This window comes from Pseudomonas sp. GW822-FHT02E03, from assembly GCF_058802325.1.
Map to the genome: position 1 here is coordinate 57672 of NZ_JBXAOA010000010.1, position 55658 is coordinate 113329.

Genomic DNA, 55658 nt, shown 5'->3' on the forward strand with positions numbered 1-55658 from the left:
CGCTTCACTGATCAAACCGTATTCCGCTAAACCATTCATCAGCTGCGAAGCTTTCCAGACGCCACCAGGTACATGCAGCTGCAGACATTGCCCGGCGATAACGTCGCTGCCCATCACCACAGTATTCAACGTGCCGTCTGGAAAAATCAGGCTGTACTGAATCGGGTTTCCCAAATGGTAGTAATGAACGATGTCCGATTGATTCAAGTGAAAATGACCTATAGGCGAATCCTTGGTCAGCAGGTAATAAATTGAAGTCATCAAGTGACGTTGACCTCCATTGATCTCAACCATAGCGTGGTGATCAGATTGAAAGGTTCTTCGGTAGAAACCGCCTTCCATGTGAGGCTCCAGAGCCAATGCGGCGATGACTGCTTCAGCGTTGGGAATTTGAATGTTGAGCTCACTGTTGGTCATGTGGATTGCCCTCCTTAAAACACTATAGCTATTATATAAATCTATTCGATAGATTTTAACTATGCTAAATGGTTGTTTAGTCGTTTTATCTCGATAGCGTTTAAAAGCGTGAGCAAACGCAATTCGTCAGCTTGACTCTATAGCTCCCCCTGCCCTCGCAACACCGCAATATCCCGCTTGGGGGGTACGCCAAACAGACGGCTGTATTCGCGGCTGAACTGGGACGGGCTTTCATATCCAACCTTGTAAGCCGCACTGGATACGTCCTGGTGTTCATTGAGCATCAATCGCCTCGCCTCGTTCAGTCGCAGCCATTTCTGGTACTGCAAGGGGCTCATTGTGGTGAGTTGACGGAAGTGGTGGTGAAAGGTCGGAGTGCTCATCTGCACTCGGGCCGCAAGTTCATCGACGCGAAGCGCTGAGGTGTAATTCAACTTCAGCCAATCGATGGCTTTGGCGATCCGATAACCTTGGCCATCGACAGAAGTTATTTGTCGTAGCCGGCTCGCCTGATCACTCTGCAAGAGACGGTAGTGAATCTCGCGTTGAATCAAGGGGGCCAGAACAGGAATGGATTCCGGCTCATCGAGCAGTGCCAATAAGCGCTCGAATGACGCCAGCATTGCAGGGGTCACTGAACCAATTCCTACCCCCTTCGCAACGGATCGATCACGGGTTGGCGGTAGGTCACTTTGTGCTATCAGCTCAGCCAGCATGCGCAGATCGAGCTTCAAAGTGAGTCCCAGGCATGGCTGTTCCGGGCTTGCTGCCAGCACTTGCGAATTGGCAGGCAAGTCCAATGAGGTGATCAGAAATCGCGACGTGTCATACGGATAGCCTTCGCCGCCTACCCAGAGCTGTTTCTCACCCCGGGCGACGAGGATGATGCTTGGCTCGACCATGCAGACGACGGGCGGCGATGGATGTTCGCGCCTGAAGAAGCCGAGGCCCGTAATGGGCGTTCCGTAATCACCTGGTTTCGGGATCTGCGCGCCGATGATCTGCGCAAGCGTTTCTTGCGGCGATGTCTGTTGCGGTGCGGTGCCGTGTTTGATCGTCATGTTCGTCTAGTACCTCTTCGCTGAACTCTAACTCGCCAGTTCACGACCGTCCTGCAAAAAAACAGAGACTCATAGAATCAGGCAAGTAATCCAGCGAAATGCACTACAGGGAGTATGGGCAGAACCGGAGAATGTTCATCCGACAAACCCATTGAGGAATCTCCCATGTCGTCAAGTATTGCTTCGTGATCGACAACGCCATGTTGGCTGATTAAGCACTGGGTCAAAGCACTCCAGCAAACTACAACTCAATCGAAAGGACTATCCGGTGAAAGGAATTTTTCTTGCCCTGGGGCTTCTCGTTGCCTCTTTTTCTTCAATGGGAGCCGATATGTCAAACGGCGCGGACAACTTCTACAAAAGCGAGAAAGTGACCGTTGAAAAGGTCACCTTCAAGAATCAATACGGTATGAAGGTGGCGGGCAACCTGTTCACCCCGAAAGACCTCGCCCCCAAATCCAGGAACGCCGCCATCATCGTCGGCCATCCAATGGGGGCGGTGAAAGAGCAGAGTGCGAACTTGTACGCCACCAAAATGGCCGAACAAGGATTTGTCACCCTGTCCCTGGATTTGTCCTTCTGGGGCGAGAGCGAGGGCGTGCCTCGCCAGGCCGTCTCGCCCGATATTTACGCAGAAGACTTCAGTGCCGCCGTGGACTTTCTCGGCACTCACCCAATTGTCGATCCTGAGCGAATCGGCGTCCTTGGCATCTGTGGCAGTGGCAGCTTCGCTATCAGTGCGGCCAAGATTGATCCGCGTATGAAGGCCATCGCCACCGTCAGCATGTACGACATGGGTGCAGCCAACCGTAACGGTCTCAAACACGCAGTGACTGCGGAACAACGCCAGCAGATCATTCGTGACGCCACCGAGCAGCGCTATGCCGAATTCCAGGGTGGCGAAATCCGCTACACCGGCGGCACGCCGCTCAAACTGACCGGCAATGCCGTGGGTGACGAGTTCTACGATTTTTATCGCACCCACCGAGGCGAAGTCACTCCGGCCGGCGCATCGCCGCAGACAACCACCATGCCGACGCTGACCAGCAACGTGAAGTTCATGAACTTCTATCCGTTCAATGACATCGAGACTATCTCCCCTCGCCCGCTGCTGTTCATTGCCGGCGCCCAGGCACACTCACGCGAGTTCAGTGAGGACGCCTACAAGCGGGCCGCCGAGCCTAAAGAGTTGCTCATTATTCCAGATGCCGGACACGTGGATCTTTACGATCGGGTCAACCTCATTCCATTCGCCAAGTTGACCACGTTCTTCAAAAGCAACCTCAAGTAGCCTGATCGGTGCCCTGGCCGGGCATCACCTCTCTCGTAGCCTCGTCCTCGGGGCTACGACGCTTCGCGTAATACAGGATTCAACCAATGACTGATCACCTCCTCCCTGTGCCCCATAAATCATGGGGCGCCGTATTCGCCATGTCCCTCGCCGCCTTCGTGCTGGTGGCATCGGAGTTCATGCCCGTCAGCCTCCTGACACCGATTGCCACAGATCTACACGTCACCGAGGGACAAGCCGGCCAGGGAATCTCCGTTTCGGGGCTGTTTGCCTTGTTCACCAGTCTTCTGATCGCATCGGTGGCTGCGCGGATTGACCGCAAACCGCTGCTCCTTTCACTGACACTGCTTATGATTCTTTCTGGGACAGTAGTCGCGTTCGCCCCGAACTACTGGGTGTTCATGATCGGCCGCGCGCTGATCGGTGTTGCGATAGGTGGCTTCTGGTCATTGTCGGCGGCAACCGCCATGCGCCTGGTGCCTGATGACCAGATCACTCGCGCAATGGCAACCGTCAACGGCGGCAATGCTTTGGCGACGGTTATTGCAGCGCCACTGGGCAGTTTTCTCGGTGCCCTGATTGGCTGGCGCGGTGCATTCTTGTGTGTCATCCCAGTCGCGATAGCGGCTTGTGTATGGCTGTTGTCAAGCCTTCCACCGATGAAATCGCAAAGCGGTTCAGGCACTGGCAACGTCTTCAAGTTGATGAAACGCACACCGGTCGCGTTAGGCATGGTGGCGGTCAGCGTGTTTTTCATGGGCCAGTTCATGCTCTTTACCTATTTGCGCCCGTTTCTTGAAACGGTCACCCACGTCAGTGTTTCCATGCTGTCGTTGATGTTGCTCGTCCTGGGTATTGCGGGCCTCGCAGGAACCTTCCTGATTGAAGCGTTCTTGAAAAATGGTCTGCATCGAACCCTCATCGTCATCCCGATCTTGATGGCGGTGATTGCACTGGCGCTTGTTTCATTCGGTAGCTCGGCGGCCATCACGACTGTTTTGCTTGGCCTCTGGGGACTGGTTGCGACTGCTGCGCCCGTGGGGTGGTGGACATGGCTGGCGAAAACGTTGCCAGACGCTGCTGAAGCGGGAGGCGGCTTAATGGTAGCGATCATCCAACTGGCAATCGCGTCTGGCGCAACCGTTGGCGGGCTGGTCTTTGACTTGAGCGGCTATCGGGCGACCTTCGAGTTGAGCGCCACTGTGCTGGGCGTAGCGGCCGTTCTTGCCTTCCTGGCTGCACGCGCAGCATCGCGGGAGCCTCTTGCCTCGGCGAGCATCGCTTGAAATGTGTCGCGAACAGTCTTCGCGCAACGTTGGCGGAGTTGAGGCGGCGGCAAAAGCCATCTTCGATGAGACTAACTGGCGATAAATCTGTTCGATGGGCTATTTCCCGACGTTGAGCATGGCAATCAGGGCTATGGTCAATGTGTTGAGCAGATTAAGGAGTTTCCGATGGCCGACTCAAGCAAGAAAATGAGCCTCATGGGGCTCACCACTCTGGTGACGGTGAACATGATGGGGTCGGGTATCATCATGTTGCCGACGAGCATGGCCCAACTCGGGGCCGTTTCGTTGCTGTCATGGATCGTCACTGCCGTCGGTTCGATGGCCATCGCTTACTGCTTTTCCCAGTGCGGCATTTACTGCCTGCACTCAGGCGGGTTGTCTGCCTACACCGAAGAGGCACACGCCAAATCAGGCTTCTTCCTCTGTTCGTATCTGTACTTTCTGTCGCTGGGCATCGCCAACGTGGCCGTCGCCATCTCCGCGGTGGGTTACATGACATCGTTCGTGCCTTGGCTGGGCAGCGGCGCCATTCCTCTGTTTATCGGTACGGTTGGTCTGCTCTGGTTGACCACCATGGCCAACTTCGGTGGCCCCGGCATCACCGGCAAGATCGGCGCGATTACCGTATGGGGGGTGATCATCCCGGTGGCAGGCTTGAGCATCATCGGTTGGTTCTGGTTCAAGCCCGATGTGCTGATTGCCGCCTGGAATCCGAACAGCCTGCCGATCTCTGATGCCATTAGTAAGGCTATTCCCCTTACTCTGTGGGCTTTTCTTGGCATGGAATCGGCGGCACAGGCCTCCGATGCAGTGGAAGATCCCAAGCGCACCGTACCGTTGGCTTGCCTGTTCGGCACAATGGGCGCGGCAGTGGTCTATGTGCTGTCGACTACGGTCATTCAGGGCATCGTACCCAATGCCGAACTAGCCAACTCTTCGGCGCCCTTCGCGCTTGTCTATGCACATATGTTCACCCCCACGGTCGGCAACATTGTCATGGCGCTGGCAGTGATGGCTTGTGTTGGTTCGCTGCTGGGCTGGCAGTTCACCCTGGCACAAACGGCGAAGATGACTGCTGACCGAGGCATGTTCCCGAAATTGTTCAGCAAGGTCAGCACACAGAATGCGCCCATTCTCGGCATGCTCGTCTGCGGCGTCTTTCAGACCTTGATGGCACTCTCGACCATCTCGCCCAATGCCAGCGCCCAGTTCGGAAAGCTCGTCAGCCTGGCAGCGGTGACCAACCTGATCCCATATGTGACAGCCGCCACCGGCCTGCTGGTCATGATGTACAAAGCCAAAGTCAGTACAGGGATCTATACCCGCAACACGATGGTATTACTGATCGGCGTGGGGTATTCGTTGTATGCCCTTTATGCCTGCGGCAAGGATGCCGTATTCGGTGGCCTCATTGTCCTTGCATTCGGCTACCTGCTCTATGGCTTCCTTTCCAAGCGTTTTGTCGATTTGTCTCCAATCAGGGGCGGCAATCCTTAGCTGTATTTTCAAGACAGCACAGACATCCGAATGTGGGGCGCCAAGGATATGAACGTACAACTGACCAAAGCCACTAACTTGCTGTTCGTTTGCCTGTTCACAATGGTGCCGGTACTGGCTGGTGCCAATACCCTTGAACGCGTACGGGCAAGTAATACCTTCACCCTCGGTTACCTGCCGGACTTCGCACCCTTTACCGTCCAGGCAGGCGACAAAGCCAGCGGTTATGCGATCGAGCTTTGTCTGAAGGTCGCCGACAAAATCAAAACCGAGCTGGGTTTGCCCGCGTTGCAGGTGCGTTACCGCCCCGTCTCCATCAACGACGAGATGAATGCCGTGAGCTCGGGCGAGATCGACATCCTCTGCACGCCGACTCCCCCCACATTGGCGCGACGCAAGCGTGTGAGCTTCTCGGTTCCGATCTACACGGCCGGCCTCTCGGCAGTGGTGCGCCAGGAAGCGCCTGAGGCGTTGCTCAATGTACTTAATGGCAAAGTAGCCCATACCGGACCGACCTGGCGTGCGACCATCAATCATGGGCTGGCCAACCAAACCTATGCCGCCACCGCAGGTGGCGTCACCGAGGCATGGATCCGTCAACAGATGCGATTACTCGGTGTGGTGGCTACCCTGGTCACGGTCGAGAACACTGAAGCGGGCATCAAACTGGTCGCCGAAGGCAAAGCTGATGCTTTCTTCGCCGAACGCATGATGCTGAAGAATCTCCTCGCCAATAACTATTCCGCAGGGAATCTGGTCCTGCTGGATCGAGTTTTTGAGTACTCGCCGACTGCAATGGCGGTGGATCGCGACGATGAAGATTTCCGTTTGCTGGTCGACACCGCGCTGAGTGAAATGTATCGATCGGGCGAGATCGAGCAGGCATACGACACCTACCTGGAAGGCATTACCGACACGGACAAAAAGCTGTTCAAGGTCTATGCGATACCGTAGAGGCAATCGCGGGCAAGCCCGCTCCCGCGGGGTTTTGTGAACGCCACAAAATCCCGTGTAGGAGCGAGGCTACCCGCGAAAAGGCCATCAAACGCAACACACATCCTTCAGGCCCGTCGCACCTGCAGCAACTGCGCCGCACACGATGCAATCCGCTGGCACGCATCCGCCAGCCTCGCCTGATCCACCACCAGGCCAATGCGAATATGCCCCGCCGCGCTCGGCCCGAAGGCTTCACCAGCCAGCACCGACACGCCGTACCCTTCCAGCAAACGCTCGGCAAAATCTTGTGCACCGAGCCCGGTCTGGCGCACGTCGACCATCACGAACATCCCGCCATCCGGTTTGATCGGCCGGATACCCGGGCAACCGCTTAGCCTTGCGCACACCAGATCGCGACGCTGGCGATATTCCTCGCGCATCAGTGCCACTTCCGGCAAGTCTTTATCGAGCGCTACTTGCGCGGCGTTCTGGACGAAATCCGGAAGGCCGAACAGCATGCACAGCGACAGATGCATCAAATGTTCAGCCAACGGTTTCGGGCCGATCATCCAGCCCACCCGCCAGCCGGTCATGGCATGGGATTTGGACAGACTGTTGATCGTCGCGGTGCGCTCGGCCATCCCCGGCAGACTGGCCGGGCTGATGTGCTCGCCCTCAAACAACAGGTCGCTGTAGACCTCGTCGCTGATCAGCCAGAGGTCATGCTGCACGCACAGCGCCGCCAGCGCCTTCCAGCTTTTTAACGACAGACTGGCGCCTGAGGGATTATTCGGGCTGTTGAGCAAAATGACGCGGGTTTTTGAGGTGATCAGCGCCGCGACATCCGCCGGTTCAACCCGAAAGCCATTTTCCGGACGCACCGCCACCGGCACCACGCTGGCTCCGCAGGCACCGAACACGCCTTCATAGGTCACATACATCGGTTCGGCGACGATCACTTCATCGCCAGGGTCGAGCAGGCATTGGGCAACCGAATACACCGCGCACTGCGCGCCAGGCAGTACGATCACATGGTCGGCATCCACCAATTGGCCGCTGCGCCGCTGATGACGGCTGGCGATGCTACTGCGCAGTGTGCGGGTGCCGCGTACATCCGAGTAATGGGTGTCACCCGCCAACAGGCTATCGATGGCGGCGTGAATGATCGGCAGCGGCGTGTCGAAATCCGGGTCGCCAATGGAAAGCAGCAACACGTCGACGCCCTGCTCGCGCAATTCCAGCGCTCGATCATGAATCTTCCAGGCTGCGGCTCCGTCACCATCGATTCGTTGGGTCAAGGCTGAATAGCGCATGTACTTCTCCTAACGCGCGAGTTCCAGTTTCAACCCTATCTCAAATCACGAAACGCGCCACCATCGCATTCAAATCAACCGCCAATCGCGACAGTTCGTGGGTGGCGGCGCTGGTCTGGTTGGCACCGGCGGCAGACTGGGTAGCCAGGTCGCGAATGTTCACCAGATTGCGGTCGACTTCACGGGACACCTGAGCCTGTTCTTCCGAGGCGCTGGCGATCACCAGGTTGCGTTCGTTGATCAGTTGAATCGATTGGGTGATCTGCTCCAGGGCGATACCCGCCGCACGAGCCATTTCCAGAGTGCTTTGGGTGCGCTGATTGCTTTGTTGCATCGACGAAACCGCTTCGCCGGTGCCGTTCTGGATGCCGGCGACCATCTTCTCGATTTCCTGGGTCGACTGCGCGGTCCGATGGGCCAACGCCCGGACCTCGTCCGCCACCACCGCAAAGCCACGCCCGGCTTCCCCGGCACGGGCCGCTTCAATCGCGGCGTTGAGGGCCAGCAGGTTGGTCTGTTCGGCGATGGCACGAATCACGTCCAGCACTTTGCCAATGTCGCGGCCCTGAGTCGCCAGGCCCTCGATCATTAATGCGGTGTTTTGCACGTCGTGGGTCATGGTCTGGATCGCGTCGACGGTTTCCACCACCCGGTCACGACCTTCGCGGGCCGCCTGGGTCGACTGGTTTGAGGCTTCGGAGGTCGACACCGCGTTGCGCGCCACCTCTTCCACGGCGGCGGTCATTTCGTTGACGGCGGTGGCGGCCTGTTCGATTTCGTTGTTTTGCTGTTGCAGGCCCCGGGACGCTTCTTGCGTCACGGTGCTGAGTTCTTCCGCGGCGGCGCCCAGTTGCGTCGCGGAGCCGGCGATCTGTTCGATGGTCTTGCGCAGGTTGGTTTGCATGGCGGCCAAGGCGCCGAGCAAACGCGCCGGTTCGTCGTTGCCGTCGACTTCGATGACCTTGCTCAGGTTGCCGCCAGCAATGGTTTCGGCCGCGAGCACCGCACGGTTCAGCGGTGTGAGGATGCTGCGGGTCAACAGCCAGGCCAGCAGCACGGTCAGCAACGAAGCCATTACCGCCACCGTCACGATGCCGATAAAGGCTTCGCTGTAATGCTCACCCGCCTTGGCCGACGCGGCTTTGGCATCGGCGGCGTTGAGCGCCACCAGTTTGTTCAGTTGCTCGCCCATCTGATCGGTGCCTTCCTTGATCCGGGTATTGATCAGGGCGCGCATCTCCTCCAGTTTGTTCTGCCGCGACAGGTCCAGCATTTGGCTCTGGGCCTGTATGTAGTTGTCGAGGGTTGTCGCGAAGGTTTTGTACAGCGCGGCTTCTTCAGGGCCGGCCGGCAAGGCGGCATAGCTGGCTTGGGCGCTGCGCACCTTGTCGACGAGCACGCCGATGCGGGTCTGGGCCTCCTGCAACGCCGCCGGATCACGGTTGACCAGTACGCGGAACGAGAGAATCCGCAGCCGCAGGACGTTTTCTGTCACGTTACCCAGAAACCCGATGCTGGGTAACTGTGTCATTTCCATATCGACAGAGGCCTGGCGGATGATCGACATGCGGTTCACGGCAAACACACCCAGCACGATGACCAGCAAGGCTATGAAGGCGAAACCCAGGAAAGCTCGAGGCGCGATTTTCAGATTACGCAGTGACATAGGATGATCTCGGTAATTGAGGCGGCGAGCATCCTTGCGGGGATCACTGTCAGGCGGGCGATGACGCGTACCTTTCAGCTTGGCGCCACTGTTGTAATTGGTTTGTGTGCGCCTGTTAGTTGTATCGGCCGGGGTTGAGGTTTTTTGCAGGGGTTGGAGAAATATTTTTCGAGGGAGGCAGGCGTGTTTCAGCGGTGAAACACTCGTTAGCTTAAATGCAGAACCTGTGGGAGCGGGCTTGCCCGCGAAGGCGGCGGCACAGTCAACATTGGTGGTGCCTGACACACCGCTTCGCGGGCAAGCCCGCTCCCACAAGGATTTCTTTCTGCTGACGATTGAGTCAGGCCTTGCGGGCCGCCACCCGCCACACCCGCGCAATATCACGGGCGCGCTCGCGCAACAAACGCGGCGCCTCGGCGCAGGCCTGCTCCAGTGTCATCGGCCCGCTGGCCAAGGCAAAGGCCGCATCGATGCCATGCTCGTACAGCGCCTGATACCCCTCGCCCAAGGTGCCGGCGATGACGATGACCGGCACGCCGTGCTGGCGTGCGATGCGCGCCACGCCAAACGGGGTTTTGCCGCGCAACGTCTGGGCATCGAAACGACCTTCACCGGTGATCACCAGATCGGCGCCCTTGACCGCCTCGGCCAGCCCGACCAGTTCAGCGACCACTTCCACCCCGGCCTGAAATTGCGCACCGAGAAACGCCTTGGCGGCAAACCCCAATCCGCCCGCCGCGCCGCTGCCTGGTTCGTCGCGCACGTCCTTGTCCAAAGCTTGTGCGCAGAGTTCGGCAAAGTGCCCGAGGGCCTGGTCCAGTTGCTCGACTTGCTCGGGCGATGCACCTTTCTGCGGTCCAAAAATCGCTGAGGCACCATGAGGGCCGCACAGCGGGTTATTGACGTCGGCGGCGATGTCGAAACGCACCCCGGCCAGTCGCGGGTCAATGCCACTCAGGTCGAGGCGGGCCAATTGCGCCAAGGCCAGACCACCCGGTACCAGGGTTTGCTCCTGAGCGTCCAGCAGTTTCACACCCAAGGCCTGCATTGCCCCGGCCCCGCCGTCGTTGGTAGCGCTGCCGCCAATCGCCAGGATCACCCGTTGCGCGCCGGCATCCAGCGCGGCGCGGATCAATTCACCGGTGCCGTAGGTGCTGCTGGTGCAGGCATCGCGCAGGTTCGGCGCAACCAGTTGCAGGCCACTGGCCTCGGCCATTTCGATGATCGCGGTGTGGCTCTGTGGCAGCCAGCCCCACGCGGCATCGACCGTGGCACCCAGCGGCCCGCGAACATGGGTACGGCGCAGTTCGCCGTCGCATGCGGCCAGAATCGACTCGACCGTGCCTTCCCCGCCATCAGCCATCGGGCACTTGATCAAGTGTGCATCCGGCCAGACTTCCGCCAGCCCCAGCGCAATGGCCTCGGCCACACCTTGAGCACTCAGGCTGTCCTTGAACGAATCGGGGGCGATGACGATTTTCATGCGAATTCTCCAGTTCCAATGCGTCCATGCTGCCAGCCGCCATGAACAATAACGCCGGTCCGCTGCACAAGCGGGCATGAGGATTATTGTTCATTTCCACAAAAACCTCTGCACACACCTCTCGTCGTAGCAGCTGCCGAGCCTGCGAGGCTGCGTTCGGCGGCGAAGCCGTCGTAATTCCAACCAACAAAGTTTCCCTGATACACCGCGGTGCATGATTTCACGACGGCTTCGCCGCCGAACGCAGCCTCGCAAGCTCGGCAGCTGCTACGGTGCTACGGGATTGCGGTTGGCAGTTCGGTTTGGGGCAGCAGCTGGACACCAAGGTAAAGCGCGAGCATTCCATCCAGTTTTAGCGGGTCGACGCCGCTGAGTTCGGCGATCCGCTCCATGCGGTAACGCAGACTGTTGCGATGAATGCCCAGCGCCTCGGCGCAGGCCTGGCTCTGGCCGTCGTGTTCGCACCAACTGCGCAGCGTCGCCAGCAGTTGGCCGTTGCCATCCTTGGCGATGACTTTGCGCAGCGGCCGCAACAGTTCATCCAGCGCATCGTCGTTGCGGTGCCGCCAGAGCATCACCGGTAGCCGATAGCGGTTCAGGGTCAACAAGCGCGAATGCGGTAACACATCGCGTCCATAGGCCAACAGATCACCGACCCGACGATAGCAACGGCGCAATCCCGACAATCCATCGGCCTGCCCGCCCACGGCAATGCGCAAAATATTCCAGCCGAGGCCATCGAGCTTCTCCAGCAGCCGTTCGTTCTCGATCGCTGGCGTTGCCGGTCGGCACCACAGTAACGAGGACTTGGCCGAACTCACGCACCAACTGTCCGGATAACGCGACATCAGCCAGGCGCTGAGCGCTTCGACGGTCTGGCCCGGGCCGTGTTCCATGCCCAACTCGAACAGGTACGGCACCCGCGTCAACTGCGGTTTGAGCCCCAGCTGCTGCGCTTCGTCCAGCAACCGCGGCGAATCCCCCGCCTCGCTGAGCAGCAGTGCCAGCAGATCATCGCAACGCTGACGCCGCCATTGCTGCTCGGCCTGCTGATTGCGCTGGCCCACCAGCATCTCGGCGGTCATTCGCACCAGCTCGGCATAGGTGCGCAATTGCTCGGGTTCGCCGGTAATGCCGAGCACGCCAATCAAACGCTGATCGAGCAACAGCGGCAGATTAATGCCCGGCTGCACGCCTTTGAGATGAATCGCCGTTTGCGCGTCGATCTCCACCACGCGCCCGTTGGCCAGCACCAGTTGTGCGCCTTCGTGGCGGGTGTTGATGCGCTCCGGCTCGCCGCTGCCGAGAATCAGTCCCTGACTGTCCATGACATTGACGTTGTACGGCAGGATGGCCATCGCCCGGTCGACGATGTCCTGGGCCAGGTCGTGATCGAGTTCGAACATAGCGCGATTCCTTGAAAACGTGATGGAACGGGTTGTTCACCCGCACAGGCCTTGGTCATAAACCCTGTGCTCAGGCACAAAGACAATCACCCAAGGGGTGGCCGAGACTCACTGGGCGATCAACGTTACCCTTGCGTCGCAAAAAATCATAATAAAGAGAGAGCCCGCCATGTCACAGAGCGCCGCAGCTACCCTGGCCACCGCTGACGACAAAAACGCCGTTTACAAACGCATTACCCTGCGCTTGATCCCCTTCATCTTCATCTGCTACCTGTTCAATTACCTCGACCGGGTGAACGTCGGGTTCGCCAAACTGCAGATGCTCGACGCACTGAAATTCAGCGAAACCGTGTACGGCCTCGGTGCCGGGATCTTCTTCATCGGCTATGTACTCTGCGGCGTACCGAGCAACCTGGCCCTGACCAAATTCGGTCCGCGACGCTGGATCGCGCTGATGATGATCACTTGGGGCACGCTGTCGACTTGCCTGTTGTTCGTCACCACACCGACCGAGTTCTACACGTTGCGCCTGTTTACCGGTGCCGCCGAAGCCGGTTTTTTTCCGGGAGTGGTGCTTTATCTCTCGCAGTGGTTCCCGACGTTCCGTCGTGGCCGCATTATGGCGCTGTTCATGTCGGCGATCCCGGTGTCCGGTCTGCTTGGCAGTCCGTTTTCCGGCTGGATCCTCAACCACTTCGGCGCAGGCCAGGCTGGTTTGGCCGGTTGGCAGTGGATGTTCCTGCTGCAAGGCATACCGACCGTTATTCTCGGCGCCCTCGCCTACTTCCTGCTCAGCGACAGTTACGCCAACGCCAAGTGGCTGACCCCTTACGAGCGTTCGGTGCTTGAGGCCGATCACGCTCAAGACCTGGCCAGCAAACCGAAAACTGCTACCGATTCCCTGCTGGCGGTGTTCAAGAACCCGGCGATCTGGGCTTTCGGCCTGATTTATTTCTGCATCCAGAGCGGTGTCTACGCGATCAACTTCTGGCTGCCGTCGATCATCAAGAATCTGGGTTTCAGCGATAACCTGGTGATTGGTTGGCTCAGTGCGATTCCGTATCTGCTGGCGGCGGTGTTTATGTTGATGGTCGGTCGTTCCGCTGATTTGCGCAAAGAACGCCGCTGGCACTTGGTGGTGCCGATGCTGATGGGCGCGGTGGGTCTGTTGATTGCGGTGAACTTCGCTGCCAACCCCGCCATTGCCATTCTCGGGCTGACCATCGCCACCATGGGCGCCCTCACCGGCCTGCCGATGTTCTGGCCCGTGCCGACCGCCATGCTCAGCGCGGGTGCGGCTGCCGGTGGGTTGGCGTTGATCAACTCCATGGGGCAGATGGCGGGTTTTCTTAGCCCGTACCTGGTGGGTTGGGTCAAGGACAGCACCGGCTCGACTGATGCGGCGCTGTATCTGCTGGCGGGTGTGATTGTTTGTGGGAGTTTGCTGGCGCTGCGCATGACGCGGACGTTGCGGGTTTAAAAGGGCAAGATCAAAAGATCGCAGGCTGCGCCAGCTCCTACACGGGGATGATGTACACCCAGTAGGAACTGGCGCAGCCTGCGATCTTTTTGCTTTGCATGCTTTTGTGGCGAGGGGCTGTTGTGGCGAGGGGGCTTGTCGGAGTGCCGCATCACCCCGTTCGGCTGCGAAGCAGTCGTAAAGGTTCAACTTTGAAATGCCGGGGTCGCTTCGCGCCCCAACGGGGGCAAGCCCCCCTCGCCACGGGTGATCTGGCCTAATAATTCCGATTGCTCCCAGTCACGGTTCTGGTATTTGATTAGGGCTTTCTGACCGGTAAAAGGATTTCGTCATGAGCTATCGCACGCTGGGTCATTCGGGTTTACAGGTGTCGACCCTCACATTGGGCACCATGATGTTCGGCGAACAGACCAGCACCGAAGATTCCCTGCGAATCATCGACAAGGCCTGGGACCAGGGCATCAACTTCATCGACACTGCGGACGTGTACACCAACGGCCGTTCCGAAGAGATCGTTGGCGAAGCGATCGCCAGTCGGCGGCAGGAATGGGTATTGGCCACCAAGGTCGGCTTCGGACCGGTGGACGGTATGCCGAACCGCAGCGGCCTGAGCCGCAAGCACCTGTTCAATGGCATCGACGCCAGCCTGACGCGGTTGGGCACCGATTATCTGGACATCTATTACCTGCACCGCGAAGACCACAACACGCCGCTGGAGGTCACGGTGTCAGCCATTGGCGATTTGATCCGCCAGGGCAAGATCCGCTACTGGGGCCTGTCGAACTACCGTGGATGGCGCATTGCCGAAGTCATCCGCATCGCCGACAAACTCGGTGTCGACAGGCCGGTCATCAGCCAACCGCTGTACAACATCGTCAACCGTCAGGCGGAAACCGAGCAGATCACTGCTGCACAAAACTATGGCCTCGGTGTGGTGCCATACAGTCCTCTTGCGCGTGGTGTGCTCAGCGGCAAGTACGCGCCCGACGTGACACCGGACGCCAACAGCCGCGCGGGCCGTCAGGACAAACGCATTCTGGAAACCGAATGGCGGGTGGAGTCATTACGCATTGCCCAACAGATCCAGGAATACACGCAGGGCCGTGGCGTGGGCATCGTCGAGTTCGCGATTGCCTGGGTACTGAACAATGGCGCTGTGACTTCGGCCATCGTCGGGCCTCGCACTGAGGAACAGTGGGATGCGTACACCAAGGCACAGGCGGTGAAGATCACGGCTGAGGACGAGGCGTTTATTGATTCGCTGGTGACACCGGGTCACGCGTCGACGCCGGGGTTCAATGACGTGAGCCACTTTGTACCGGGGCGTAAACCGCATACGGCTTGAGATTTATCGCGGGCAAGCCCGCTCCCACAGGGTTTTGTGTCAATCACAAGATCTGTTGGCGATCACGGCCTAATGTGGGAGTGGGCTTGCTCACGAAGACGGTTTCACATTCAGCATTGATGTTGGCCGGTAGACCGCTTTCGCGAGCAAGCCCGCTCTCACAGGGTTCTGTGTCGACCGCAAATAGTGTGTATGACCCTGCTCCCACAGGTTGAGTGTCGACCTGCTGACTATGCTTTGGCTGAGGATCAGCCAGGATGTGGTAAATATTGATCACTCGCCCAATATTCAACACAAAAACCACGTATCCTGCGCGCCCCGTTTGACCTTCAACCCGCGAGGACAGCTTGTCTAAAGGTATCGCTCTATCGGTTACAGCCTCGATGCTGTTTGCCGTCATGTATTACTACACATCGCTGCTCTCCCCCTTGAGCGGCGTAGAAATCTTCGGTTGGCGGATGCTGCTGACCGCGCCGTGCATGACGGTATTCATGGTGGTGTCCGGTGAATGGAAGCGCGTGGTCGAGATTGTTCGGCGGCTGGCTGGCAAGCCGAAGCTGATTGTCGGCCTGATTGGCTCCGCAGTGCTGCTGGGTCTGCAACTCTGGTTGTTCATGTGGGCACCGCTCAACGGTTATAGCCTCGACGTGTCGCTGGGGTATTTCCTGTTGCCGCTGTCCATGGTCCTGACCGGGCGAATCGTCTATGGCGAGCGACTTTCCTATCTGCAGAAAATAGCCGTGTTCTTCGCCAGCCTCGGCGTGCTCAACGAGTTGTATCAGGTCGGCGGTTTTTCCTGGGCGACCTTGCTGGTGGTGGTCGGTTATCCCATCTATTTCATCCTGCGCAAGCGCCTGGCCACGGACAACCTTGGCGGGCTCTGGCTGGACATGGCGTTGATGCTGCCAGTGGCGTTCTGGTTCGTGCAGGGCGGCGAGCAAGGTTTCGGCGTGTTTGATCAACATCCGTGGCTGTCGCTGTTGATCCCGATACTCGGAGTGATAAGTGCTTCGGCGCTGGTGGTCTACATCATTGCCAGTCGGCTGCTGCCGTTCAGCCTGTTCGGGTTGTTGAGTTACGTCGAGCCGGTGCTGTTGCTCGGCGTTGCGTTGCTGCTGGGGGAAAGTATCAAGGCCGGCGAATGGCTGACCTATATTCCGATCTGGTTGGCGGTGTTGGTGTTGGTGTTTGAAGGGTTCAAGCATCTGGTCCGGCAACGACGCCGGCCGATGTAATTGTAGGAGCGAGGCTTGCCCGCGAAGGCGGTGTGTCAGGCAACGTCAATGTCGACTGGCACTCCCTCTTCGCGAGCAAGCCCGCTCCCACATTGGATTTACGTCAGCCAATAAAAAGCCCGGCCAGCATTGCTGCTGACCGGGCTTTTTCACGCCTGAACCGGGTTAATCGGTAGAGAGCACACCCCGACGAACCTGGTCACGCTCGATGGATTCGAACAGTGCCTTGAAGTTGCCTTCGCCGAAGCCATCGTCGCCTTTACGCTGGATGAATTCAAAGAACACCGGGCCCATCAGGGTTTCCGAGAAGATCTGCAACAGCAGACGCTTGTCGCCCGACTCGGATGAACCGTCCAGCAAAATGCCCCGCGCTTGCAATTCGTTGACCGGCTCGCCGTGGTTCGGCAAACGGCCTTCGAGCATTTCGTAGTAGGTGTCCGGCGGCGGCGTCATGAAGCGCATGCCGATACTTTTCAAGTGATCCCAGGTCTTGATCAGGTCATCGCTGAGGAAGGCCACGTGCTGGATGCCCTCCCCGTTGAACTGCATCAGGAACTCTTCGATCTGCCCGGCGCCCTTGGAGGACTCTTCGTTCAGCGGGATACGGATCATGCCGTCCGGCGCGGTCATGGCCTTGGAGGTCAGGCCGGTGTATTCGCCTTTGATGTCGAAGTAACGGATTTCACGGAAGTTGAACAGCTTCTCGTAGAAATTGGCCCAGTAGGCCATGCGCCCGCGATACACGTTGTGGGTCAGGTGATCGATAATCTTCAGGCCGGCCCCGACCGGGTTGCGGTCAACGCCTTCGATGAACACGAAGTCGATGTCATAGATCGAACTGCCTTCACCGAAACGGTCGATCAGGTACAGCGGCGCGCCGCCAATGCCTTTGATCGCCGGCAGATGCAGTTCCATCGGACCGGTTTCGATGTGGATCGGTTGGGCGCCGAGTTCCAGGGCACGCTTGTAGGCCTTTTGCGAATCCTTGACGCGGAACGCCATGCCGCACACCGACGGGCCATGCTCGGCCGCGAAGTACGACGCCACGCTGTTGGGTTCGTTGTTGAGGATCAGGTTGATCTGGCCCTGGCGATACAGGTGCACGTCTTTGGAACGGTGGGTCGCGACCTTGGTGAAGCCCATGATCTGGAAGATCGGCTCCAGGGTGTTCGGGGTCGGCGATGCGAATTCGATGAACTCAAAGCCCATCAGGCCCATTGGGTTTTCGTATAAATCTGCCATTTTGGCGCCTCATCATTTCTTATCAATTAACGAATCGTTAGTTGCTAGCAATGCTGAGACTGGCGGGCGGCGCGCAGGAGATGCCCCGCACGCTGCGGGCGAGGAAGTCACCGTAGATCAATTGAAACCCAAAACTCTTCATTGTCGACCCAAGGCTCTTGCGGGCGAGGCTTCTGCTGCCAGAAGACGATTATTCTTATATGCGTAACCCGATTCTACACAGCGTAAATCAGTTTGTCCGCCTTCTTATAAAAACCCCCTTTTTGTAGCGTGCGCAAGCGGTTTGTTGCACAGAAAAATCCCCGCCAGGATCAACCCGCCGCCCAGGCACATCACCAGTGTCAATTGCTCGCCCAGCAACAATGCGCCAAACAGAACGGCGGTCAGCGGGTTCAAGGCGATGAACACACCCGAACGCGTCGCACCGATTTTGCGGATACCGTCGTAATAACCAATATAGGCCAATGCCGAACCCAGTACGCCCAGGTACAGCAGGCTCAACCATTGTTGCGTGCCGAGGCCAGCCAGCGCCGCCACACTCAGCTCACCACGCACGGCGCTGGTCACCCAAAGCATCAGCGTGCCCAGCAAAATCGAGTACGTCACCGTCTGCACCGGCCCCAACGTTTGATTCAGGCCTTTGGAGAACAGAGAATAAATGCCCCAGCCGAGCACGCAGCCGAAGATCAACAGATCGCCGATCCAGGCATCAGTACCACCGGCCAGCAATTGCGGATTGCGGCTGACGATCACCAGGCTGGCTCCGGCTATGCAGATCGCAATACCGGTCACTTTTGCCCGGCTCAGTCGTTCCTTGAACAGCAGCCACGACGCCAGGCCGATCACGGCCGGATTCAACGCCACGATCAACGATGCCCGTGACGCGTTGATGTAATGCAGCCCGTAGAAGAAGCACAGGTTGTAGAAGAAGATGCCGAAGAACCCCAGCAGCGTCAGTTGTAGCCATTGTCGAGGGCTGGGGCGCACCAAAGGCACCTGCGCCAGCAACAGGAACAGCAGCAACGCCACGCTCGCCAGCAAGAACCGCAGGCTCGCGGCCAATAACGGACTGAGGCTGTCGGCCAGAAATCGCCCGGCGACGAACGTCCCGCCCCAGATCATGGTGACCGCAGCCAGTTTCAGATAAACCGGTACATCGGAAGTTTTCGCAAGTGTCTGTTCGTACGTAGTCATCAAGTCTCCACCATCAGAAATCGGGTACATGGCATAACCAGTCAGTTAAGCCAAAAGGCACCCGTAGCAGCTGCCGAGCCCGCGAGGCTGCGTTCGGCTGCGTTCGGCTGCGCAGTAGTCGCAAGATCAGGGATCTGCGGCACGTCAGGCAGCCCGCATTAGCCGGATTCACGACTGCTTCGCAGCCGAACGCAGGCTTCGCCAGCTGCTACAGATTGCGACTGGCCTCGGCACATGCCGTATCATTCGACTAATGCCCTATCATCGTAAAATGAGTAAATACTCATGACCCTGACTCAACTCGAGATTTTCTCGCTGGTGGCCGAGCTGCGCGGCTTCACGGCGGCGGCCCATCGTTTGGAGATTTCCCAATCCGCGGTGTCCCACGCGCTCAAGTCGCTGGAACAGGAACTGGGAGTAGAACTGCTGCGCCGGCATCAGTCCCAGGTCGAGCTGAGTGACATCGGCCAGCAGCTGTTACTACGCGCTCGGGCGATGCTCGGGCTGGCTAACACGTTGCGCCAGGAAGCGGCGGATGCTAGAGGAATGAAACGCGGCACCCTGCGCATCGGCTCGTTCGGCCCGACTTCATCGATCAAACTGCTGCCGAAAATCCTGCAGCATTACCGCGCCGCACACCCGGGCATCGAGGTTCACATCGACGAAGGGCCGGATCGCCAAGTGATCCAGTGGCTGGAAGAGCGACGTATCGATATCGGCTTCGTGGTGTTGCCCCTGGAGCGTTTCGACACTTTTGGGCTAATCGAAGACCAGATGGTTGCGCTGCTGCCTGCCGACCATGCGCTGGCCGGTCGCGACAGTTTGAGCTTGAGCGATTTATGCCACGACCCTTTTGTACTGACCGAAGCCGGCTCTTCGGAACTGGTGTCGCGCCTGTTTAATGCGGCGCGGTTGACGCCGAACATTCGCTATCGCTGTTCGCAGTTGCTCAGCACACTGGACACCGTCGGCCGTGGCGACGCCCTGACCGTTGTCGCCGAAGGCTCTTTGCCTGACCACAACGACAACCGTTACGTGAAAAAACCGCTGTCGCCACCGGTCAGCCGCCAAGTCGGGCTGGCGGTGCTCGATCAGCGTCAGTCATCACCTGCGACGCAGGCCTTTATCAAACTGGCTTCAAGCCTGAATGATCATTGAACGGCATAAGTGCTGTCGGCCAACTATTATCGCTGAACTCTTCTGGGAGGCGTGTCGCCCAGCCAGCCTTTGAGAGCCCTCTTTTATCGCGATGGATTTGCGAATGCCATTGAACGTCAAAAACCGCCGTCAACGTGGCACCCGGATCGTTGTGACTGTTCTGAGCGGGCTACTCCCGGTTTTGCTGGGGTTCGCCATTCTCTATCTGCAGGCTGAACGTACCCTCAAGCAAAGTTCTGAAGTGACTGGCGAAGAAGCCATTCGCCAATTCGAGCTGATGCTCGACAACACCGCACTAGCGGCGCAAGAACTACTGCCTCTGGCCGGCCAGAATTGCAACGATGTCAAACTGACCCTGCGTGAACAAGTCACCCGCCGGCCGTTCGTGCGCTCGACCAATCTTGTATGGAACACCACCCTCTATTGCAGTTCGTTGTTCGGTGAATATCAGGAAAAGATCAATCCCGGCGATTACACCCAAGGCAAGCTATGGCTCATGAACGGCAATCCAGTCACGCCCAATACCGCGTTGTTGGTGTATCGGCTGAATGAAGGAAACCAGGGCGCATTGACCACGCTGGACGGTTATCACCTGAGTAACGTGCTGCGCCTGATCGGTCGCAAAACATTATTGTTGCTGCAAGTAGGCCCTAATTGGCTGTCCGCCGACGGCAAAGTCCACAACGACGCCCTGCCCATTTTTCCGGTGGCGCAAAACACGCTGATGTCTACGCGATATGCCTTTACGGTGGCCGCCGGTTTCCCCGAAGGAGAAACCTGGCGTTACATGCGCAGTGAGTACCCGCCGTTGTTCAGTCTGTTGATGTTCTTCGGTGTGGTATCAGGTTCGATCGGGCATGTCCTGCAGAAGCGTTCGACGTCGCCGAGCCGTGAAATGCAGCGGGCGCTGGAGGCAGCAGAGTTCATTCCGTATTTTCAGCCCGTGGTGCACGGCGACAATAAGCAGTGGTCCGGCGCCGAAGTATTGATGCGCTGGAAACATCCCAAAGAAGGCCTGGTACGCCCTGATCTGTTCATCCCGTTTGCCGAACATTCCGGGCTGATCGTGCCGATGACTCGCTCCTTGATGCGACAGACCTGCGCATTGCTGGCTCCCCTGTCGACCTCGTTCGACAGGCCGTTTCACATTGGCATCAACATTACCGCCAGTCACTGCCGGGATCTGGAACTGGTCGAAGACTGCCATGAATTCCTCAGCGCTTTCGCCCCGGGCAGCATCAACCTGGTGCTGGAGCTGACCGAACGCGAACTCATCGAGCCGACAGCCATCACCCTGCAATTGTTCGAGCAGCTTCACGGGTTGGGCGTGATGATCGCGATCGATGACTTCGGAACGGGTCACTCAAGCCTGGGTTATTTGCGTCAGTTCAATGTGGACTTTCTGAAAATCGATCAGAGCTTTGTCTCCATGATTGGCGTTGACGCCCTGTCCCGGCACATTCTGGACAGCATCATCGAACTGTCGGCCAAACTCGATCTGGGTATTGTCGCCGAAGGCGTGGAAACCGTAGAACAGAGTGACTATCTGACGGCCCACGGCGTGAACTTCCTGCAAGGTTATCTGTTTGGTCGGCCGATGCCCGGCGCAGACTTCATTAGAGCATTAAGTGATCGTTAACTAACCGCTCTAAGGGGCGAAGCCATGAAGATGCGCACCAAATTGAATCAAAAGACTACTCTTGTTACATGAAGAAAAAGTCAGGATTTACTCTTGGCCAATTAACTACTACAATTTTTCATGCCTGTGCAGAACTGGCAGGTGTGCCATTATCACCGAGTCGCTTCAAGGCTCTTGGCTTATAGCTTTGTTTGCGGTTGGTATCAGCCAAACACACTATTGGAGTAAAGATATTGTCCAGACTCGCTGAATTCCGTGCAGCTGAAAAGGCCCTTCAAGAACAGCTCAAGCAGTTGGAATCGCTGAAGAACGATGCCGGGCTCAAGAAAGAAATCGAATTCGAAGAAAAGCTCCAGGGGCTGATGAAAACCTACGGCAAGAGCTTGCGCGACATCATCGCCATCCTCGATCCAAACCCGGCAAAATCCGGCCTGCAGCAGGCAGCAGCGCCTAAAACCCGCCGCGCTCGCGTGGTCAAGGTGTATCAGAACCCGCACACCGGTGAACTGATTGAAACCAAGGGCGGCAATCATCGCGGCCTGAAAGCCTGGAAGGAACAATACGGTGCTGCCACCGTTGATTCCTGGCTGCGAGGCTAAGCACTCGCGATCATAAAAAAGCCCTGCAATGCAGGGCTTTTTCATAGACAGCGTCTAAATGCAACGAAAGTCGCCGATCAACTCGTTACATTCCGATGAACTTTATGCTTAATCCCTTTGGCTATCTAAAAAATGCCGAACACGCTGAAATCTACTGATACGCAAACCTTAAACTAAAGTTTCAAGCTGTTTCGAGCCGCCGCTATGTCGTCCTGACTTGCCTTATAAACCTCTGCCTGCCCCGCATAAGAAAGAACATAGGCCTTATCGGCGTCAACCGCAGCGACCAATGTTTGAGACAGCACATGTCGACCGTTCTGCGTAATCGTGCAGGTAGTTTCCAGCGCCGATAGCCGGCTTAAGGTAGTCGGGTGAATTTTAGTGCAAACGCTCTGATACCCACTCTGAAAAAAGTCCTTTTGCACCGACTTGCGCATTTCCAGGAGCACGCCTTCCAGGTTCACCTGATGACCACTTTCTACCTGAGTCATGGTCAACTCCATCACCATCACCGGCGTACCGTCCTGATCGTTTTTTACCGCGCGTTGCCGGGATACCTGCGGTTTAGTCTCATCTTGCGAAATAGCCTCGACAGTCCATCCGCTTGGCCAAATCACGACCGGAGCTTCTGCATAAACGGGGGTAACACCTGAAAGCAGACACATCAGGACGAACATCGATTGACAGAATCGGGTCATTGCAATGAACACTCACGAATTGAGCCGTAAAGTCTGAGCCTCACCCGGCTGTCAGGCAAGCCTGCGGTTTTGGTTTGGCGATGCCGGAGCCCTTGCGTATCATTGTGACCATTCTTGGATTTTCTGGAGGGCCCCATGAGCCTGCACGAACTCAATACATTTCCCGGTGTGACTGCACAACCCGACACCGCCACCCAGAAGTTCGTCTTCAACCACACCATGCTGCGGGTCAAGGACATCACCAAGTCGCTGGATTTCTACACCCGCGTCCTGGGTTTCTCGCTGGTGGAGAAACGCGATTTTCCGGAAGCCGAGTTCAGCCTGTATTTCCTGGCGCTGGTCGATAAAAACCAGATCCCGGCCGATGCCGCGGCTCGCACCGAGTGGATGAAATCGATTCCCGGCATTCTCGAACTGACCCATAACCACGGCACTGAGAACGACGCGGATTTCGCCTACCACAATGGCAACACCGACCCACGCGGCTTCGGCCATATCTGCATTTCGGTACCGGACATTCGTGCCGCGTGCGAGCGCTTCGAAGCGCTGGGCTGCGATTTCCAGAAACGCCTGAACGACGGCCGCATGAAGAGCCTGGCCTTCATCAAGGACCCGGATGGTTACTGGGTCGAGATCATTCAGCCGGCACCGCTGTAAGCGCCACACACAGAAATGATCGTTCCCACGCTCTGCGTGGTAACGCCTCCTGTGACGCTCTGCGTCACGCTTTGGGACGCGGAGCGTCCCGGGCTGCATTCCCACGCAGAGCGTAGGAACGATCAGTGCAAGACACAAAAAACCCCATGATCACTCATGGGGTTTTGTGTTTTCGGCGTCGGCGTTTATGCAGGCGCCGAGGTGCGGATCAAGTGATCGAATGCACTGAGGGAAGCCTTGGCGCCCTCGCCCACCGCAATCACGATCTGCTTATACGGCACGGTGGTCACGTCACCGGCCGCAAACACGCCAGGCATCGACGTTTCACCGCGGGCATCGACGATGATCTCGCCACGCGGCGACAGCTCGATGGTGCCTTTGAGCCAATCGGTGTTAGGCAACAGACCGATCTGCACGAAGATTCCTTCCAGCTCGACAGTGCGCAACTCGTCCGACTGACGATCCTTGTAGCGCAGGCCGTTGACCTTTTGACCATCGCCAGTCACTTCAGTGGTTTGCGCACTGGTGATCACCGTAACGTTCGGCAGGCTGTGCAACTTGCGCTGCAATACCGCATCGGCGCGCAGTTGTACGTCGAACTCCAGCAGAGTCACGTGGGACACGATACCAGCCAGGTCGATGGCCGCTTCGACGCCGGAGTTACCGCCGCCAATCACCGCCACACGCTTGCCTTTGAACAGCGGACCGTCACAGTGTGGGCAGTACGCCACGCCCTTGTTACGGTATTGCTGCTCACCGGGAACGTTCATTTCACGCCACCGGGCGCCGGTCGCCAAAATCACGGTCTTGGCTTTCAAGGACGCACCACTGGCGAAATGGATTTCGTGCAGCGCGCCATTTTTGCCTGGCACAAGCTTGTCGGCGCGTTGCAGGTTCATGATGTCCACGTCGTACTGCTTGACGTGTTCTTCCAGCGCCACGGCCAGTTTCGGCCCTTCGGTTTCCTGCACCGAGATGAAGTTCTCGATGGCCATGGTGTCTAGCACCTGACCACCAAAACGTTCCGCCGCCACACCGGTGCGAATGCCTTTACGAGCAGCGTAGATCGCCGCCGAAGCACCGGCCGGGCCACCGCCGACGACCAGTACGTCAAAGGCTTCTTTGGCGCTGATTTTCTCGGCCTGGCGCTCGATGCCGCGGGTGTCGATCTTGGCGAGGATCTCTTCCAGGCCCATGCGGCCCTGGCCGAAGTTGACGCCATTCAGGTAGATGCTTGGGACGGCCATGATCTGGCGCTCGTCGACTTCAGCCTGAAACAGCGCGCCGTCGATGGCGACGTGACGAATGTTCGGATTCAGCACGGCCATCAGGTTCAACGCCTGGACCACGTCCGGGCAGTTCTGGCAGGACAGCGAGAAATACGTCTCGAAGTTGAACTCGCCTTTGAGCGAGCGGATCTGTTCGATCACTTCGATACTGGCCTTCGAGGGGTGGCCGCCGACTTGCAGCAGAGCCAGCACCAAGGATGTGAATTCGTGGCCCATCGGGATACCGGCGAAACGCAGGCTGATATCGGCCCCTGGGCGATTGATCGAGAACGATGGTTTGCGTGCGTCGTCACCGTTATCGAGCAAAGTAATCTGGGTGGAAAGACTGGCAACGTCTTTGAGTAATGCGAGCATTTCCTGGGATTTCGCACCGTCATCGAGGGATGCAACGATCTCGATCGGCTGGGTGACCCGTTCCAGGTACGATTTCAACTGGGCTTTAAGAGTGGCGTCCAACATACGGGCGATTTCCTTTATTCGTGTCGAAAAAAAACGCCCGAGCGAATCTCGCCCGGGCGTTTTTGAGGGCGGTGCAGCTTACTTAGGAGGTGCGGAGTTCCGCCCTGATGAAGCGCGTCACAGACTTAGATCTTGCCGACCAGGTCCAGGGACGGAGCCAGAGTGGCCTCGCCTTCTTTCCACTTGGCTGGGCAAACCTGGCCCGGGTGAGCAGCAACGTACTGAGCAGCCTTGATTTTGCGCAGCAGCTCGGAAGCATCACGGCCTACACCGCCGTCGTTCAGTTCAACGATTTTGACCTGGCCTTCAGGGTTGATCACGAAGGTGCCACGGTCAGCCAGACCAGCTTCTTCGATCAGTACGTCGAAGTTGCGGGAGATGACATGAGTCGGGTCGCCGATCATGGTGTACTGGATTTTGCCGATGGCTGGCGAAGTGTTGTGCCAGGCAGCGTGGGCAAAGTGGGTATCGGTGGAAACGCTGTAGATTTCGACGCCCAGCTTCTGGAACTCGGCGTAGTTGTCAGCCAGGTCTTCCAGTTCGGTCGGGCAGACGAAGGTGAAGTCAGCTGGGTAGAAGAACACGACAGACCACTTGCCTTTCAGGTCAGCGTCCGACACTTTTACGAAGTCGCCATTTTTAAAGGCGTCAGCTTTGAACGGTTTAACTTGGCTGTTGATGATAGGCATCGATGACTCTCCGTCAGGGGTTAAGAAGTTGATGGGTGAATCCTACCCAGTCGATCGCCGGCTGGCTCATTGGCAAACCTGATGCTGCTGATTGGTTTTCGCTATTAGCCGACAGTATTAATAGAAGAAAACGTGATCTACAGCGCCAATGGCTTTTCAGCGATGCGGGTCATCCCGATAAACGGGCTGGATTCAACATAGCGCATGGCGGACTTCATATCCTTCCAGCCCACGTAACTCATCAACGACTTCAAATCCCAACCGCTCTGATGAGCCCAGGTGGCAAATCCACGCCGCAAGGAGTGACTGGTGTAGTGCTCGGCCGGAATACCGGCACGCTCCAGCGCCTGACGCAATAACGGGATCACGCTATTGGCGTGCAAGCCCTCCTCGCTCAAATGGCCCCAGCGGTCGATACCCCGAAATACCGGCCCGCGGACCAACGCGGCGTCAGTGATCCATTGGATATAGGCCTGCACCGGACACAAACGCTGCAAGGCTGGCGTCTGGTACGTCTGACCGAGGTTCTCGCGGTCGCTCTTGCTGCGAGGCAAGTAGAGGGTAATGCCTGAGCCGGCGCTGGCCTGCACATGCTCAATCTGCACGCGACACAATTCATCGCTACGGAAACCGCGCCAAAAGCCCAGCAGAATCAGCGCCGTGTCGCGTCTGGCCCGCAGCAAACCCGGTTGATCGCCCTGCGCCTTGGCGGTTTGCGCTTCCTGCTCCAGCCAGGCCACCACATGCTCCAGATGCTGAAGCTGCAATGGCTCGGCCTGTTTTTCCTGCGCCGGGTGCAGCGCGCGAATGCCCTTGAACACTTTGCGCACCACGGGCGCCTTGGTGGGATCGGCGAAACCCTGACTGTTGTGCCACTGCGCCAACGCGGACAAACGTAACTTCAAAGTATTGATCGACAGCACGCCCGCATGAGCCACCAGATAGCGCGCCACGCTGTCACTGGTCGCCGGCAGGAACCCACCCCAACTGACCTCGAAATGCTCGATGGCCGCGCGATAGCTGCGACGGGTGTTGTCGCGGGTGGCGGCTTGCAGGTAGCGATCCAGATCGGTCATGGGCTCAGTTCTCGAAAACGTACCGCTGTAGCGGGTGAAACCCGGATTACAGCGCATCACACGGGGTAATACCAGTATATCCCGCATGATGAATCACAGAATTTCAACTTTATTCATATCATGGTACATTGCGAATATTGGTGGTACGTACCACAGTATCAAATCGTAGGAGAACACATGGCACGTGGCGGCGTAAACAAAGCACTGGTGCAAGCGGCACGCTCAGCAATCCTCGCTCGGGGCGAACACCCAAGCATCGACGCGGTGCGGATCGAGATGGGCAATACCGGTTCAAAAACCACAATCCATCGCTATATGAAGGAGCTCGATGACGGCGCTGAGCCCGCACAAGCACCTTCCGAGCCTATCGACGATGAGCTGACAAGCCTGGTGTCGCGGCTGGCGCAACGCCTGAAAGAGCAAGCGCAAGAACCCATCGACCAGGCACGCGCACAGTTCGAGCAACAACGAAAAGAGCTGGATATCCAGTTGCACGAGGCCCGTGAGGCCAATATCGAATTGCACCAGCAATACGAAATTCAAAGTCTGGCACTGACCCAGGAATCGGCAGAACTGCATGACACCCGCTCCATGCTGCAAAGCGAACAAACCCGCAATGCCGGATTGAACCAGGCGCTGGCAGATTTCGAATTACGCTTGCAAGACAAGGATGAGCAGATTCGCTCGCTGGAAGAAAAGCACCTGCACGCTCGTGAGGCGCTGGAACACTACCGCAATGCCGTCAAAGACCAGCGCGAGCAGGAACAGCGCCGCCACGAAGGTCAGGTGCAGCAGATTCAAATGGAATTGCGCCAGGCCCAGCAAAGCGCACTGGTTCGCCAGGATGAAATCACCCAACTGCATCGCGACAACGAGCGCTTACTGACGGAAAACCGCGGAACGCTGCGAGAGTTGAGCCTGTCGCAAGAGCAACTCAAGCACACCAATAGCCGGCAGGATCAGCTGCTGGACCAGGTCAACCGTATCGACAGCGAACGCACCCTCCTCCAGGAACGCTTGCGCATTGCCATGCTGGAAAGCCAGTCACTCAAGCAGAACATCGACGAGCAGTCGCACATCAATAAAGCGCTGGAAGTTGAACTGATCAAGTTGCAGGCAAGCCTGGATGAAAGCGTGCGCCTGGCCGCTGTCGTTGCGACAGAGCCAGACGCATCAGCGCCGCGTAAGGACGATTAACTCGCGACCGGCGTACGCATGGTGACGAACTCTTCGGCGGCAGTCGGATGCACGCCGATGGTTTCGTCGAAGTCACGTTTGGTCGCGCCTGCCTTCAAGGCAATTGCCAACCCCTGAACGATCTCGCCGGCTTCCGGGCCTACCATGTGGCAGCCCAGGACCTTGTCGGTCTTGGCGTCCACCACCAGCTTCATCAAGGTTCGTTCCTGACATTCAGTCAGGGTCAGCTTCATCGGCCGGAAACGGCTTTCGAAGATCACCACCTCATGCCCGGCCTCCCGCGCCTCTTCTTCGGTCAGGCCGACAGTGCCGATGTTAGGCAAGCTGAACACGGCGGTCGGGATCATCTTGTAATCCACCGGACGATATTGCTCGGGTTTGAACAAACGCCGCGCCACGGCCATGCCTTCCGCGAGCGCGACCGGCGTGAGCTGTACTCGCCCGATCACATCGCCCAGAGCCAGGATAGATGGCTCTGCGGTTTGATACTGCTCATCGACCTCGACAAAACCTTTCTTGTCGAGTTTGACGCCAGTGTTTTCCAACCCCAGATTGTCGAGCATCGGACGCCGACCGGTGGCGTAGAACACGCAATCCGCCTCCAGCTTACGACCGTCCTTGAGCGTGGCTTTCAGGCTGCCATCGGCTTGCTTTTCGATGCGTTCGATATCGGCATTGAATTGCAGGTTCATGCCGCGCTTGGTCAGCTCTTCCTGCAAATGCTTGCGCACCGCACCGTCGAAGCCACGCAGGAACAGATCACCGCGATACAGCAGCGTGGTCTCGGCACCCAGCCCGTGGAAAATCCCGGCAAACTCCACCGCAATGTAACCACCACCGACCACCAGAACGCGCTTGGGCAGCTCTTTAAGGAAGAATGCCTGATTGGAACTGATCGCATGCTCGTGCCCCGGAATCTCAGGAATCTGCGGCCAGCCACCGGTAGCGATCAGGATGTTTTTGGCGGTGTAGCGTTTGCCATCGAACTCGACGGTATGCGGATCGACGATTTTCGCGTGGCCTTCATGCAAGGTCACACCGCTGTTGACCAGCAGATTGCGATAGATGCCGTTCAGGCGATTGATCTCGCGATCCTTGTTGGCGATCAGCGTCGCCCAGTCGAACTTCGCCTCACCCGGGGTCCAACCGAAGCCTTGCGACTGTTCGAAGTCTTCGGCGAAGTGCGCGCCGTAGACCAGCAATTTTTTCGGCACGCAGCCGACGTTCACACACGTACCGCCCAGATAACGGCTCTCAGCCACGGCAACTTTCGCGCCAAAACCGGCCGCAAACCGCGCAGCCCGCACACCGCCGGAACCGGCGCCAATCACATACAGGTCAAAATCGTAGGCCATTTCTATCTCCTCGGCAGGCCACCAGCATACCTGCGAGCGGCCTTTGGGCAAGCGTTGCAAACTATGTGGGGCCGGAAAATGAAAAAGCCACCCGAAGGTGGCTTTTCAATACAAGCAGCTCAAGCGCTATCAGTAAGCCTTGCCAGTCTTGTAGAAGTTCTCGAAGCAGAAGTTGGTCGCGTCGATGTAGCCTTCGGCGCCACCGCAGTCGAAACGCTTGCCTTTGAACTTGTAGGCCATGACGCAGCCGTTTTGTGCCTGCTTCATCAGGGCGTCGGTGATCTGGATTTCGCCGCCCTTGCCTGGCTCGGTTTGTTCGATCAGGTCGAAGATGTCCGGGGTCAGGATGTAGCGGCCGATGATCGCCAGGTTCGACGGCGCATCTTCAGGCTTTGGTTTTTCAACCATGCTGTGAACGCGGTAGATGTCGTCGCGGATCATCTCACCGGCAATCACACCGTACTTGTGAGTTTCTTGCGGGTCGACTTCCTGAATGGCAACGATCGAGCAGCGGAACTGCTTGTACAGCTTGACCATCTGGGTCAGTACGCCGTCGCCTTCCAGGTTTACGCACAAGTCATCCGCCAGTACCACGGCGAACGGTTCGTCGCCGATCAGCGGACGGCCAGTCAGAATCGCATGGCCCAGGCCTTTCATTTCGGTCTGGCGAGTGTAGGAGAACGAGCACTCGTCGAGCAGTTTGCGGATACCGACCAGGTATTTCTCTTTGTCAGTGCCCTTGATCTGGTTTTCCAGCTCGTAGCTGATGTCGAAGTGGTCTTCCAGAGCGCGCTTGCCACGACCGGTGACGATGGAGATTTCGGTCAACCCGGCGTCCAGTGCTTCTTCGACGCCGTACTGGATCAGTGGCTTGTTTACCACCGGCAGCATTTCTTTGGGCATGGCTTTAGTCGCTGGCAGGAAGCGAGTACCGTAACCGGCTGCTGGGAACAAGCATTTCTTGATCATATAAGTCCTTGAAAGGGCTGTGTGTACGAGTTTCGGCGCAGTCTAATCAGGCGGCGTGCACCTTACAATGCCCCGCGCTGGCTAACCGATGCCATCATAGAGAAATATTCTGATGGATAGTTCCGCAGATACATTGCACAACCTCTTATAGATAGCAGAGATCGGCAGATCTGCGCGGTCATCATCCGAAAGACAATCCGCCCCACCCTACACCATAGGCACCCGTTGAGGGCATTTGGCGCTATCATTGCGCGATTGAACCAGCCAACGAGGCAGATAGATGTCGGCAGCAAAAAGTGTTAACGGGTACCTGATCAATCAGGCAAAAGACGGCCAGTGGTGGGTAGACAGCGTCGGCGGCGAAAATATTGCCGGGCCGTTCCCTACAGAAGCGTTGGCGATTGAAGTGGCATCGGTGTTGCAGGATCAACCCGCAGGCCCCAAGCGGCGCGGCAAGGACAAGCCTTGAGCTGAACCTGACACGACGCAGCCCTGCCTTTGTGCAGGGCTTTTTTGTGATTATCTGCAGAGAAGTGGCCATTCGCTACAATCTTTCGATGCCACCGCTGTCACAGCCTTTTAGCCCCCATCACCGACGACCACCACGACATGAATAAATTTTTGCCACTGATTGCAGTCCTGGCCCTGAGCGGCTGCGCCACGTCCGAAACCACTTACCTGAAAAATGGCGAACAAGGCCTGAGCATCGACTGCTCCGGGGAAGCCAACGACTGGGCCACCTGCTACGAAAAAGCCGATGCCTCTTGCGCTGGCACCGGTTATCGGATCGTCGGTACCGACGGTACACCTTCGCCCCAGGAAAGCGACAAGACCTTGGGCGCGGACATCGGCAACTACAAGAACCGCAGTGTGGTGGTGGTCTGCAAGTAGCTCTCCCAATGCCGGTAAGTTAAGAAACTTGAGCTACGCAAATCCTGTGGGAGCGTGGCTTGCCCGCGAAGAACGATGACGCGTAATACCTGAGAAACCGCGGTGTATTCTTCGCGGGCAAGCCTCGCTCCCACAGGTTCAGTGTCTTGACTTACCGGGATTAGGGCTCGCCCTGCCCTACATATGAATTTCGGCGAATTTGATCCCGAGCCCGCGCACGGTCTCGATCAAATCGTCGAGACGACTGAAGGATTCGACTTCATCGTTGTCATCCACCAGGAAAAAACTGCGCCCGGCGCTTTTCTTGAAAAACACGATCCACTCCCCCGGGTTTGCCGGGTTCTGAATCACGTGGGTGGCAGAGATATGACCCTCTGCATGGCGCTCCCGCACCTGCTCTCGCTTCATGCTTGACTCCAGAAATGACAATGCCGTCAAAGTGCAACTTTGACGGCATCGATGCTGACTGGGGGTAGTTTATCAGCCGGATATGCATGCGGTGGCGGCATTGCGTACATCCCATGGGCGCAATGGCACATTGGAGATGCGCTCATGCAGCTTGATGCTGCTGCCGCCAGAGCGGTCTTCAATTTCAAATACGGCGGCCGGCCCCGACGAGAACTTTTGCGGCACGATAACTCGCACGCCTTCCTTTTGCGGTTCGACTTGCAGGGCTCCACGGCTATCGGCGAGCTTTTCGACCAGGCATTGGGCGTACTCATGGGGATTCTTGCCTGATATCACGCTCATGGTGGGCAGTGTCTCATTGATGTCCGAGACACTCGCACATCCACCCACTGCCAACGCCAACGGCCCGACCAGAACTCCCCACTTCATACAGAACCTCCGATAAAGACCTTCCGACAGCACAAATGCTGGTTTTCTCCGAGGCTCACTGCTTTTATCGCTCATAGAATTCCGTATAACTGTTTTTAATTGTCAAAGCGCACCTCGAGAGCCGGATAATAACCTGTTCGGGCTGATAAACTGCGCCAATCGCCCATGCTATCGTTTTGATTTTGTAGAAAAAGCCCTTCTGGAGGCGCCTCATGAAATTTATCCACCAGCGCGAGCACCTCAACGAAGACGACATCGTCGTCATCCAGTGCTCCCAAATGTGCAACATCCGCTTGATGAACGACGCCAACTTTCGCAGCTTCAAGAATGGCGGCCGTCATACTTACCACGGCGGCGCATTCGACACCTTCCCGGCCCGCATCACTGCGCCAAGCACCGGTTTCTGGAACATCACCATCGACACGGTCAATCGCCGGCCGATCAGCGTGACCCGCAAACCGACCCTGACGCACTCGATCAAGATCATCCGCCGCTCCAGCTCGAAACTGAGCTGAGCCCACACCCAAACAGGCAGGTATGACCGTGGCCCAGACGACCAAGTACGTCATCAAATACAAACTCAACGGCGAGCGCCGCTTTGAATTCGCCCAGCTGGAGAACGGCACGGAAGCAGAAGCCAAGGCCGCACTCGACGTCATTCATGGCCAGACTGAAGATGTCATCAGCGAGATCAGCGTGAGCAAAGCGCTGTAAAGCGATCTGGAGCGACAACATGGACGTCTGCTCCCCTTTCGAATTCGACCGCAAGCGCCGGAGTGCCCACTCCCGCAACGCTCACTAAACTGACCGCCTCGACCTTTTGGTCAAGGAGGCAGAACCCTTGTTTACCGACCCGATTCACCACGATGCCCTCGACTGGGGCGCGCTTGCGCAGCAACTCGATCAGGATGGCTGCGCGCTAATCCGGTCGTTTTTAGGCCATCAGACCTGCGATGAAATAAGCGCGCTGTACGACCGGCCCGAGCCCTTTCGCTCCAAAGTGGTGATGGCTCGCCACGGTTTTGGCCGTGGTGAATACAAGTACTTCAAGTACCCGTTGCCGGATCCGGTAGCCCGGTTGCGTAGCGCGCTTTACCCTCGACTGGTTCCAATCGCCAATCGCTGGTACGAGTCCATGGGCCTGCCGACCCGTTTCCCCGAATCGCACGAAGCGTTTTTGCAGCGCTGTCATGCCGCCGGTCAGGAACGCCCGACACCTTTGTTGCTGCAATATGGGCCGCAGGACTACAACTGTTTGCATCAGGACCTGTACGGCGAACACGTCTTTCCGCTGCAAGTGGCAATTCTTCTGTCAGAACCAGGGGAAGACTTTACCGGCGGTGAGTTTGTGCTGACTGAACAACGTCCGCGGATGCAGTCGCGCCCGCAAGTCATCGACCTGAAGAAAGGCGACGCGCTGATTTTTGCCGTGAATCAGCGTCCGGTAAAAGGTGTTCGCGACTATTACCGAGTAACGATGCGTCACGGCGTGAGTCGCCTGCACAGTGGAAAACGGCATACCCTTGGAATCATCTTTCACGATGCGCTATGACCCCATGAGCCCTATCACCTTCGATCTGTTTGCCGACGCCGAACCCGAGCAACAACCCAGGCGCGAGCAAATCGGCGAACAATCCTACGTCCTTAGAGGCTTCGCCCTGCATTGGCTCGAGCGATTGCTGCCGGCACTGGAGACGGTTCTGGCAGCCGCGCCCTTTCGGCAGATGGTCACGCCCGGCGGCTTTACCATGTCGGTGGCACTGAGCAGTTGCGGCACCTGGGGCTGGACGACTGACCGCAGCGGCTACCAATACACCCGCAATGATCCGCAGACTGGCGACCCTTGGCCTGAAATGCCCGAGGTGTTTTTCGAGCTGGCGCAAGCGGCGGCGCGAGAGGCAGGCTTTATGGATTTCGTACCGGATTCCTGCCTGATCAACCGATATATTCCCGGTGCCAGAATGTCGTTGCATCAGGACAAAAACGAAGATTCCTACGCGGCTCCCATCGTTTCGGTGTCCTTGGGGTTGCCGGCGACGTTCCTGTTCGGTGGCTTCGAACGCAGCGCCAACAGCCAACGCGTGCCGCTTTTGCACGGCGATATCGTGGTCTGGGGCGGCGTCGACCGTTTGCGTTATCACGGCGTATTGCCGATCAAGCAGGGTTATCACCCTCAGTTGGGCGAACAACGGATCAACTTCACCTTTCGTACCGCAGGATGAAACCGTTGAATTCAACCGCAAGACCCGGAGTGTAGCGTCTCTGCCGGCTGGTTAATCTGCATGAAACGGGTCAACGGACATGAAGCCATGACAACTCATTCGAAAAATATCGCCACCGAAAACGATCCTCGCTGGGCTGCCGTGGTCGCACGCGATCCCCGCGCCGACGGGCAGTTTGTGTATGCGGTGAAAACCACCGGCATCTACTGCCGCCCCAGCAGCCTGGCGCGTTTGCCGAAACCGCAGAATGTCGAGTTCTTCGACACCGCCGAGCAAGCTCAGGCGGCGGGTTATCGCCCCAGCAAACGAGCCGCGAAGGATCAAAGCGACGTCGCCGCACAGCACGCCACAACCGTGGCCGCCGCATGCCGTCACATCGAATCCGCCGAGACGTTGCCGGCGCTGAATGAACTGGCGGACGCCGCCGGCCTGAGCAGTTTCCACTTCCATCGCGTGTTCAAGGCCATCACCGGCCTGACGCCCAAGGGCTACGCCACCGCCCATCGTTCACGCAAGGTTCGTGAGCGCCTGGCGGACGGAGGCACGGTCACCGACGCGCTGTATGACGCCGGATTCAACTCCAACAGCCGATTCTATGAGGCCGCGGATCAAGTGCTGGGCATGAAGCCCGGCGATTACCGTGCGGCCGGGCAGAACAACGACATTCGTTTTGCCGTCGGCCAGTGTTCTCTGGGAGCGATTCTGGTGGCGCAAAGTGAGCGCGGCGTCTGCGCGATTCTGTTGGGGGACGACCCGCATCAATTGGTCTGTGACCTGCAGGACAAGTTTCGGCGCGCCAACCTGATTGGCGCCGATCATGAGTTCGAGCAGTTGATCGCCAAAGTCGTGGGCTTTATCGAAGCCCCGGCCCTCGGCCTGGACTTGCCGCTGGACGTACGCGGCACGGCGTTCCAGGAGCGGGTGTGGCAAGCCCTGCGGGAGATTCCCGCTGGCAGCACCGCCAGTTATGCCGATATAGCTCAGCGCATCGGCGCGCCCAAAGCCGTACGCGCCGTGGCTCAGGCCTGCGGCGCAAACAGCCTGGCGGTGGCGATCCCTTGCCATCGCGTGGTGCGCAGCGACGGCAACCTGTCGGGCTATCGCTGGGGTGTGGAGCGCAAGCGTCAGTTGCTTGAACGCGAAAACGCGGCTGAGTCCTGAATGCCGATGTAGACCGCCACGGTCTCCGGGCCGGTGTAGACCTCGAAGTCCGTGGCGAACTTGCGGCGAACCTGCGGGTTATCCTCGAAGTAAGCCCAGACCAGGCCCCACGTCTGAATGACGCTGTCGGGCATCGGCCCTTTGGCGCTGAACACCAGGTAATCGCCGCCCTCAACCTGAATCTGCGCAAAGTCCTCGGAGGGCGCGGTGACCGCTGCACCCGCGGTTACATCGAAGTGGCCCGAGGCGTCGGATTCGTAGTTGGAATAGACGCCGTACATAAACGAGTCCGGCTGTTTGTGGGCGATTTTGTCGAAAACGTCCTCGACGAAAAACTGTTCCCACATAGGGCCGATACGCGCGGTATCTGGCTGCTGTTCTGCGGCATTAAGGGTTCGCACCTGCAACCCAGAGACGCTAAAGGGCAGCACTTCACGCAGCTTTACATCCATTGTCGCTATTTCCTTGTTTCTACAATTTGTCTGTTTGATTGGCGCCGAGACGATCAACGATTGACGTCGACCACCACCCGACCACGCAACTGGCCGGCAAGCAGGCGCTGGGCCGCGTCGATGGCTTCACTCAAGCCGATTTCGTGACTGATCAGCGGTAGCAAGGCAAAGTCCAGATCCTTGGCCAGGCGATTCCAGGCCAGTATTCGCTTGGCTTTGGGTTGGGTCACGCTGTTGATGCCGGCCAGGGTCACACCGCGCAAAATGAACGGCGCAACGGAGGCCGGGAAGTCCATGCCTTGGGCCAGACCGCAGGCAGCGACAGTGCCGTTGGCCCGAGTGCTGGCGCAAGCGTTGGCCAGCGTGTGACTACCGACTGAGTCAATCACCGCCGCCCAACGCTCCTTGGCCAACGGTTTGCCCGGTTCTGACAATGTGCTGCGATCGATGATTTCGCTGGCGCCCAATTGCTTGAGGTAGTCGTGCTCGGATGTACGACCGGTGGATGCCACCACGCGATAGCCGAGTTTACTCAACAGCGCGATGGCGAAACTGCCTACGCCACCGTTGGCGCCTGTCACCAGCACTTCGCCTTGATCGGGGTTCACGCCGTTGTGCTCCAGCGCCAGGATGCTCAGCATTGCTGTGTAACCGGCCGTGCCAATGGCCATCGCTTGCGCGGCGGTGAAGGCTTGGGGCAACGGGATCAGCCAGTCGCCATTCAGGCGAGCTTTCTGCGCCAATCCGCCCCAGTGCCCTTCGCCCACACCCCAGCCATTGAGCAGGACCTGATCACCAACCTTGTAGCCCGGATGACCGCTGACTTCGACAACGCCCGCCAGATCGATCCCCGGCACCATCGGGAATTTTCGCACCACCGGGCTGCTGCCCGTGATCGCCAAGCCATCCTTGAAGTTCAGCGTGCTGTACGCCACACGCACGGTCACATCGCCTTCAGGCAATTGATCGTCACTGATCTCTTGCAACGTGGCCCGGTAACCGTTGTCGTCCTTGTCGATCAAAATGCCTTTGAACATCACTGCCTCCCGATGGAATCGCTCAGTTGTCGTGCTGTTGAAATAACACATGAAAACACATCGCCGTAGCCGACTTTAAGCCAATCCTCAAACTCGACTGGCCTTGCGTCAGTCATTACTGATACAAATTCGCTTCTACCGACGTCGGAGAACACTGCACATGAGTCAATGGCCAGACACCCGCATTCTTGACCTGCTTGGGATCGAACTGCCGATCATCCAGGGCCCCTTGGCCGGCGCGACGACGTCGGCCATGGTGATTGCGGTGAGCAACGCTGGCGGCCTGGGCTCGATGCCCGCCGCGATGCTGAGCATCGAGCAGTTGCGCGAGGAGCTGAAAACGATTCGCCAACACACCCAGCGCCCGTTCAGCGTCAATTTCTTTTGCCATCAACCTCCGGCACCCGATGAGCAACGCGCCCGGGACTGGAAGAATCTGCTGGAACCGTATTACCGGGAATTGGGTGTCGACTTCGACGCACCGACACCGGTGTCCAATCGCGCTCCGTTCGATAACGCGGCCTGCGAAGTGATCGAAGAGTTTCGTCCCGCAGTAGTGAGTTTTCACTTTGGCCTGCCGGAAAAATCCCTGCTGGATCGGGTAAAAGCTACCGGGGCGAAAATTCTCTCTTCGGCGACTACCGTCGAAGAGGCCATTTGGCTGGAACAGCATGGTTGCGACGCGATCATCGCCATGGGTTACGAGGCCGGTGGCCACCGGGGGATGTTCCTCAGTGATGACCTGAGCAGCCAGGTAGGGACATTTGCCCTGGTGCCACAAATCGTCGATGCGGTGAAAGTGCCGGTGATTGCGGCGGGCGGGATTGGAGATGCGCGGGGCGTGGCGGCGGCTTTTCTGCTGGGCGCTTCGGCAGTCCAGGTGGGTACGGCTTATTTGTTCACGCCGGAGGCCAAGGTCAGCGCGTCTCACCAGAAGGCGTTACGCACGGCCAAGGAAAGCGAAACGGCAGTCACCAACATTTTCACCGGGCGCCCGGCACGCGGGATTCTCAATCGGGTGATGCGTGAGCTGGGGCCGATGAGTGCCAAGGCGCCGACGTTCCCTCTGGCGGGCGGTGCGTTGATGCCGTTGCGGGCCAAAGGGGAAGCGGATTTCAGCAGCCTTTGGGCCGGGCAGGCGTTCACGTTGGGGGTTGAAACAACTTCGGCAGAGCTGACCCGGCGGTTGGCGGATGAGGCGTTGGCCAAGTTAACCCACTGCTAGACGCCAAACCTGTGGGAGCGGGCTTGCTCGCGAAGGCGGTGTGTCAGGCGACATCAATGTTGACTGTACCGTCGTCTTCGCGAGCAAGCCCGCTCCCACAGGTTCCAACGGCATTCAGTACCAACCTGCACTCTGCATCCGACAAGTTCCGTTTACAGGCAATTCGCTATATATTCCGCTATATAGCGTTTCACTCGCCTACCACGGAGCCGCTCCATGACCATTCGTGCCTCACGTTTTGCCCCCGCGTGCCTGCTCACCGTGTTCGCTTTCGGGTCAGCCCTGGCGGATGAAGTCCAAGTCGCCGTTGCTGCCAACTTCACCGCGCCGATCCAGGCCATCGCGGCCGATTTCGAGAAAGACACCGGGCACAAACTGGTCACCTCCTTTGGTGCAACCGGCCAGTTTTACACCCAGATCAAGAACGGTGCGCCGTTCGAAGTGTTCCTCTCGGCAGACGACATCACCCCGAAAAAACTCGAAACCGAAGGCGACACAGTCAAAGGCTCGCGCTTCACCTACGCCATCGGCACCCTGGCGCTGTGGTCGGCCAAGGAGGGTTATGTCGACGCCAAGGGCAAGGTGCTGAGCGACAATCAGTATCAGCATCTGTCCATCGCCAACCCGAAAGCCGCCCCGTATGGCCTGGCTGCCACTCAAGTGCTGGCCAAACAGGGGCTGACCGACAAGGTCAAAGACAAGATCGTTGAAGGCCAGAACATCACCCAGGCCTACCAGTTCGTATCCACTGGTAATGCCGAACTCGGTTTTGTGGCCTTGTCGCAGATCTACAAAGACGGCAAAGTCACCAGCGGTTCGGCCTGGATCGTTCCGGCCGATCTGCATGACCCGATCAAACAAGACGCGGTAATCCTCAATAAGGGCAAGGACAACCCGGCCGCCAAGGCGCTGGTTGACTACCTCAAAGGTCCGAAAGCCGCCGCTGTCATCAAATCCTACGGTTACCAACTCTAAATGACGCTATCGAGTGCCGATTATTCCGCCATCTGGCTGACTCTCAAACTGGCGTCCCTGACGACCGTGATCCTGTTGGTCATCGGCACTCCGATTGCGTTATGGCTGTCGCGTACCCAGTCCTGGCTGCGCGGCCCGATCGGGGCGATCGTCGCCCTGCCCTTGGTGCTGCCGCCCACGGTGATTGGCTTTTATTTGTTGCTGGCGCTCGGTCCTAACGGGTGGGTCGGCCAGTTCACCCAATCGCTAGGGCTCGGCACCTTGACCTTCAGTTTTGCGGGGTTGGTGATCGGCTCGGTGCTGTACTCGATGCCGTTCGTGATCCAACCACTGCAAAATGCTTTTTCTTCCATTGGCACTCGCCCACTGGAAGTGGCTGCAACCTTGCGCGCCAATCCCTGGGACACGTTCTTCAGCGTGATTGTGCCGCTGGCCCGCCCCGGTTTCATCACCGCGGCCATTCTCGGTTTCGCCCACACTGTTGGCGAGTTCGGTGTAGTACTGATGATCGGCGGCAACATTCCCGACAAAACCCGCGTGGTCTCGGTGCAGATCTACGATCACGTCGAAGCCATGGAATACGCCCAGGCTCACTGGCTGGCCGGGGCGATGCTGGTGTTCTCGTTTGCAGTATTGCTGGCGCTCTACTCCAGCCGTAAAACCAAAGCGGTCTGGAGCTGATCGATGATTCATGCGCGCTTGAAACTGAATTATTCGGGATTCTCCCTGGATGTGGACCTGCAACTGCCCGGCCGCGGAGTGACGGCGCTTTACGGCCATTCCGGCTCGGGCAAGACCACGTGCCTGCGCTGCATCGCCGGTCTGGAACAGGCCGGGCAGGGTTTTATTCAGGTCAACGATGAAGTCTGGCAGGACAGCGACAAGGGGATTTTCGTACCGCCGCATAAACGCGCCCTGGGTTACGTTTTCCAGGAAGCCAGCCTGTTCCCGCATTTATCGGTGCGGGCCAATCTGGAGTTCGGCCTCAGACGTATTCCCCGCCAACAGCGCCGGGTCGACATGGCCCATGCCACTGAGTTGCTGGGGATTGGCCATTTGCTGGCCCGTGATCCGCAGAACCTTTCTGGCGGTGAGCGCCAGCGGATCGGCATCGCTCGTGCCCTGCTCACCAGCCCGAAACTATTGCTGATGGATGAGCCGCTGGCGGCGCTCGATACCCAGCGTAAGAACGAAATCCTGCCATATCTGCAACGGCTGCACGATGAGCTAGACATCCCCGTGCTGTACGTCAGCCACTCCCAGGATGAAGTCGCGCGGCTCGCCGACCACCTCGTTCTGCTCAGCAATGGCAAGGCTTTGGCCAGCGGCGCCATCGGCGAAACCCTGGCCCGGCTCGATCTGCCGCTGGCGCTTGGCGACGATGCCGGTGTGGTGATCGAAGGGCATGTCAGCGCCTATGACGCCGACTACCAGTTGTTGACATTGCAACTGCCCAACACGGAGCTGAGCATTCGGGTCGCCCATTCGCCGATGGCCGAGGGCCAGGCGCTGCGCTGCAAGGTCCAGGCGCGGGATGTCAGCCTGAGCCTGCAAGGAGTCGAGCAAAGCAGCATTCTCAATCGCCTGCCGGTCACGGTGATCAGTGAAATCGGTGCCGATAACGCCGCTCACGTACTGATCCGCCTGAACGCGGCCGGCACACCGCTACTGGCGCGAATCACCCGCTATTCCCGGGATCAACTGGGCGTGCACCCCGGACAGCAACTTTGGGCGCAAATCAAAGCGGTGGCGGTGCTGGCCTGAATCCGTCGGCACCCCGACGATGACGCGAGGTCAATGGCTTAACGCCCCATGATTCGTCGCCCAGGATTGCCCACCATGCCAGATACCGCGTTGCCCGATGTTCTGCCGCCCGACCTGCATTACGTCGATGACAGCCAGCCCGGCATCACCCGCAAACTCCTGCGCGGCAAGTTTTGCTACTTCGACCCGGCGGGTCAGCGCATTACCGATCTGGATGAAATCAAACGCATCAATGCACTCGCGGTGCCGCCCGCCTACACCGATGTGTGGATTTGCGCCGACCCGCGCGGCCATCTGCAAGCCACCGGCCGCGACGCTCGCGGTCGCAAGCAATACCGGTATCACCCGCGCTGGCGAGAAGTGCGCGATGCCGACAAATATTCGCGCTTGCGGGACTTCGGCCTGGCCCTGCCGAAACTGCGCAAACAACTGGAAACGCTGCTGGCCGCGCCCGGTTTCAGCCGCGACAAGGTCATGGCCACGGTGATTACCTTGCTCGATGCGACGCTGATCCGCGTCGGCAACACGCAATACGCCCGGGACAATCGCTCCTACGGCCTGACGACCCTGCGCAACCGTCACGTCGAGGTCAACGGCAGCGCAATCCTGTTCCAGTTTCGCGGCAAGAGCGGCATCGAGCACCAGATCACCGTCAAAGACCGGCGCCTGGCGCGAATCATCAAACGCTGCCTGGAAATCCCCGGGCAAAACCTCTTTCAGTATCTGGACGAAAACGGCGAGCGGCACACCATCAGTTCCTCCGACGTCAACGCCTACTTAAAGACGCTGACGGGCGCCGATTTCACCGCCAAGGATTACCGCACCTGGGCCGGCAGTGCGTTGGCATTGGCGGTGCTGCGCGAGTTGCAGTGGGAATCGGAAGCCGACGCGAAGCGCCATGTGGTGGAAATGGTCAAGAACGTCGCCCGGCAGTTGGGCAACACTCCGGCGGTTTGCCGCAAGTGCTACATCCATCCGGCGGTCGTCGATGGTTTCATGCAGGGCGCATTATCCAGACTGCCGCGATCAAGAGGACGTAAAAGGTTGAGGGCAGAAGAAGTCGCGTTGGCTGTGCTTCTGGAGAAGCTTATCGAGACGGCTGAAACACCCTAAGACCTCTTCGAGGCGAACTAAACCGACGAACTGACCTGTCCTTTTTTTGCGTGATTGCAAAGGGCTTCTATGCTTGATCTGAATATGAATAGCTTCGGTGACGCCATGGAAGACATTTTCGTTGTGAAGCGCTGCAACAAGATCATCATTCATGGCCGCCGGGCCGGAGAATCCGATCACCCGCCACCCGATGCTGCCGTCTGGTATCGCATCGCCGATACCCGCACTCGCGGCTTCATCGGTGACGGCTTCGATCTTGAAGAGGACGCCGCACGCGAATGTCGGCGGCTTAACGCGGTCAGCTCGCCGAAGTCCCGGCTGGCCTGAAGCTGACCTGTTTTATTTCCGGGTCTATACTCAAAGGAGCTGAAGGATCAGCGACCCATCGGCAGAAAGCTCGCTCCCCCGCGGGCTTTTTGTTGCCCTTTACCCGATTTCTTTGAACGGAGGTGTATGTCATGTCCGAGAAAGAGTCCATCACCACCCTGCTTACCCTGCTTGACTCCCGTCAGGCGCGCCTTGCCGCTGCCTGCAAGGAAATCGCCGACTGGGTTGATAATCAAGGGGGGCATCCGACAGCCCTCAGGATTCGCGATCGTCTGAATGACATCGAGAAAGACACGCCGCAGATTCGCAGCGCGCTGTCTGCACTCAAACCTGTAGAGCCGCCGCTGCCTCGGTTCAGATGAGTCGACCCAAGTACTTGAGCCATACACAAAGCCCCCTTCAGGGCACCTGAACGGTGACAATCGTCACCAGGTTTATACCTGCCTGTCATGCGCTACACACCCACCCGGCCAAATTTGCCGGGATTTTTTTGTTTGTGTCTTTTCCCATTTCACACGGCCTTCACAACTCATCCCCTACAGTGCATCCACTCCTTTCAAGAAATCCCCCTGGCCCGCCCGCATGCGGGCCTTTTTTTGCCTGTTGTATAACGAACGAACGCCCTCGCCCGTCTGTCGAACGATTACACATCACGAAGGAGATACCCCATGGTCACTCACTTCAAAGTCGGCGGGCACCTGGCCTGCGGACACAAAGGCAGCAACCTGACTTCAAGCAGCATACTGACCCGGGTGAAATGCCGAAGCTGCCGAAACACCGATGCGTTCAAAGAAGCGCGCAAAGCCGAACGCAACGCTGCACGTCGGGCCGCACGCAAGGCCAAAGCCACCCACGCCGCCAATGACTGGCGCGCGGCCTGGACCCAGCGGCTGATCGAAATGCCCGGGTTGCAAAGACTGCCACGTGGTTTTACCGGCCAGCCATTTGTGTAGCTGACTTCCCGATCCCCGCATGGGGCGCTGGATGAGAGGAAATACCGATGAACAGACTTCTTCTGCTTCTGATCATCTGCCTGTGCCCCGGGCTGGCGATGGCACAAGGATGCGACGTCAAAACCCGATCCCAAAGCCCTTCAGTTCCCGCGATCGAAACACACAGCTGCTATGAGTACGAAGGGATGCCCGTGGACTCTATTGATTGGTCCTGCAGCAATGAGAGCAAGGAAATGCTGACCAGCACCAAGAAAAAAGTCCCACAGTGTGCCGATCGTTATCAGGCCACCTGCCTGGGCACTTTGACTCCAGAGGCGCTAGCCAACCCTCAATCCATCAGCAAAGACAAGAACAGCAAACCGCTGAACATTCCTGACAATGCCCAGGTCATCACGTATTACTACAGCGTCGAGAACCTGCCGCAAGCCAGGATCGATTGCGAAACCGGTGGTGGGAAATGGACGCAGAAGTAGCTGCTTTTTGAACTGAAGGTACTCAGGGTCGATACAAGCGAGATAGCGAGCATCGCAGCTGAAATTCTTGTGACGGGTATCAACGATAGCGCCTGTCAAAAATTGAGAGGCAGAAACGACAAAGGCCTGCATGAGAAACCTCATGCAGGCCTTTGATAAATATGGTGCCCGAAGCCGGAATCGAACCGGCACGCCCTTACGAGCGGGGGATTTTAAGTCCCATGCGTCTACCAGTTTCGCCATTCGGGCGGTAGCGCGGTAAAGCGGTCTGAAGACTGACCAATAACGATCTGGCAGTTCTGACGCTTGTGCAACAGAGGGGGAAATATATACATCCCGCCCCGGTGAAGCAAGTTCGCAAAGATCCTTTTCAAGACTAAATCTTGCAGGACTGCGAAAATAAAAAAGCTCCGTAGATCATGGATCTACGGAGCTCGTTTAAAGTGGAGGCCGAAGTCGGAATCGAACCGGCGTAGGTGGATTTGCAATCCACTGCATAACCATTTTGCTATTCGGCCTCAAACATCTGACGTCAGTAGCACAACATCAAACGTGTAAACTCGTATCTGGAAACAAGATTCTAATCTAGCATCCAACCCTTTGAAATCTAAGGGGTTTTCGTGTTCCCTAAGCAGGAATGGACGCAATTCTGGACTGGTTCGAAAGGCATGTCAAGAACTGGAGAAAAATAATTCCACGTCCATCCCGTCAGCCTTAAAAGATCGCAGTCTTCGGCGGCTCCTACATGGGTCGCGTACATCCGAGCTGCCGAAGGCTGCGATCTTTTGATCTTGTGCCCTTTAATGACTGACCGCCACCACCCGTTGCAACCGCTGCCGATACTGGCTGGGTGTCTCCTGCATTTCATGTCGGAAGTGCCGATTGAAATTCGACAAGTTGGCGTAACCCACTTCAAAGCAGATATCTGCAACGCTGAAACTGCTTTGCGCCAGCAAACGGCAGGCGCGCTGGACCCGCAGTTTGCGTGTCAGGTCGACGAAGGTATGGCCAGTGGCGCGCTTGAAGAATTTGGAGAAGGCCGGTTCGTTCATGTCCAGGCGCTGGGCGATGACGGACATCCGCAGCTCATCCGCGAGATCGTTGAGGATGTAGTCGAAGACAATACTCATGCGCTGGGCCGTCAATGCGTCGAGCATGGGCGCATATTGCAGGCTGGCAAGTGTCTGTTTCTCGTTGTCGGGGGCCGACGCCAGCAATTGCAGCAATGACAGGAACAGGCACAGTCGCTGCAATCCGTGGCACTGGCCGATCTCTTCCAGCAGGCGGGCCGCTTTCTTGCGGGTATTGCCATGAAATTCGATGCCCTGTGCCGCCTGGCGAAACAGGTTTTGCAACTCGCTGAGTTCAGGGACCTTGTCGCGCAGCTGCATCAGCATCTGACCGTCGAACTGCAACACCACGTCGCGCCCCTCAATCACCTCGCCTTTGCCCAGGTCGCTGATCCAGTCGTGAGGCAGGCCAGGACCGATCAGGGCGACGTGGCCGGCCTCGAACAGGCCGATGTAGTCACCCGCCAATAGCCGACCACTGCCTTCGCGGATCAAGTGGATCTCGAATTCCGGATGATGATTCCAACGCGCAAGGTCGAAGGGATAGTCATGCTCGTACCAACGAAAGCTGTGCTGGGGCTCGTTCAGAATGACTTCAAGCGCGGGCGGCTTGTCTGCGGTTACGTGATGGTTCATCACCCTGGCGATTCCATTTTTGTTGGTTTTATCAAGGCTACCGCGAAGCCGGGACGAATCGAAGGAGATTCGAAACTCCACGGCGCTGTTATCAGATTCACACTAAGCAGACAGCAAGCCTAGCGCCCTGTGTGGCGGTCACTGATACTTTTTTTCCACTGTCCTGCCCGGTTAAAAAAGTATCAGTGCGGTGTATGCCGTTCATTTGTTCACCACTTGGGTTGCTGTAATCCTGTGGCCATCCCGTTGCGGCTATGACTCGCATCGTGGATTACAACAACAATAAGTGCCTCTGCCGCCCAAGGCGCAGAGCGGAGAACACGATGAAGATCATCCCAAGCGCATTTTTTCTATCCGCCGGCCTGTCCTCTGCCCTGCTCTGCCAGGCTGCCGAAACGGTGACCATCGCCACTGTGAACAACAGCGACATGATCCGCATGCAGCGGTTGTCCAAAACGTTCGAACAGCAGCATCCGGACGTGAAGCTCAACTGGGTGGTGCTTGAAGAGAACGTGTTGCGTCAGCGCCTGACCACCGACATTGCCACTCAGGGCGGTCAATTCGACGTGCTCACCATCGGCACCTACGAAACACCGCTGTGGGGCGCCAAGCATTGGCTGGAGCCGATGAAGGACCTGCCCGCCAGCTATGACCTCGAAGATATTTTCCCCTCGGTTCGCCAGGGACTGTCAGTCAACGACACGCTCTATGCCCTGCCGTTTTATGGCGAAAGTACCATCACCTATTACCGAACCGACTTGTTCAAGAACGCCGGCCTGAGCATGCCCGAGCACCCGACCTGGACGCAGCTCGGCGAGTTCGCCGGCAAGCTGCACCAACCGGACAAAGAGCAGTATGGAATGTGCCTGCGCGGCAAGGCTGGTTGGGGTGAAAACATGGCGTTGCTGACCACCATGTCCAACGCTTTTGGCGCGCGTTGGTTCAACGAGCAGTGGCAGCCGCAACTCACTGGGCCGGAATGGACCGCCGCCGCGAATTTCTACGTCAACACCCTCAAGCAGTACGGCCCGCCGGGTGTTTCGAGCAATGGTTTCAACGAGACGCTGGCGCTGTTCAACAGCGGCAAATGCGCGATCTGGGTCGATGCCAGCGTCGCAGGCTCCTTCATCACCGATACAACTCAAAGCAAGGTCGCCGATAAGGTCGGCTTCGTCGCGGCCCCCACGCAGGTCACCGACAAGGGTTCGTCCTGGCTCTATGCCTGGTCGCTGGCCATCCCTGCGACGTCCAAACACAAGGAAGCCGCCAAAGCCTTTGTGACCTGGGCGACCTCCAAGGACTACATCCAACTGGTCGCCGATAAGGATGGCATCACCAACGTACCGCCGGGCACTCGCATGTCCACCTACAGCAACGCTTATTTGCAGGCTGCACCCTTCGCCAGTGTCACGCTGAAAATGATGCAGCACGCTGACCCTGCACACCCGTCAGTCCAACCCGTGCCTTACGTCGGTATCCAGTACGTGACCATTCCTGAATTCCAGGCCATCGGCACGTCGGTCGGCAAGCTGCTGTCTGCGGCGCTCACCGGGCAGATGCCGGTTGAGCAGGCCCTGGCCTCGGCCCAGCAAACCACCGAACGCGAGATGAAACGCGCGGGTTATCCCAAATAGCAACGGCTTGGCGCAAATCCATGTGGGAGCGGGCTTGCTCGCGAAGGCGGTGTGTCAGGCAGCATCGATGTTGAATGTGCCGCCCTCTTCGCGAGCAAGCCCGCTCCCACAGGGTTCTTCGCAGACTCACGACCGCTTTTAATGCCCTCGATGGGGGCGTCTCTATAGTTCTTACGATTGGACGGAAAAAATGAAACGTTTGGAAGGAAAAAGCGCCCTAATCACCGGTTCTGCCAGAGGCATCGGGAGAACGTTCGCGCAAGCCTATATCCGCGAAGGCGCTACGGTCGCGATCGCAGACATCAACCTGGAACGTGCGCAAGCCACCGCTGCCGAGCTGTGGCCGAATGCCTATGCGGTCGAGATGGACGTGACTGATCAGCAATCCATCGACGGAGCCATCGCGGCGGTCATCGCGACCACAGGCAAGCTCGATATCCTGATCAACAACGCGGCACTGTTTGATCTCGCGCCGATTACCGAGATTTCTCGCGACAGCTACGAACGGCTGTTCTCGATCAACGTGTCCGGCACTCTGTTTACGCTGCAGGCCGCGGCCAAGCAGATGATCCGTCAGGGCCATGGCGGCAAGATCATCAATATGGCCAGTCAGGCCGGTCGACGGGGTGAAGCGCTCGTCGCGGTGTATTGCGCGACCAAAGCCGCGGTGATCAGCCTCACGCAATCGGCCGGCCTCAATCTCATTCCCCATAACATCAACGTGAACGCCATCGCGCCGGGCGTGGTGGACGGTGAGCATTGGGATGGTGTCGACGCGCTGTTCGCCAAATATGAAAACCGGCCGCTTGGGGAAAAGAAAAAGCTGGCGGGTCAGGAAGTACCCTATGGGCGCATGGGCACGGCGGATGATCTGGTCGGTATGGCGATCTTCCTGGCATCGGCCGAGAGCGATTACATCGTGGCGCAGACCTATAACGTCGATGGCGGCAACTGGATGAGCTGACGAGTATCGAACCCGAATTAAAGCCCGTACCGAACAGGCCATGTCTACTGCACCGTAGACATGGCCTGCTCGTTCCCGCTCAGCCCTCAATGCCCGCGAATGTAGTGTTCCAGTTGCCGAATCAAATCGGCCTGCTCGACGATGGCTTCCTTGACCAGATCGCCAATCGACAACAGCCCGATCAGTTCGCCGCTCTCCAGCACGGGCAGATGGCGCAAATGACTGTCGGTCATGACCGCCATGCAGCGCTCGATACTCTGCTGACTGTCGGCGGTCACCACCGGCGCGCTCATGATCTCGCGCACCGGCGTGCCGACCGAAGATCGCCCCTGAAGCACCACCTTGCGCGCATAGTCGCGCTCGCTGATGACACCGACCACCTGCCCGTCTTCGATGACGGGCAACGCACCTACGTTCTTTTCGGCCATCATTTTCAGGGCGTCGAGGACCATCTGATCCGGTGCGATGCTGTGCACCTGCTGGTTTTGCACGACTTTCAGTTTGAGCAACTGTGCGGCTGTCTTCATCAACGTTCTCCGATACGGTTCAGAGCAGCGATCAAGCCGCCGCGACTTCCACAACGCCGGCGTTCAGGCGCACCGGCCACACCCGCAGACGCTGCTCCGGGTACTCCAGGCAACTGCCGTCTTCGAGACGAAAATGCTGCTTGTAGATCGGCGACGCTACCACCAGATCACCCTTGAGGCTGCCGATCAGTCCGCGGCCGATGACGTTCGCGCCGGATTGCGGATCATGGTTGTCGATGGCGTAGAGGGTGCGACCTTCGGCCTGCGGCAGGTAGAACAGCGCCACCTGCGCGCCGTCGAGCCAGACCACGACGCCGGAGTTGCTGACCAGATCCTGCTGGCTGCACACCGCCTGCCAGGCTTGGGCATTGGCTGCGGTTGCAGGGGCTTCGACACGCTGGGTAGTGGACTGGCTCATCAGGCATTCTCCTCGGTGACAGGGATAAGGTTGAGTTCGGCAGCCATGATCGGCCGGCGCTGACCGCGTTCCTGAACAAAATGGATGTCCGGGTCCGGGCGTTGATCGTTGACGAAGGTGCGGAAGCGCTTGAGTTTTTCCGGGTCTTTGAGGGCGTTGGCCCATTCGCATTCGTAGCGGTTGACCACCAGTTGCATCTGCGCTTCAAGTTCCGCGCCAAGTCCCAGGCTGTCGTTGATGATCACGTCCTTGAGGTAATCCAGACCGCCCTCCAGGCTTTCGCGCCAGACCGAGGTGCGCTGCAATTTGTCGGCGGTGCGGATGTAGAACATCAGGAAGCGGTCGATGTAACGGATCAGGGTTTCATCGTCCAGGTCGGTGGCGAACAGCTCGGCGTGGCGTGGGCGCATGCCGCCGTTCCCGGCCACGTAGAGGTTCCAGCCGTTCTCGGTGGCGATCACGCCCACGTCTTTGCTCTGCGCCTCGGCACATTCACGGGTACAACCGGAGACCGCGAACTTGAGCTTGTGCGGCGAACGCAGGCCTTTGTAGCGATCCTCGAGAGTCAGGGCCATTTTCACGCTGTCCTGCACGCCGTAACGGCACCAGGTGCTGCCCACGCAAGACTTCACCGTGCGGGTCGATTTGCCGTAGGCATGCCCGGTTTCGAAACCGGCCTCAATCAACTCGGACCAGATGTCCGGCAACTGATGCAACTGCGCGCCGAACAAGTCGATCCGCTGGCCGCCGGTGATTTTGGTGTAGAGGTCGTATTTCTTCGCCACCACGCCAATCGCAATCAGCTTGTCGGCGGTGATCTCGCCCCCGGCGATGCGCGGCACCACCGAATAGGTGCCGTTTTTCTGCATGTTGGCCATGAAGGTGTCGTTGGTGTCCTGCAGCGGCACCAGCGAGGCGTCCATGATCGGCTGGTTCCAGCACGAAGCGAGGATCGAGCCCACCGCCGGTTTGCACACGTCGCAACCGGTGTGACCACGGCCATGTTTTGCCAGCAGCTCTTCGAAAGTGATCACCCCTTCTACCCGCACCAGCGCATAAAGCTCCTGACGGGTGTAGGCGAAGTGTTCACACAGGCTCTTGTCGACACTGACACCACGGGCAATCAATTCATGCTCGAACACTTGCTTGAGCAGCCCCGCGCAACCGCCGCAACCGGTGCAAGCCTTGGTCTGCGACTTGAGCAGGCCGAGGTCGGTGCAGCCACCGTCGATGGCCGAGCAGATCGAGCCCTTGGTGACGTTATGGCACGAGCAAACGGTCGCCGACTCGGGCAGCGCGCCCGGGCCCAGGGTTGGCGCGCCGGTGGACGATGGCAGAATCAGGCTGGCGGGTTCCGACGGCAAGGCAATGCCGTTCTGCATGTATTGCAGCAAGGTGTCGTAATAGCTGTTGTCGCCGACCAACACCGCGCCGAGCACGCGCTTGCTGTCAGCATCCACCACCAGGCGGCGGTAGCTGGCCGTCGCTTCATCGATGAACTGATAACTGCGCGCACCCGGGGTCTGGGCATGAGCATCACCGATGGAGCCGACATCGACGCCGAGCAGTTTGAGCTTGGTCGACATGTCGGCGCCCTGGAACGGCTCCGCCACTTGATTGCACAGCAGCGTCGCGACGCCACGGGCCATCTGATAACCAGGGGCGACCAGACCGAAGAGGCTGCCGTTCCAGGCGGCACACTCGCCGATGGCGTAGATGTTCGGATCGCTGGTCAGGCACTGATCGTCAATCACCACGCCGCCACGCGGACCGATGTCCAGCGCACATTGGCGGGCCAGCGCGTCTTGCGCGCGGATGCCGGCAGAGAACACGATCAGGTCGGCTTCCAAAAATTCGTCGTTGGCAAAATTCATCCGATAACGGTATTCCTCGCCAGCACTGATCGACTGCGTGCCACGGGACAGATGCACGCCAACACCGAGCCGCTCGATTTGCGCCTTCAATGCCAGGCCACCCTGCTCGTCCAGCTGCACCGGCATCAGGCGCGGGGCAAATTCCACCACATGCGCTTCCAGGCCCAGGCTTTTCAGGGCATTGGCGGCTTCCAGACCGAGCAGGCCACCTCCGACCACCACGCCACGCCGCGCATTGGCCGCCGCGGCACGAATCGCGTCGAGGTCTTCCAGAGTGCGATAGACCAGGCGCGAGTCACCTTCCGCACCTTCAATAGGCGGCACGAAGGGATAAGACCCGGTGGCCAGAACCAGTTTGTCGTAAGCGACGCAACCTTGTGCGGTGATCACCTGGCGTCGCGCTCGGTCGATTTCCAGCACCGGCACGCCCAGATGCAAAGTAACGCCCGGCGTCTGGTACAGAGAGGCTTCGCCCAGAGCCAGCGACTCGGCATCGCGACCGCCGAAATACTCGGACAGATGCACCCGGTCGTAGGCGCGCATCGGCTCTTCACTGAAGACATGCAGCCGGTAGTGGTCGAGGGCACCGCGCTCGATGAGCTGCTCGACACAATGATGTCCGACCATGCCATTGCCGATCACGATCAGTGTTTGCAGTTTGTTCAACGCGGCAACATTGGAATTCATAGTAAGCACCCAGCCAAAGCCAATCACGGTTAAAAAAAGCAAAAAAAAACGCCTGAAACCTCTCGGTTTCAGGCGTCTTTGCCTGTTCTTCGCGGTGTTCGACCTGGCGCCTTCGCCGGATCCACCGATGTTGCCCACGACCTGCTCGGCCGCTCGATCATCGTTGACCGAGTGGGCTGCCCATCTGTTTTCGATGGGCCTGAGGGGAACAATGCAGCCTTTGTGCCAGTCCGCGGTGTGTGACTTCCTCAGCTCTGGAAAACCGGCCTCTGAACGATGGGGAAATGTGATAAAGACACCGGCCCATGCGCGTCTCATCAGGCTTCCGGCCCCCGCGAGCGGGTGGGCGGACGTTTGAGCTGAAGGAAGGAATAGCTCAGGAAACCGCTTCGCACTGGTGCACGGTGTCAGGCATGGCTCTTTAAAAGTGCATGCGGCTACGTTCTATTTGGGCTTGAGCAATGCCAGTGAGTTAAGCGCGAATCCCTGTGGGAGCGGCGGTGCGACGATTCGACTTGCTCGCGAAGACGGCGGCACAGTCAATATTGATGTCGCCTGACACGCCGCTTTCGCGAGCAAGCCCGCTCCCACAGGGATTTGCAACATTGCCGGAATGCGCGTGTTTAAAAGCCCTGAAGGTTACTTCCTGAAAGCTACAAGATCTTGCGCCGTTGCCTACGCTTACGCCAGAATCCGCCGGCTTGTGCGCCTTGGGGTTGCTCGGTAACTTGATTCGCGTCACTGCCCATCAGTGATCGGGTTTAGCAGCCCGGGGTTACAAGCAAGGTGCACAAGCTCTTGTCAGTCAGGCATTCCCATGCCTGCACTTGATGGTGGTTGTGCGCAGGGCGCCTTCGGGCGCGCCGGCTTTGCTAGCTTCCCCGGTCTGCTAACCTGCGTACAGCTGCCTCCCTCTCGTTTAGCAGCAGGAGGGTTGGCACCCAATCAGAGAAGCCAGCTTATGTTCAAGGTTACGCCCAACCCACCGGACAGGGATCCGATCTCTCCATACGAGCCCGATTCAAAGAAGCTCAATGAGGCCGCCGAGCGGGCTCTGAACTTCCACTTCCCGTCGAATGCCGACATCAAAGCCACCGCGCGTAAACCCAGCAAGCTGTTTGCCGTGGCCCCAGAGGCGACTACCGAAACCCTGGCGGTTTTTTTGGTCGAGACTCTGGCCTCGGTCGATGTGATGGTCCATCAGTTGGTGGATCATCTGGAAGGTGAGTCGCGTCACGCCCTGCTGGGCATTTCAAACAGCATCATGGTGGCGGAGATCACCGCGAACCGGGTGCTGGATCACATTAATACGCCTGAGTAGGTGCGGTCTGCTGTGGTGAAAGGGCTTACTGCGTTGGGCTGTGCAGCGGTCTTTTTTGGGGGCCGCTGCGCGCCCCAGCGGGAGCAAGCTCCCTCGCCACAGGTTTCTCGGTGTTTGTTCCCAGTAGGGTATCCCGAGGCCGCGACCTTTTGGCGCATGACCGGTGGGCCATCGATTGAGCGCCATGGCGCAACAGTTTGTTAACATCCGTGCGCTTTTTTTCGTCTGATTGATCAGCCACTGTAGATTCCCGGTCGCTACACAGGATGCTTTTTTCCATGAGTACGTTGTATACCCGTCGCACGGTCCTGCAAGGCATGAGCCTGTTGAGCCTTGGCCTGCTCGCCGGATGCGATGACAGCAGCAAGCTGTCGTTCAAGTACGGCAAGGACCTCAGCGACAAGATCATGGGGCGTACCTTCAAACTCAAGGACGCCCAGGGCGAGTACCGGATGCTGGGCAGCTATCGGGGCCTGATGCCGATGGTTTTTTTCGGTTTCACCCAATGTCCGGCGGTCTGCCCGACGACGCTGGCCCGTGCGGCACAGGCGAAAAAACTGATGGGCCGCGATGGCGAACGCCTGCAAGTGATCTTCATCACCCTGGACCCCGAGCGGGATACGCCGCAAATGCTCGACGCCTACGTCAAAGCCTTCGATCCAAGTTTCGAGGCGCTGTACGGCTCGCTGGAAGAAACCGCCGCCACCGCCAAGGAGTTCGGTGTGTTCTTTGAAAAGATCCCGAGCGGCTCGACCTATACCCTCTCCCACACCGCGACCAGCTTCGTTTTCGACTCCCGAGGCACTTTGCGCCTGGGGCTGTCCGCGTCCCTTACCGCTCAAGAGTGTGCAGAAGACCTGCTCACCGTCATGGAGGTCTGCTGATGACTTCGATCTACGCACCACGTATTAAACAGCTGGCCCTGGGCCTTTTCCTGATCGGCACGGCCTGGCAGGTGTGCGCCCAAACCCAGGTGAACGACGCCTGGGTCCGCGCGACGGTAGCCGGCCAGCATTCGACCGGCGCCTTCATGACCCTGCAGGCCGACAGCGACAGCAAATTGCTCAGCGTGCAGTCGCCGGTCGCGAACACCGTGCAAATTCACCAATCCAGCATGAAAGACGATGTGATGAGCATGAGCCAGGTCGAGTCCGTCGCGCTGCCGGCCGGCAAACCGGTGAGCTTCGATCCCCATGGCTACCACATCATGCTGATGGACCTGACGACGCAGGTTAAGGAAGGCGACAAAGTGCCCCTGACCCTGACCGTGGAAAACGCCAAGGGCGAAAAAGAGACGATCAAGGTTGACGCCGAGACTCGGGCGCTCGGCATGCAGGATCACAGCAAGATGCATTGAGAGACTCAATCCCGCCCCGTCTGAACGCCGCTGTTGCGGCGGTGTTCGGCTCGCGCTGAGAATTATCTGCGACACTTCGTAAATAACGAATTATTGGTAAAGAATATTCGATTTTTCTTCGCTGCAATCTCCCCGCTAGCATGACCCTGTCGGCTCCAGAACAAGTCCAGACAGGGAGAACGACATGCAACCCCTGAACATCGGTGAACTCTGGATGTGGGTCACCTTCATTGCCTTCGTCATCGCCATGCTGGCTTTGGATCTGTTTGTTTTCGGCGGGCGCAAGGCGCATCGGGTATCGGTGCGCGAGGCGTCGTCCTGGGTGATTGCGTGGTGCGTGCTAACGCTGACCTTCGCAGGATTGCTCTGGTGGTACTTGAATGGCGAGTTCGGGCCCGAGATCGCCCAGCGCAAAATCCTCGAATTCCTCACGGGCTATCTGATCGAACAGTCGCTGTCGATCGACAACATGTTTGTCTTCGTGATGATTTTCAGCTACTTCGCCGTACCTGCGGAGTTACAGCGTCGAGTGTTGCTGTACGGTGTGCTCGGGGCCATCGTGATGCGTGGGGTGATGATTCTCGCCGGTGTGTGGCTGGTGTCACAGTTCGCGTGGTTGTTGTATGCGTTCGGTGTGTTCCTGATCATCACCGGAATCAAGATGCTGGCATTCGCCCATCAGCGGCCTGACCTCAATAAAAACCCCATATTGCGCTGGATACACCGCCATCTGCGCGTCACCGACGAGTTTCATGGCGAGCGTTTTTTTGTAATGCAAAACAGTCGGTACTGGGCGACGCCGATGTTTCTGGTACTGGTGCTGATCGAAGCCAGCGATCTGATGTTTGCGGTCGACAGTATCCCGGCGATCTTCGCCATTACCACCGACCCGTTCATTGTGTTCACCTCGAACATCTTCGCGATCATGGGCCTGCGCGCCCTGTACTTTTTGCTGGCCGACATGGCTGACCGCTTCCACCTGCTCAAATACGGTTTGGCGATCGTACTGGTGTTCATCGGCGCCAAGATGACGCTGATGCCGTGGCTTCACATGCCGGTTGAATGGTCGCTGGCCGTTGTCGGCGGGATCATACTGACTT

56 protein-coding genes and 2 tRNA genes (2 of these 58 cut by a window edge) are annotated in these 55658 nt (G+C 58.1%); 34 read left to right on the forward strand and 24 right to left on the reverse strand.

Annotated elements, in window-relative coordinates:
* Both AC1RQB_RS10320 and AC1RQB_RS10325 read right to left on the reverse strand, forming a co-directional pair.
* A protein-coding gene (locus AC1RQB_RS10320; protein ID WP_063343729.1) for a cupin domain-containing protein crosses the window boundary here: on the reverse strand, positions 1-417 show its 5' portion. 108 nt of this gene lie to the left of the window's left edge; 417 of the gene's 525 nt are visible here — the first part of the coding sequence; its start codon is at positions 415-417; its stop codon lies beyond the left edge, outside the window.
* A gap of 137 nt (positions 418-554) precedes the next feature.
* Positions 555-1478 (reverse strand): AraC family transcriptional regulator, encoded by a 924-nt coding sequence (locus AC1RQB_RS10325; RefSeq protein ID WP_063343730.1) that lies wholly within the window; start codon positions 1476-1478, stop codon positions 555-557.
* 331 nt (positions 1479-1809) lie between these two features.
* Between AC1RQB_RS10325 and AC1RQB_RS10330 the strand changes: the two genes are divergently transcribed.
* The 4 genes from AC1RQB_RS10330 to AC1RQB_RS10345 all read left to right on the forward strand — a co-directional run bounded on the left by AC1RQB_RS10330 (position 1810) and on the right by AC1RQB_RS10345 (position 6509).
* Positions 1810-2769 carry an alpha/beta hydrolase gene (locus AC1RQB_RS10330; RefSeq protein WP_404943007.1) on the forward strand — a complete coding sequence of 320 codons (960 nt, stop codon included), beginning with the start codon at positions 1810-1812 and terminating at the stop codon, positions 2767-2769.
* An 86-nt stretch (positions 2770-2855) separates the two neighbouring features.
* Positions 2856-4055, forward strand: a complete 1200-nt coding sequence (locus AC1RQB_RS10335) for an MFS transporter (RefSeq protein WP_063343732.1) — start codon at positions 2856-2858, stop codon at positions 4053-4055.
* A gap of 168 nt (positions 4056-4223) precedes the next feature.
* Entirely contained in the window at positions 4224-5555 is a 1332-nt protein-coding gene (gene potE / locus AC1RQB_RS10340; RefSeq protein ID WP_063343733.1) for a putrescine-ornithine antiporter, read from the forward strand.
* Between the two features lie 48 nt (positions 5556-5603).
* Positions 5604-6509 carry an amino acid ABC transporter substrate-binding protein gene (locus tag AC1RQB_RS10345; protein WP_063343734.1) on the forward strand — a complete coding sequence of 302 codons (906 nt, stop codon included), beginning with the start codon at positions 5604-5606 and terminating at the stop codon, positions 6507-6509.
* A gap of 107 nt (positions 6510-6616) precedes the next feature.
* Here AC1RQB_RS10345 and AC1RQB_RS10350 read toward each other — a convergent pair whose 3' ends face one another.
* The 4 genes from AC1RQB_RS10350 to AC1RQB_RS10365 all read right to left on the reverse strand — a co-directional run bounded on the left by AC1RQB_RS10350 (position 6617) and on the right by AC1RQB_RS10365 (position 12359).
* The gene (locus AC1RQB_RS10350) at positions 6617-7804 is read right to left on the reverse strand and encodes a pyridoxal phosphate-dependent aminotransferase (RefSeq protein WP_063343735.1); all 1188 of its coding nucleotides are present in this window, start codon (positions 7802-7804) and stop codon (positions 6617-6619) included.
* Positions 7805-7844: 40 nt separating this feature from the next.
* Positions 7845-9470 (reverse strand): methyl-accepting chemotaxis protein, encoded by a 1626-nt coding sequence (locus tag AC1RQB_RS10355; RefSeq protein ID WP_063343736.1) that lies wholly within the window; start codon positions 9468-9470, stop codon positions 7845-7847.
* Between the two features lie 340 nt (positions 9471-9810).
* Entirely contained in the window at positions 9811-10953 is a 1143-nt protein-coding gene (locus AC1RQB_RS10360; protein ID WP_063343737.1) for a glycerate kinase, read from the reverse strand.
* Positions 10954-11228: 275 nt separating this feature from the next.
* On the reverse strand, positions 11229-12359 hold the full coding sequence (locus AC1RQB_RS10365) for a sugar diacid recognition domain-containing protein (RefSeq protein WP_063343738.1): 1131 nt from the start codon (positions 12357-12359) through the stop codon (positions 11229-11231).
* Between the two features lie 169 nt (positions 12360-12528).
* Here AC1RQB_RS10365 and AC1RQB_RS10370 point away from each other — a divergent pair, with 169 nt between their 5' ends.
* The 3 genes from AC1RQB_RS10370 (at position 12529) to rarD (ending at position 16419) form a co-directional block, all read left to right on the forward strand.
* Complete coding sequence (locus tag AC1RQB_RS10370; protein WP_063343739.1) at positions 12529-13839, forward strand: MFS transporter; 1311 nt, start codon at positions 12529-12531, stop codon at positions 13837-13839.
* Between the two features lie 331 nt (positions 13840-14170).
* Positions 14171-15184: an aldo/keto reductase gene (locus tag AC1RQB_RS10375; RefSeq protein ID WP_063343740.1), complete on the forward strand. Its 1014-nt coding sequence runs from the start codon at positions 14171-14173 to the stop codon at positions 15182-15184.
* Between the two features lie 347 nt (positions 15185-15531).
* Complete coding sequence (rarD, locus tag AC1RQB_RS10380; protein WP_063343741.1) at positions 15532-16419, forward strand: EamA family transporter RarD; 888 nt, start codon at positions 15532-15534, stop codon at positions 16417-16419.
* Between the two features lie 165 nt (positions 16420-16584).
* On the opposite strand, the gene hppD is transcribed toward rarD, so the two are convergent.
* A complete protein-coding gene (gene hppD / locus AC1RQB_RS10385) occupies positions 16585-17661 on the reverse strand; it encodes a 4-hydroxyphenylpyruvate dioxygenase (RefSeq protein ID WP_063343742.1) in 1077 nt (358 codons plus the stop codon).
* Between the two features lie 246 nt (positions 17662-17907).
* Positions 17908-18855: a DMT family transporter gene (locus tag AC1RQB_RS10390; protein ID WP_063343743.1), complete on the reverse strand. Its 948-nt coding sequence runs from the start codon at positions 18853-18855 to the stop codon at positions 17908-17910.
* 285 nt (positions 18856-19140) lie between these two features.
* Between AC1RQB_RS10390 and AC1RQB_RS10395 the strand changes: the two genes are divergently transcribed.
* The 3 genes from AC1RQB_RS10395 to AC1RQB_RS10405 all read left to right on the forward strand — a co-directional run bounded on the left by AC1RQB_RS10395 (position 19141) and on the right by AC1RQB_RS10405 (position 22251).
* Positions 19141-20013, forward strand: coding sequence for a LysR family transcriptional regulator (locus AC1RQB_RS10395; RefSeq protein WP_063343744.1), 873 nt, complete (start codon positions 19141-19143; stop codon positions 20011-20013).
* A 103-nt stretch (positions 20014-20116) separates the two neighbouring features.
* Positions 20117-21652, forward strand: a complete 1536-nt coding sequence (locus AC1RQB_RS10400) for an EAL domain-containing protein (protein ID WP_063343745.1) — start codon at positions 20117-20119, stop codon at positions 21650-21652.
* 233 nt (positions 21653-21885) lie between these two features.
* Positions 21886-22251 carry a histone-like nucleoid-structuring protein, MvaT/MvaU family gene (locus AC1RQB_RS10405; RefSeq protein ID WP_008075430.1) on the forward strand — a complete coding sequence of 122 codons (366 nt, stop codon included), beginning with the start codon at positions 21886-21888 and terminating at the stop codon, positions 22249-22251.
* Between the two features lie 173 nt (positions 22252-22424).
* On the opposite strand, the gene AC1RQB_RS10410 is transcribed toward AC1RQB_RS10405, so the two are convergent.
* Complete coding sequence (locus AC1RQB_RS10410; RefSeq protein ID WP_404943006.1) at positions 22425-22928, reverse strand: DUF4946 domain-containing protein; 504 nt, start codon at positions 22926-22928, stop codon at positions 22425-22427.
* 156 nt (positions 22929-23084) lie between these two features.
* Between AC1RQB_RS10410 and gloA the strand changes: the two genes are divergently transcribed.
* Positions 23085-23606, forward strand: coding sequence for a lactoylglutathione lyase (gene gloA / locus AC1RQB_RS10415; protein ID WP_063343747.1), 522 nt, complete (start codon positions 23085-23087; stop codon positions 23604-23606).
* A 185-nt stretch (positions 23607-23791) separates the two neighbouring features.
* Here the strand turns inward: gloA and ahpF are convergent, their stop codons facing one another.
* The 3 genes from ahpF to AC1RQB_RS10430 all read right to left on the reverse strand — a co-directional run bounded on the left by ahpF (position 23792) and on the right by AC1RQB_RS10430 (position 27119).
* The gene (gene ahpF, locus AC1RQB_RS10420) at positions 23792-25354 is read right to left on the reverse strand and encodes an alkyl hydroperoxide reductase subunit F (RefSeq protein ID WP_063343748.1); all 1563 of its coding nucleotides are present in this window, start codon (positions 25352-25354) and stop codon (positions 23792-23794) included.
* Positions 25355-25479: 125 nt separating this feature from the next.
* A complete protein-coding gene (gene ahpC / locus AC1RQB_RS10425) occupies positions 25480-26043 on the reverse strand; it encodes an alkyl hydroperoxide reductase subunit C (protein WP_063343749.1) in 564 nt (187 codons plus the stop codon).
* Positions 26044-26180: 137 nt separating this feature from the next.
* Positions 26181-27119 carry a site-specific integrase gene (locus AC1RQB_RS10430; protein WP_063343750.1) on the reverse strand — a complete coding sequence of 313 codons (939 nt, stop codon included), beginning with the start codon at positions 27117-27119 and terminating at the stop codon, positions 26181-26183.
* A 177-nt stretch (positions 27120-27296) separates the two neighbouring features.
* Here AC1RQB_RS10430 and AC1RQB_RS10435 point away from each other — a divergent pair, with 177 nt between their 5' ends.
* On the forward strand, positions 27297-28316 hold the full coding sequence (locus AC1RQB_RS10435) for a DNA-binding protein (protein WP_063343751.1): 1020 nt from the start codon (positions 27297-27299) through the stop codon (positions 28314-28316).
* Here the strand turns inward: AC1RQB_RS10435 and gorA are convergent.
* Both gorA and galU read right to left on the reverse strand, forming a co-directional pair.
* Entirely contained in the window at positions 28313-29671 is a 1359-nt protein-coding gene (gene gorA, locus AC1RQB_RS10440) for a glutathione-disulfide reductase (protein ID WP_063343752.1), read from the reverse strand. The two genes, AC1RQB_RS10435 and gorA, sit on opposite strands and share 4 nt — an antisense overlap.
* A 129-nt stretch (positions 29672-29800) precedes the next feature.
* A complete protein-coding gene (galU, locus tag AC1RQB_RS10445) occupies positions 29801-30640 on the reverse strand; it encodes a UTP--glucose-1-phosphate uridylyltransferase GalU (RefSeq protein WP_007900040.1) in 840 nt (279 codons plus the stop codon).
* Between the two features lie 280 nt (positions 30641-30920).
* On the opposite strand from galU, the gene AC1RQB_RS10450 reads away from it, so the two are divergent.
* Both AC1RQB_RS10450 and AC1RQB_RS10455 read left to right on the forward strand, forming a co-directional pair.
* Positions 30921-31109: a hypothetical protein gene (locus AC1RQB_RS10450; RefSeq protein WP_007900038.1), complete on the forward strand. Its 189-nt coding sequence runs from the start codon at positions 30921-30923 to the stop codon at positions 31107-31109.
* Between the two features lie 140 nt (positions 31110-31249).
* The gene (locus AC1RQB_RS10455; RefSeq protein WP_063343753.1) at positions 31250-31531 is read left to right on the forward strand and encodes a hypothetical protein; all 282 of its coding nucleotides are present in this window, start codon (positions 31250-31252) and stop codon (positions 31529-31531) included.
* Positions 31532-31708: 177 nt separating this feature from the next.
* Here AC1RQB_RS10455 and AC1RQB_RS10460 read toward each other — a convergent pair whose 3' ends face one another.
* Together AC1RQB_RS10460 and AC1RQB_RS10465 are read right to left on the reverse strand one after the other, a co-directional pair.
* Positions 31709-31939 (reverse strand): hypothetical protein, encoded by a 231-nt coding sequence (locus AC1RQB_RS10460; RefSeq protein ID WP_007935641.1) that lies wholly within the window; start codon positions 31937-31939, stop codon positions 31709-31711.
* Between the two features lie 72 nt (positions 31940-32011).
* Positions 32012-32368, reverse strand: coding sequence for a hypothetical protein (locus AC1RQB_RS10465; protein WP_008075420.1), 357 nt, complete (start codon positions 32366-32368; stop codon positions 32012-32014).
* Positions 32369-32580: 212 nt separating this feature from the next.
* On the opposite strand from AC1RQB_RS10465, the gene AC1RQB_RS10470 reads away from it, so the two are divergent.
* The 5 genes from AC1RQB_RS10470 to ada all read left to right on the forward strand — a co-directional run bounded on the left by AC1RQB_RS10470 (position 32581) and on the right by ada (position 35751).
* Entirely contained in the window at positions 32581-32883 is a 303-nt protein-coding gene (locus AC1RQB_RS10470; RefSeq protein WP_007900033.1) for a DUF1883 domain-containing protein, read from the forward strand.
* Between the two features lie 28 nt (positions 32884-32911).
* Entirely contained in the window at positions 32912-33082 is a 171-nt protein-coding gene (locus tag AC1RQB_RS10475) for a hypothetical protein (protein WP_162130638.1), read from the forward strand.
* Positions 33083-33209: 127 nt separating this feature from the next.
* Positions 33210-33920, forward strand: coding sequence for a 2OG-Fe(II) oxygenase (locus tag AC1RQB_RS10480; RefSeq protein ID WP_063343754.1), 711 nt, complete (start codon positions 33210-33212; stop codon positions 33918-33920).
* Positions 33910-34590, forward strand: a complete 681-nt coding sequence (alkB, locus tag AC1RQB_RS10485; protein ID WP_063343755.1) for a DNA oxidative demethylase AlkB — start codon at positions 33910-33912, stop codon at positions 34588-34590. The genes AC1RQB_RS10480 and alkB overlap by 11 nt, the downstream gene beginning before the upstream one ends.
* 87 nt (positions 34591-34677) lie before the next feature.
* Positions 34678-35751 carry a bifunctional DNA-binding transcriptional regulator/O6-methylguanine-DNA methyltransferase Ada gene (ada, locus tag AC1RQB_RS10490; protein WP_063343970.1) on the forward strand — a complete coding sequence of 358 codons (1074 nt, stop codon included), beginning with the start codon at positions 34678-34680 and terminating at the stop codon, positions 35749-35751.
* Here the strand turns inward: ada and AC1RQB_RS10495 are convergent.
* A complete protein-coding gene (locus AC1RQB_RS10495; RefSeq protein ID WP_063343756.1) occupies positions 35715-36203 on the reverse strand; it encodes a GyrI-like domain-containing protein in 489 nt (162 codons plus the stop codon). The two genes, ada and AC1RQB_RS10495, sit on opposite strands and share 37 nt — an antisense overlap.
* A 53-nt stretch (positions 36204-36256) precedes the next feature.
* A complete protein-coding gene (gene acuI / locus AC1RQB_RS10500; protein WP_063343757.1) occupies positions 36257-37240 on the reverse strand; it encodes an acrylyl-CoA reductase (NADPH) in 984 nt (327 codons plus the stop codon).
* Between the two features lie 160 nt (positions 37241-37400).
* Between acuI and AC1RQB_RS10505 the strand changes: the two genes are divergently transcribed.
* The 9 genes from AC1RQB_RS10505 (at position 37401) to AC1RQB_RS10545 (ending at position 44070) form a co-directional block, all read left to right on the forward strand.
* On the forward strand, positions 37401-38465 hold the full coding sequence (locus AC1RQB_RS10505; protein WP_207267306.1) for an NAD(P)H-dependent flavin oxidoreductase: 1065 nt from the start codon (positions 37401-37403) through the stop codon (positions 38463-38465).
* 216 nt (positions 38466-38681) lie between these two features.
* Positions 38682-39440: a molybdate ABC transporter substrate-binding protein gene (gene modA, locus AC1RQB_RS10510; RefSeq protein ID WP_063343758.1), complete on the forward strand. Its 759-nt coding sequence runs from the start codon at positions 38682-38684 to the stop codon at positions 39438-39440.
* Positions 39441-40121 carry a molybdate ABC transporter permease subunit gene (gene modB / locus AC1RQB_RS10515; protein ID WP_063343759.1) on the forward strand — a complete coding sequence of 227 codons (681 nt, stop codon included), beginning with the start codon at positions 39441-39443 and terminating at the stop codon, positions 40119-40121.
* A 3-nt stretch (positions 40122-40124) separates the two neighbouring features.
* Positions 40125-41204, forward strand: a complete 1080-nt coding sequence (gene modC / locus AC1RQB_RS10520) for a molybdenum ABC transporter ATP-binding protein (protein WP_063343760.1) — start codon at positions 40125-40127, stop codon at positions 41202-41204.
* A 75-nt stretch (positions 41205-41279) separates the two neighbouring features.
* Positions 41280-42317, forward strand: a complete 1038-nt coding sequence (locus AC1RQB_RS10525) for a DNA topoisomerase IB (protein ID WP_063343761.1) — start codon at positions 41280-41282, stop codon at positions 42315-42317.
* A gap of 69 nt (positions 42318-42386) precedes the next feature.
* Complete coding sequence (locus AC1RQB_RS10530; protein WP_063343762.1) at positions 42387-42644, forward strand: hypothetical protein; 258 nt, start codon at positions 42387-42389, stop codon at positions 42642-42644.
* A 131-nt stretch (positions 42645-42775) separates the two neighbouring features.
* Positions 42776-43006: a hypothetical protein gene (locus AC1RQB_RS10535; RefSeq protein WP_007900017.1), complete on the forward strand. Its 231-nt coding sequence runs from the start codon at positions 42776-42778 to the stop codon at positions 43004-43006.
* A 306-nt stretch (positions 43007-43312) separates the two neighbouring features.
* Entirely contained in the window at positions 43313-43597 is a 285-nt protein-coding gene (locus AC1RQB_RS10540; RefSeq protein ID WP_008075405.1) for a hypothetical protein, read from the forward strand.
* A 47-nt stretch (positions 43598-43644) separates the two neighbouring features.
* Entirely contained in the window at positions 43645-44070 is a 426-nt protein-coding gene (locus AC1RQB_RS10545; protein WP_063343763.1) for a hypothetical protein, read from the forward strand.
* Between the two features lie 162 nt (positions 44071-44232).
* Here AC1RQB_RS10545 and AC1RQB_RS10550 read toward each other — a convergent pair.
* The 3 genes from AC1RQB_RS10550 to AC1RQB_RS10560 form a co-directional block, all read right to left on the reverse strand.
* Positions 44233-44319, reverse strand: a tRNA-Leu gene (locus tag AC1RQB_RS10550).
* Positions 44320-44514: 195 nt separating this feature from the next.
* Positions 44515-44588 (reverse strand) — tRNA-Cys (locus AC1RQB_RS10555).
* A gap of 282 nt (positions 44589-44870) precedes the next feature.
* Positions 44871-45776: a helix-turn-helix domain-containing protein gene (locus AC1RQB_RS10560; protein ID WP_063343764.1), complete on the reverse strand. Its 906-nt coding sequence runs from the start codon at positions 45774-45776 to the stop codon at positions 44871-44873.
* Between the two features lie 323 nt (positions 45777-46099).
* Between AC1RQB_RS10560 and AC1RQB_RS10565 the strand changes: the two genes are divergently transcribed.
* Both AC1RQB_RS10565 and AC1RQB_RS10570 read left to right on the forward strand, forming a co-directional pair.
* The gene (locus AC1RQB_RS10565; RefSeq protein ID WP_063343765.1) at positions 46100-47410 is read left to right on the forward strand and encodes an ABC transporter substrate-binding protein; all 1311 of its coding nucleotides are present in this window, start codon (positions 46100-46102) and stop codon (positions 47408-47410) included.
* Positions 47411-47600: 190 nt separating this feature from the next.
* Positions 47601-48374 (forward strand): L-iditol 2-dehydrogenase, encoded by a 774-nt coding sequence (locus AC1RQB_RS10570; RefSeq protein ID WP_063343766.1) that lies wholly within the window; start codon positions 47601-47603, stop codon positions 48372-48374.
* A gap of 86 nt (positions 48375-48460) precedes the next feature.
* Here AC1RQB_RS10570 and AC1RQB_RS10575 read toward each other — a convergent pair whose 3' ends face one another.
* Genes AC1RQB_RS10575 through nirB form a run of 3 tightly spaced genes read right to left on the reverse strand, consistent with a single transcriptional unit; the run spans position 48461 to position 51880 of the window.
* On the reverse strand, positions 48461-48901 hold the full coding sequence (locus AC1RQB_RS10575; RefSeq protein ID WP_008071340.1) for a CBS domain-containing protein: 441 nt from the start codon (positions 48899-48901) through the stop codon (positions 48461-48463).
* A gap of 31 nt (positions 48902-48932) precedes the next feature.
* Complete coding sequence (nirD, locus tag AC1RQB_RS10580) at positions 48933-49319, reverse strand: nitrite reductase small subunit NirD (protein WP_007901129.1); 387 nt, start codon at positions 49317-49319, stop codon at positions 48933-48935.
* Complete coding sequence (gene nirB / locus AC1RQB_RS10585; RefSeq protein ID WP_063343767.1) at positions 49319-51880, reverse strand: nitrite reductase large subunit NirB; 2562 nt, start codon at positions 51878-51880, stop codon at positions 49319-49321. Before nirB ends, nirD begins: the two co-directional genes overlap by 1 nt.
* Positions 51881-52841: 961 nt before the next feature.
* Between nirB and AC1RQB_RS10590 the strand changes: the two genes are divergently transcribed.
* The 4 genes from AC1RQB_RS10590 to AC1RQB_RS10605 form a co-directional block, all read left to right on the forward strand.
* Positions 52842-53201: a DUF6124 family protein gene (locus AC1RQB_RS10590; RefSeq protein ID WP_063343768.1), complete on the forward strand. Its 360-nt coding sequence runs from the start codon at positions 52842-52844 to the stop codon at positions 53199-53201.
* 278 nt (positions 53202-53479) lie between these two features.
* Positions 53480-54085: an SCO family protein gene (locus AC1RQB_RS10595; RefSeq protein WP_008072038.1), complete on the forward strand. Its 606-nt coding sequence runs from the start codon at positions 53480-53482 to the stop codon at positions 54083-54085.
* On the forward strand, positions 54085-54558 hold the full coding sequence (locus AC1RQB_RS10600; protein ID WP_063343769.1) for a copper chaperone PCu(A)C: 474 nt from the start codon (positions 54085-54087) through the stop codon (positions 54556-54558). Before AC1RQB_RS10595 ends, AC1RQB_RS10600 begins: the two co-directional genes overlap by 1 nt.
* A 184-nt stretch (positions 54559-54742) precedes the next feature.
* Positions 54743-55658 carry the 5' portion of a TerC family protein gene (locus tag AC1RQB_RS10605; RefSeq protein WP_063343770.1) on the forward strand. 56 nt of this gene lie beyond the right edge of the window, so the window shows 916 of its 972 coding nt (coding positions 1-916); it begins with the start codon at positions 54743-54745; the stop codon falls past the right edge of the window.

Excerpts from the sequence above, each read along its gene's own strand:
- AC1RQB_RS10325 (WP_063343730.1), bottom strand. The coding sequence starts at position 1,478 with ATGACGATCAAACACGGCACCGCACCGCAACAGACATCGCCGCAAGAA.
- AC1RQB_RS10330 (WP_404943007.1), top strand. The coding sequence starts at position 1,810 with ATGTCAAACGGCGCGGACAACTTCTACAAAAGCGAGAAAGTGACCGTT.
- AC1RQB_RS10335 (WP_063343732.1), top strand. The coding sequence starts at position 2,856 with ATGACTGATCACCTCCTCCCTGTGCCCCATAAATCATGGGGCGCCGTA.
- potE (WP_063343733.1), top strand. The coding sequence starts at position 4,224 with ATGGCCGACTCAAGCAAGAAAATGAGCCTCATGGGGCTCACCACTCTG.
- AC1RQB_RS10345 (WP_063343734.1), top strand. The coding sequence starts at position 5,604 with ATGAACGTACAACTGACCAAAGCCACTAACTTGCTGTTCGTTTGCCTG.
- AC1RQB_RS10350 (WP_063343735.1), bottom strand. The coding sequence starts at position 7,804 with ATGCGCTATTCAGCCTTGACCCAACGAATCGATGGTGACGGAGCCGCA.
- AC1RQB_RS10355 (WP_063343736.1), bottom strand. The coding sequence starts at position 9,470 with ATGTCACTGCGTAATCTGAAAATCGCGCCTCGAGCTTTCCTGGGTTTC.
- AC1RQB_RS10360 (WP_063343737.1), bottom strand. The coding sequence starts at position 10,953 with ATGAAAATCGTCATCGCCCCCGATTCGTTCAAGGACAGCCTGAGTGCT.
- AC1RQB_RS10365 (WP_063343738.1), bottom strand. The coding sequence starts at position 12,359 with ATGTTCGAACTCGATCACGACCTGGCCCAGGACATCGTCGACCGGGCG.
- AC1RQB_RS10370 (WP_063343739.1), top strand. The coding sequence starts at position 12,529 with ATGTCACAGAGCGCCGCAGCTACCCTGGCCACCGCTGACGACAAAAAC.
- AC1RQB_RS10375 (WP_063343740.1), top strand. The coding sequence starts at position 14,171 with ATGAGCTATCGCACGCTGGGTCATTCGGGTTTACAGGTGTCGACCCTC.
- hppD (WP_063343742.1), bottom strand. The coding sequence starts at position 17,661 with ATGGCAGATTTATACGAAAACCCAATGGGCCTGATGGGCTTTGAGTTC.
- AC1RQB_RS10390 (WP_063343743.1), bottom strand. The coding sequence starts at position 18,855 with ATGACTACGTACGAACAGACACTTGCGAAAACTTCCGATGTACCGGTT.
- AC1RQB_RS10395 (WP_063343744.1), top strand. The coding sequence starts at position 19,141 with ATGACCCTGACTCAACTCGAGATTTTCTCGCTGGTGGCCGAGCTGCGC.
- AC1RQB_RS10400 (WP_063343745.1), top strand. The coding sequence starts at position 20,117 with ATGCCATTGAACGTCAAAAACCGCCGTCAACGTGGCACCCGGATCGTT.
- AC1RQB_RS10410 (WP_404943006.1), bottom strand. The coding sequence starts at position 22,928 with ATGTTCGTCCTGATGTGTCTGCTTTCAGGTGTTACCCCCGTTTATGCA.
- gloA (WP_063343747.1), top strand. The coding sequence starts at position 23,085 with ATGAGCCTGCACGAACTCAATACATTTCCCGGTGTGACTGCACAACCC.
- ahpF (WP_063343748.1), bottom strand. The coding sequence starts at position 25,354 with ATGTTGGACGCCACTCTTAAAGCCCAGTTGAAATCGTACCTGGAACGG.
- ahpC (WP_063343749.1), bottom strand. The coding sequence starts at position 26,043 with ATGCCTATCATCAACAGCCAAGTTAAACCGTTCAAAGCTGACGCCTTT.
- AC1RQB_RS10430 (WP_063343750.1), bottom strand. The coding sequence starts at position 27,119 with ATGACCGATCTGGATCGCTACCTGCAAGCCGCCACCCGCGACAACACC.
- AC1RQB_RS10435 (WP_063343751.1), top strand. The coding sequence starts at position 27,297 with ATGGCACGTGGCGGCGTAAACAAAGCACTGGTGCAAGCGGCACGCTCA.
- gorA (WP_063343752.1), bottom strand. The coding sequence starts at position 29,671 with ATGGCCTACGATTTTGACCTGTATGTGATTGGCGCCGGTTCCGGCGGT.
- galU (WP_007900040.1), bottom strand. The coding sequence starts at position 30,640 with ATGATCAAGAAATGCTTGTTCCCAGCAGCCGGTTACGGTACTCGCTTC.
- AC1RQB_RS10450 (WP_007900038.1), top strand. The coding sequence starts at position 30,921 with ATGTCGGCAGCAAAAAGTGTTAACGGGTACCTGATCAATCAGGCAAAA.
- AC1RQB_RS10455 (WP_063343753.1), top strand. The coding sequence starts at position 31,250 with ATGAATAAATTTTTGCCACTGATTGCAGTCCTGGCCCTGAGCGGCTGC.
- AC1RQB_RS10460 (WP_007935641.1), bottom strand. The coding sequence starts at position 31,939 with ATGAAGCGAGAGCAGGTGCGGGAGCGCCATGCAGAGGGTCATATCTCT.
- AC1RQB_RS10465 (WP_008075420.1), bottom strand. The coding sequence starts at position 32,368 with ATGAAGTGGGGAGTTCTGGTCGGGCCGTTGGCGTTGGCAGTGGGTGGA.
- AC1RQB_RS10470 (WP_007900033.1), top strand. The coding sequence starts at position 32,581 with ATGAAATTTATCCACCAGCGCGAGCACCTCAACGAAGACGACATCGTC.
- alkB (WP_063343755.1), top strand. The coding sequence starts at position 33,910 with ATGCGCTATGACCCCATGAGCCCTATCACCTTCGATCTGTTTGCCGAC.
- ada (WP_063343970.1), top strand. The coding sequence starts at position 34,678 with ATGACAACTCATTCGAAAAATATCGCCACCGAAAACGATCCTCGCTGG.
- AC1RQB_RS10495 (WP_063343756.1), bottom strand. The coding sequence starts at position 36,203 with ATGGATGTAAAGCTGCGTGAAGTGCTGCCCTTTAGCGTCTCTGGGTTG.
- acuI (WP_063343757.1), bottom strand. The coding sequence starts at position 37,240 with ATGTTCAAAGGCATTTTGATCGACAAGGACGACAACGGTTACCGGGCC.
- AC1RQB_RS10505 (WP_207267306.1), top strand. The coding sequence starts at position 37,401 with ATGAGTCAATGGCCAGACACCCGCATTCTTGACCTGCTTGGGATCGAA.
- modA (WP_063343758.1), top strand. The coding sequence starts at position 38,682 with ATGACCATTCGTGCCTCACGTTTTGCCCCCGCGTGCCTGCTCACCGTG.
- modB (WP_063343759.1), top strand. The coding sequence starts at position 39,441 with ATGACGCTATCGAGTGCCGATTATTCCGCCATCTGGCTGACTCTCAAA.
- modC (WP_063343760.1), top strand. The coding sequence starts at position 40,125 with ATGATTCATGCGCGCTTGAAACTGAATTATTCGGGATTCTCCCTGGAT.
- AC1RQB_RS10525 (WP_063343761.1), top strand. The coding sequence starts at position 41,280 with ATGCCAGATACCGCGTTGCCCGATGTTCTGCCGCCCGACCTGCATTAC.
- AC1RQB_RS10530 (WP_063343762.1), top strand. The coding sequence starts at position 42,387 with ATGCTTGATCTGAATATGAATAGCTTCGGTGACGCCATGGAAGACATT.
- AC1RQB_RS10535 (WP_007900017.1), top strand. The coding sequence starts at position 42,776 with ATGTCCGAGAAAGAGTCCATCACCACCCTGCTTACCCTGCTTGACTCC.
- AC1RQB_RS10540 (WP_008075405.1), top strand. The coding sequence starts at position 43,313 with ATGGTCACTCACTTCAAAGTCGGCGGGCACCTGGCCTGCGGACACAAA.
- AC1RQB_RS10545 (WP_063343763.1), top strand. The coding sequence starts at position 43,645 with ATGAACAGACTTCTTCTGCTTCTGATCATCTGCCTGTGCCCCGGGCTG.
- AC1RQB_RS10560 (WP_063343764.1), bottom strand. The coding sequence starts at position 45,776 with ATGAACCATCACGTAACCGCAGACAAGCCGCCCGCGCTTGAAGTCATT.
- AC1RQB_RS10565 (WP_063343765.1), top strand. The coding sequence starts at position 46,100 with ATGAAGATCATCCCAAGCGCATTTTTTCTATCCGCCGGCCTGTCCTCT.
- AC1RQB_RS10570 (WP_063343766.1), top strand. The coding sequence starts at position 47,601 with ATGAAACGTTTGGAAGGAAAAAGCGCCCTAATCACCGGTTCTGCCAGA.
- AC1RQB_RS10575 (WP_008071340.1), bottom strand. The coding sequence starts at position 48,901 with ATGAAGACAGCCGCACAGTTGCTCAAACTGAAAGTCGTGCAAAACCAG.
- nirD (WP_007901129.1), bottom strand. The coding sequence starts at position 49,319 with ATGAGCCAGTCCACTACCCAGCGTGTCGAAGCCCCTGCAACCGCAGCC.
- nirB (WP_063343767.1), bottom strand. The coding sequence starts at position 51,880 with ATGAATTCCAATGTTGCCGCGTTGAACAAACTGCAAACACTGATCGTG.
- AC1RQB_RS10590 (WP_063343768.1), top strand. The coding sequence starts at position 52,842 with ATGTTCAAGGTTACGCCCAACCCACCGGACAGGGATCCGATCTCTCCA.
- AC1RQB_RS10595 (WP_008072038.1), top strand. The coding sequence starts at position 53,480 with ATGAGTACGTTGTATACCCGTCGCACGGTCCTGCAAGGCATGAGCCTG.
- AC1RQB_RS10600 (WP_063343769.1), top strand. The coding sequence starts at position 54,085 with ATGACTTCGATCTACGCACCACGTATTAAACAGCTGGCCCTGGGCCTT.